The organism is Nonomuraea sp. NPDC003754 (genome assembly GCF_053605785.1).
In genome coordinates this window covers 1-55,222 of the sequence record NZ_JBSGJX010000006.1, presented here as the reverse complement: position 1 = coordinate 55,222, position 55,222 = coordinate 1, and the positions used below count along the sequence as shown (strand labels likewise).

51 protein-coding genes and 2 pseudogenes (1 of these 53 cut by a window edge) are annotated in these 55,222 nt (G+C 71.5%); 35 read left to right on the top strand and 18 right to left on the bottom strand.

Annotated features, from left to right (window positions below; genetic code table 11):
- The 8 genes from ACWEVS_RS09695 to ACWEVS_RS09660 form a co-directional block, all read left to right on the top strand.
- Positions 1-677, top strand: the 3' portion of a protein-coding gene (locus ACWEVS_RS09695; protein WP_449927512.1) for a DUF1838 family protein. 37 nt of this gene lie to the left of the window's left edge; the window shows 677 of its 714 coding nt (coding positions 38-714); the start codon falls outside the window, past its left edge; it ends in the stop codon at positions 675-677.
- A 15-nt stretch (positions 678-692) separates the two neighbouring features.
- Positions 693-1,205, top strand: a complete 513-nt coding sequence (locus ACWEVS_RS09690; RefSeq protein ID WP_449927515.1) for a MaoC family dehydratase — start codon at positions 693-695, stop codon at positions 1,203-1,205.
- Positions 1,205-2,353 (top strand): acyl-CoA dehydrogenase family protein, encoded by a 1,149-nt coding sequence (locus tag ACWEVS_RS09685; protein ID WP_452550829.1) that lies wholly within the window; start codon positions 1,205-1,207, stop codon positions 2,351-2,353. Before ACWEVS_RS09690 ends, ACWEVS_RS09685 begins: the two co-directional genes overlap by 1 nt.
- Positions 2,350-2,751: an HIT family protein gene (locus ACWEVS_RS09680; RefSeq protein ID WP_354907256.1), complete on the top strand. Its 402-nt coding sequence runs from the start codon at positions 2,350-2,352 to the stop codon at positions 2,749-2,751. Before ACWEVS_RS09685 ends, ACWEVS_RS09680 begins: the two co-directional genes overlap by 4 nt.
- A 107-nt stretch (positions 2,752-2,858) precedes the next feature.
- Positions 2,859-4,037, top strand: a complete 1,179-nt coding sequence (locus ACWEVS_RS09675) for a sensor histidine kinase (protein WP_354907254.1) — start codon at positions 2,859-2,861, stop codon at positions 4,035-4,037.
- Between the two features lie 140 nt (positions 4,038-4,177).
- Positions 4,178-4,933: a LytR/AlgR family response regulator transcription factor gene (locus ACWEVS_RS09670; RefSeq protein WP_449927522.1), complete on the top strand. Its 756-nt coding sequence runs from the start codon at positions 4,178-4,180 to the stop codon at positions 4,931-4,933.
- Positions 4,930-5,292 (top strand): hypothetical protein, encoded by a 363-nt coding sequence (locus ACWEVS_RS09665; RefSeq protein ID WP_354907253.1) that lies wholly within the window; start codon positions 4,930-4,932, stop codon positions 5,290-5,292. The genes ACWEVS_RS09670 and ACWEVS_RS09665 overlap by 4 nt, the downstream gene beginning before the upstream one ends.
- 31 nt (positions 5,293-5,323) lie before the next feature.
- On the top strand, positions 5,324-6,814 hold the full coding sequence (locus ACWEVS_RS09660) for a sodium/solute symporter (RefSeq protein ID WP_449927526.1): 1,491 nt from the start codon (positions 5,324-5,326) through the stop codon (positions 6,812-6,814).
- On the opposite strand, the gene ACWEVS_RS09655 is transcribed toward ACWEVS_RS09660, so the two are convergent.
- A complete protein-coding gene (locus ACWEVS_RS09655) occupies positions 6,774-7,796 on the bottom strand; it encodes a LacI family DNA-binding transcriptional regulator (RefSeq protein ID WP_449927529.1) in 1,023 nt (340 codons plus the stop codon). The genes ACWEVS_RS09660 and ACWEVS_RS09655 overlap by 41 nt on opposite strands.
- Before the next feature lie 10 nt (positions 7,797-7,806).
- On the opposite strand from ACWEVS_RS09655, the gene ACWEVS_RS09650 reads away from it, so the two are divergent.
- The 6 genes from ACWEVS_RS09650 to ACWEVS_RS09625 all read left to right on the top strand — a co-directional run bounded on the left by ACWEVS_RS09650 (position 7,807) and on the right by ACWEVS_RS09625 (position 14,062).
- On the top strand, positions 7,807-8,970 hold the full coding sequence (locus ACWEVS_RS09650) for a trans-sulfuration enzyme family protein (RefSeq protein ID WP_452550826.1): 1,164 nt from the start codon (positions 7,807-7,809) through the stop codon (positions 8,968-8,970).
- 30 nt (positions 8,971-9,000) lie between these two features.
- Entirely contained in the window at positions 9,001-10,254 is a 1,254-nt protein-coding gene (locus ACWEVS_RS09645; protein ID WP_452413862.1) for an ABC transporter substrate-binding protein, read from the top strand.
- Complete coding sequence (locus ACWEVS_RS09640) at positions 10,251-11,141, top strand: carbohydrate ABC transporter permease (protein ID WP_452550825.1); 891 nt, start codon at positions 10,251-10,253, stop codon at positions 11,139-11,141. The genes ACWEVS_RS09645 and ACWEVS_RS09640 overlap by 4 nt, the downstream gene beginning before the upstream one ends.
- Complete coding sequence (locus ACWEVS_RS09635) at positions 11,138-11,959, top strand: carbohydrate ABC transporter permease (protein ID WP_449927541.1); 822 nt, start codon at positions 11,138-11,140, stop codon at positions 11,957-11,959. Before ACWEVS_RS09640 ends, ACWEVS_RS09635 begins: the two co-directional genes overlap by 4 nt.
- Before the next feature lie 175 nt (positions 11,960-12,134).
- Complete coding sequence (locus ACWEVS_RS09630; RefSeq protein WP_449927544.1) at positions 12,135-12,464, top strand: DUF485 domain-containing protein; 330 nt, start codon at positions 12,135-12,137, stop codon at positions 12,462-12,464.
- The gene (locus ACWEVS_RS09625) at positions 12,461-14,062 is read left to right on the top strand and encodes a solute symporter family protein (protein WP_452413861.1); all 1,602 of its coding nucleotides are present in this window, start codon (positions 12,461-12,463) and stop codon (positions 14,060-14,062) included. The genes ACWEVS_RS09630 and ACWEVS_RS09625 overlap by 4 nt, the downstream gene beginning before the upstream one ends.
- 79 nt (positions 14,063-14,141) lie before the next feature.
- On the opposite strand, the gene ACWEVS_RS09620 is transcribed toward ACWEVS_RS09625, so the two are convergent.
- Complete coding sequence (locus ACWEVS_RS09620; RefSeq protein WP_354907244.1) at positions 14,142-15,068, bottom strand: aldo/keto reductase; 927 nt, start codon at positions 15,066-15,068, stop codon at positions 14,142-14,144.
- Positions 15,069-15,103: 35 nt separating this feature from the next.
- Between ACWEVS_RS09620 and ACWEVS_RS09615 the strand changes: the two genes are divergently transcribed.
- Entirely contained in the window at positions 15,104-16,093 is a 990-nt protein-coding gene (locus tag ACWEVS_RS09615) for an alpha/beta hydrolase (protein ID WP_452550823.1), read from the top strand.
- A gap of 94 nt (positions 16,094-16,187) precedes the next feature.
- On the opposite strand, the gene ACWEVS_RS09610 is transcribed toward ACWEVS_RS09615, so the two are convergent.
- Both ACWEVS_RS09610 and ACWEVS_RS09605 read right to left on the bottom strand, forming a co-directional pair.
- The gene (locus ACWEVS_RS09610; RefSeq protein WP_452413857.1) at positions 16,188-17,711 is read right to left on the bottom strand and encodes an MFS transporter; all 1,524 of its coding nucleotides are present in this window, start codon (positions 17,709-17,711) and stop codon (positions 16,188-16,190) included.
- 241 nt (positions 17,712-17,952) lie between these two features.
- Entirely contained in the window at positions 17,953-18,510 is a 558-nt protein-coding gene (locus tag ACWEVS_RS09605; protein WP_449927556.1) for a TetR/AcrR family transcriptional regulator, read from the bottom strand.
- 119 nt (positions 18,511-18,629) lie between these two features.
- Here ACWEVS_RS09605 and ACWEVS_RS09600 point away from each other — a divergent pair, with 119 nt between their 5' ends.
- The 5 genes from ACWEVS_RS09600 to ACWEVS_RS09580 all read left to right on the top strand — a co-directional run bounded on the left by ACWEVS_RS09600 (position 18,630) and on the right by ACWEVS_RS09580 (position 25,104).
- A complete protein-coding gene (locus ACWEVS_RS09600) occupies positions 18,630-19,223 on the top strand; it encodes a TetR/AcrR family transcriptional regulator (RefSeq protein ID WP_354907239.1) in 594 nt (197 codons plus the stop codon).
- Positions 19,224-19,362: 139 nt separating this feature from the next.
- Complete coding sequence (locus tag ACWEVS_RS09595; RefSeq protein ID WP_452550821.1) at positions 19,363-22,113, top strand: AAA family ATPase; 2,751 nt, start codon at positions 19,363-19,365, stop codon at positions 22,111-22,113.
- A gap of 37 nt (positions 22,114-22,150) precedes the next feature.
- A complete protein-coding gene (locus ACWEVS_RS09590; protein ID WP_452413854.1) occupies positions 22,151-23,125 on the top strand; it encodes an alpha/beta hydrolase in 975 nt (324 codons plus the stop codon).
- Positions 23,126-23,214: 89 nt separating this feature from the next.
- Positions 23,215-24,171: an alpha/beta hydrolase gene (locus tag ACWEVS_RS09585; RefSeq protein ID WP_452550819.1), complete on the top strand. Its 957-nt coding sequence runs from the start codon at positions 23,215-23,217 to the stop codon at positions 24,169-24,171.
- A gap of 210 nt (positions 24,172-24,381) precedes the next feature.
- The gene (locus ACWEVS_RS09580; protein ID WP_452550818.1) at positions 24,382-25,104 is read left to right on the top strand and encodes an alpha/beta fold hydrolase; all 723 of its coding nucleotides are present in this window, start codon (positions 24,382-24,384) and stop codon (positions 25,102-25,104) included.
- 189 nt (positions 25,105-25,293) lie between these two features.
- On the opposite strand, the gene ACWEVS_RS09575 is transcribed toward ACWEVS_RS09580, so the two are convergent.
- The 3 genes from ACWEVS_RS09575 to polX form a co-directional block, all read right to left on the bottom strand.
- Entirely contained in the window at positions 25,294-26,742 is a 1,449-nt protein-coding gene (locus tag ACWEVS_RS09575; RefSeq protein WP_452550816.1) for a WS/DGAT/MGAT family O-acyltransferase, read from the bottom strand.
- A gap of 151 nt (positions 26,743-26,893) precedes the next feature.
- The gene (locus ACWEVS_RS09570; RefSeq protein WP_452550814.1) at positions 26,894-27,949 is read right to left on the bottom strand and encodes a sulfite oxidase; all 1,056 of its coding nucleotides are present in this window, start codon (positions 27,947-27,949) and stop codon (positions 26,894-26,896) included.
- A gap of 110 nt (positions 27,950-28,059) precedes the next feature.
- Positions 28,060-29,742, bottom strand: a complete 1,683-nt coding sequence (gene polX, locus ACWEVS_RS09565; protein WP_452550813.1) for a DNA polymerase/3'-5' exonuclease PolX — start codon at positions 29,740-29,742, stop codon at positions 28,060-28,062.
- A gap of 125 nt (positions 29,743-29,867) precedes the next feature.
- On the opposite strand from polX, the gene ACWEVS_RS09560 reads away from it, so the two are divergent.
- A complete protein-coding gene (locus tag ACWEVS_RS09560; RefSeq protein WP_452550812.1) occupies positions 29,868-32,405 on the top strand; it encodes a M14 family zinc carboxypeptidase in 2,538 nt (845 codons plus the stop codon).
- 200 nt (positions 32,406-32,605) lie between these two features.
- Here ACWEVS_RS09560 and ACWEVS_RS09555 read toward each other — a convergent pair whose 3' ends face one another.
- Positions 32,606-32,764, bottom strand: coding sequence for a hypothetical protein (locus ACWEVS_RS09555; protein ID WP_452550810.1), 159 nt, complete (start codon positions 32,762-32,764; stop codon positions 32,606-32,608).
- A gap of 128 nt (positions 32,765-32,892) precedes the next feature.
- Here ACWEVS_RS09555 and ACWEVS_RS09550 point away from each other — a divergent pair, with 128 nt between their 5' ends.
- Positions 32,893-34,989, top strand: a complete 2,097-nt coding sequence (locus ACWEVS_RS09550) for a serine/threonine-protein kinase (RefSeq protein ID WP_452550809.1) — start codon at positions 32,893-32,895, stop codon at positions 34,987-34,989.
- Between the two features lie 171 nt (positions 34,990-35,160).
- Here the strand turns inward: ACWEVS_RS09550 and ACWEVS_RS09545 are convergent, their stop codons facing one another.
- From ACWEVS_RS09545 to ACWEVS_RS09535, 3 genes are all read right to left on the bottom strand, one after another.
- Positions 35,161-35,736 carry a hypothetical protein gene (locus ACWEVS_RS09545; protein WP_452413840.1) on the bottom strand — a complete coding sequence of 192 codons (576 nt, stop codon included), beginning with the start codon at positions 35,734-35,736 and terminating at the stop codon, positions 35,161-35,163.
- Positions 35,737-35,855: 119 nt separating this feature from the next.
- On the bottom strand, positions 35,856-37,481 hold the full coding sequence (locus ACWEVS_RS09540; protein WP_452550807.1) for a serine/threonine-protein kinase: 1,626 nt from the start codon (positions 37,479-37,481) through the stop codon (positions 35,856-35,858).
- A gap of 350 nt (positions 37,482-37,831) precedes the next feature.
- Positions 37,832-38,059, bottom strand: coding sequence for a hypothetical protein (locus ACWEVS_RS09535; protein WP_452550806.1), 228 nt, complete (start codon positions 38,057-38,059; stop codon positions 37,832-37,834).
- A gap of 108 nt (positions 38,060-38,167) precedes the next feature.
- Between ACWEVS_RS09535 and ACWEVS_RS09530 the strand changes: the two genes are divergently transcribed.
- Positions 38,168-39,244: a class I SAM-dependent methyltransferase gene (locus tag ACWEVS_RS09530; protein WP_449927743.1), complete on the top strand. Its 1,077-nt coding sequence runs from the start codon at positions 38,168-38,170 to the stop codon at positions 39,242-39,244.
- Here the strand turns inward: ACWEVS_RS09530 and ACWEVS_RS09525 are convergent.
- A complete protein-coding gene (locus tag ACWEVS_RS09525) occupies positions 39,234-40,259 on the bottom strand; it encodes a zinc-dependent alcohol dehydrogenase family protein (RefSeq protein ID WP_452550805.1) in 1,026 nt (341 codons plus the stop codon). The two genes, ACWEVS_RS09530 and ACWEVS_RS09525, sit on opposite strands and share 11 nt — an antisense overlap.
- Positions 40,260-40,418: 159 nt before the next feature.
- Between ACWEVS_RS09525 and ACWEVS_RS09520 the strand changes: the two genes are divergently transcribed.
- Together ACWEVS_RS09520 and ACWEVS_RS09515 are read left to right on the top strand one after the other, a co-directional pair.
- Entirely contained in the window at positions 40,419-41,804 is a 1,386-nt protein-coding gene (locus ACWEVS_RS09520) for a glutamate--cysteine ligase (RefSeq protein ID WP_452550804.1), read from the top strand.
- A 61-nt stretch (positions 41,805-41,865) separates the two neighbouring features.
- Positions 41,866-42,900 carry a hypothetical protein gene (locus ACWEVS_RS09515; RefSeq protein WP_449927605.1) on the top strand — a complete coding sequence of 345 codons (1,035 nt, stop codon included), beginning with the start codon at positions 41,866-41,868 and terminating at the stop codon, positions 42,898-42,900.
- A gap of 78 nt (positions 42,901-42,978) precedes the next feature.
- Here the strand turns inward: ACWEVS_RS09515 and ACWEVS_RS09510 are convergent, their stop codons facing one another.
- The gene (locus tag ACWEVS_RS09510) at positions 42,979-43,695 is read right to left on the bottom strand and encodes a PaaX family transcriptional regulator C-terminal domain-containing protein (protein WP_354907221.1); all 717 of its coding nucleotides are present in this window, start codon (positions 43,693-43,695) and stop codon (positions 42,979-42,981) included.
- Positions 43,696-43,725: 30 nt separating this feature from the next.
- Here ACWEVS_RS09510 and ACWEVS_RS09505 point away from each other — a divergent pair, with 30 nt between their 5' ends.
- From ACWEVS_RS09505 to ligD, 3 genes are all read left to right on the top strand, one after another.
- Positions 43,726-45,426 carry an acyl-CoA dehydrogenase family protein gene (locus ACWEVS_RS09505; protein ID WP_452550802.1) on the top strand — a complete coding sequence of 567 codons (1,701 nt, stop codon included), beginning with the start codon at positions 43,726-43,728 and terminating at the stop codon, positions 45,424-45,426.
- 88 nt (positions 45,427-45,514) lie between these two features.
- A complete protein-coding gene (locus ACWEVS_RS09500) occupies positions 45,515-46,264 on the top strand; it encodes a crotonase/enoyl-CoA hydratase family protein (RefSeq protein ID WP_452550801.1) in 750 nt (249 codons plus the stop codon).
- A 145-nt stretch (positions 46,265-46,409) separates the two neighbouring features.
- Positions 46,410-47,579 carry a non-homologous end-joining DNA ligase gene (gene ligD / locus ACWEVS_RS09495; protein WP_452413831.1) on the top strand — a complete coding sequence of 390 codons (1,170 nt, stop codon included), beginning with the start codon at positions 46,410-46,412 and terminating at the stop codon, positions 47,577-47,579.
- Positions 47,580-47,685: 106 nt separating this feature from the next.
- Here the strand turns inward: ligD and ACWEVS_RS09490 are convergent, their stop codons facing one another.
- Together ACWEVS_RS09490 and ACWEVS_RS09485 are read right to left on the bottom strand one after the other, a co-directional pair.
- Positions 47,686-48,765 carry a hypothetical protein gene (locus ACWEVS_RS09490; RefSeq protein ID WP_449927618.1) on the bottom strand — a complete coding sequence of 360 codons (1,080 nt, stop codon included), beginning with the start codon at positions 48,763-48,765 and terminating at the stop codon, positions 47,686-47,688.
- A 67-nt stretch (positions 48,766-48,832) separates the two neighbouring features.
- Positions 48,833-49,276, bottom strand: coding sequence for a nucleoside deaminase (locus tag ACWEVS_RS09485; protein ID WP_354907216.1), 444 nt, complete (start codon positions 49,274-49,276; stop codon positions 48,833-48,835).
- A 57-nt stretch (positions 49,277-49,333) separates the two neighbouring features.
- On the opposite strand from ACWEVS_RS09485, the gene ACWEVS_RS09480 reads away from it, so the two are divergent.
- Positions 49,334-50,119, top strand: a complete 786-nt coding sequence (locus ACWEVS_RS09480) for a hypothetical protein (protein ID WP_452550799.1) — start codon at positions 49,334-49,336, stop codon at positions 50,117-50,119.
- Here the strand turns inward: ACWEVS_RS09480 and ACWEVS_RS09475 are convergent.
- Positions 50,104-50,439 (bottom strand): winged helix-turn-helix transcriptional regulator, encoded by a 336-nt coding sequence (locus ACWEVS_RS09475; protein ID WP_354907214.1) that lies wholly within the window; start codon positions 50,437-50,439, stop codon positions 50,104-50,106. The two genes, ACWEVS_RS09480 and ACWEVS_RS09475, sit on opposite strands and share 16 nt — an antisense overlap.
- A gap of 39 nt (positions 50,440-50,478) precedes the next feature.
- Between ACWEVS_RS09475 and ACWEVS_RS09470 the strand changes: the two genes are divergently transcribed.
- The 5 genes and pseudogenes from ACWEVS_RS09470 to ACWEVS_RS09450 all read left to right on the top strand — a co-directional run bounded on the left by ACWEVS_RS09470 (position 50,479) and on the right by ACWEVS_RS09450 (position 54,185).
- The gene (locus tag ACWEVS_RS09470) at positions 50,479-51,936 is read left to right on the top strand and encodes an LLM class flavin-dependent oxidoreductase (RefSeq protein WP_449927628.1); all 1,458 of its coding nucleotides are present in this window, start codon (positions 50,479-50,481) and stop codon (positions 51,934-51,936) included.
- Between the two features lie 112 nt (positions 51,937-52,048).
- Positions 52,049-52,588, top strand: coding sequence for a Dyp-type peroxidase domain-containing protein (locus tag ACWEVS_RS09465; protein WP_452413822.1), 540 nt, complete (start codon positions 52,049-52,051; stop codon positions 52,586-52,588).
- A pseudogene (locus ACWEVS_RS09460) lies at positions 52,588-52,692 on the top strand (hypothetical protein); the annotation flags it as partial. The gene ACWEVS_RS09465 and the pseudogene ACWEVS_RS09460, both read left to right, overlap by 1 nt.
- Positions 52,658-53,122, top strand: coding sequence for an acyl carrier protein (locus ACWEVS_RS09455; protein ID WP_452414515.1), 465 nt, complete (start codon positions 52,658-52,660; stop codon positions 53,120-53,122). The pseudogene ACWEVS_RS09460 and the gene ACWEVS_RS09455, both read left to right, overlap by 35 nt.
- A gap of 151 nt (positions 53,123-53,273) precedes the next feature.
- Positions 53,274-54,185, top strand: coding sequence for a hypothetical protein (locus ACWEVS_RS09450; RefSeq protein WP_452550798.1), 912 nt, complete (start codon positions 53,274-53,276; stop codon positions 54,183-54,185).
- On the opposite strand, the gene ACWEVS_RS09445 is transcribed toward ACWEVS_RS09450, so the two are convergent.
- Positions 54,170-54,625, bottom strand: a complete 456-nt coding sequence (locus ACWEVS_RS09445) for a group II truncated hemoglobin (RefSeq protein ID WP_354907207.1) — start codon at positions 54,623-54,625, stop codon at positions 54,170-54,172. The two genes, ACWEVS_RS09450 and ACWEVS_RS09445, sit on opposite strands and share 16 nt — an antisense overlap.
- A gap of 140 nt (positions 54,626-54,765) precedes the next feature.
- On the opposite strand from ACWEVS_RS09445, the gene ACWEVS_RS09440 reads away from it, so the two are divergent.
- Positions 54,766-54,954: an alcohol dehydrogenase catalytic domain-containing protein gene (locus ACWEVS_RS09440; protein ID WP_452550796.1), complete on the top strand. Its 189-nt coding sequence runs from the start codon at positions 54,766-54,768 to the stop codon at positions 54,952-54,954.
- A 22-nt stretch (positions 54,955-54,976) separates the two neighbouring features.
- Here ACWEVS_RS09440 and ACWEVS_RS09435 read toward each other — a convergent pair.
- Positions 54,977-55,222, bottom strand: a pseudogene (locus ACWEVS_RS09435) (IS982 family transposase); the annotation flags it as partial.

The following is a 55,222-nucleotide window of genomic DNA, read 5'->3' as shown; positions in this document are numbered from 1 at the left end:
GCGCCGACGGGGCGGAGACGGTGACCTGGTGGACCGGCGACGTCTACGCCTATCTGCCCGACGACGGGCCCCGTCACCTGTTCGGCTTCGAGGGTGTCAACGTGGCGCGGGCGGTGGAGGGCGACGGCGGCTGGGAGCTGCTGACCAGGGAGGCGGCGGCCTACCTCGACCCCGTCTCGCGTGAGCCCCTCGACATCTGGGACAACCCCTTCACCGGCCGGTCCGTCGACGTCCAGCACGTCTACAACGATCCGGTCAACCAGCGGTTGCGCGGCTTCACCGTGCCCACCACCAGGCTCGGCGACACGGTCGTGTTCAACACCGACATCCTGCTGGCCTACCCGTCGCCGCTGAAGGTGGCCGACCATCCCGACAACTCCTTCAGCGACACCTACCGGGCCATGGAGCTGTTCCAGTTCTTCGCCCCCGCGGCCGATCTGGACGGCCAGGCCCCCTCGGTGCCGAGCACGCTGTCGTGGTGCCGGGTCTCGCCGTGGCTGCCGTGGATGGCGATGGCCCAGCGGCCGGGCGCGCTGGTCTACCACTGCAGGGGCGCCAAGGTCGACGAGGTGCCGGGCAACCTCGAGGCGTTCTTCGGCCCGATCAGCGCGCCCGTCGAGTGGAGCGCGCCCAACCAGACGAGCTGGACGACCTTCGTTGACCGAAGAAAGTTCTAGTCGTAGATTGCCCAGGTGACGGTGCACCAACCCGGCCTCGGCCGGTACTACGAGGACTTCGTCGTCGGCGACGTCTACCAGCATCCGCTGGGCCGCACGATCAGCGAGGCGGACAACACCTGGTTCACCCTGCTGACGATGAACACCAACCAGAACCACTTCAACGCGCACTTCGCCGCGGGCGCCCCGGCCGGGAAGATCATCGTGAACTCCGGCCTGTCCGTGGCGATCGTGCTCGGTCTGTCGGTGATCGACGTGAGCCAGAACGCCATGATGAACCTCGGCTGGGACGAGATCAGGCTCACCCATCCGGTGTTCGTCGGCGACACCCTGTACGCCGAGTCGAAGGTCCTCGACAAGCGCGAGTCGAGGTCGCGCCCCTACGCCGGCATCGTCACCTGCGCCACCCGCGGCCTCAACCAGGACGGCGACGAGGTCATGTCGTGGCGGCGGACCGTCATGGTCTACAAGCGGGACGCGCCGCACGACAAGGGCTACTTCCCGACCGCGAAGAACGGACCCATGTGATGGACTTCGAGCTCGACGAGGACCAGCAGCTGTTCCGCGCCACCCTGAGAGAGTTCGTCGACAAGGAGATCGTGCCCGTCGCCGGCGAATGGGAGCGGTCGGGCCACTACCCGGCGGAGATCGTCGAGCGCTTCAAGGAGCTCGGCCTGTTCGGCATGACGATCCCGGCCCGCTACGGCGGCCTCGCGCTCGACCGCGTCTCCTACGCCCTGGTCTTCGAGGAGATCGCCCGCGGCTGGATGGGCGTGGCGGGCGTGCTCGGCTCCCACTCGCTGTCGGCGTGGATGATCGACCAGTACGGCACGCCCGAGCAGAAGGAGCGCTACCTGCCCGGCCTGGCCGCCGGCACCCGCCGTACCGGGATCGCGCTGACCGAGCCGGGGGCGGGCACCGACCTGCAGGGGATCACCACCCGCGCGGTCCGCGACGGCGACCACTACGTGATCAACGGTGCGAAGACCTGGATCACCAACGCCCGTCACGCCGACCCGATGCCCGTCCTGGTGAAGACCTCGATCGAGACGCCCGCCCACAAGGGCATGTCGATGCTGCTCGTCGAGGCCGGCACGCCCGGCTACACCATCAGCCGCGACCTGCCCAAGCTCGGCTACAAGGGCACCGAGACCTGCGAGATCACCCTCGAGGACGTGCGGGTGCACCGCGACCGGTTGCTCGGCGGCGTCGAGGGGCGGGGGATGCAGCAGGCGTTGTCGGCCCTCGAGCTCGGCAGGGTGAACATCGCCGCCCGCGCGGTCGGCGTCGCGCAGTGCGCCTTCGACGCCGCGCTCGCCTACGCGGGACAGCGGGAGGCGTTCGGCAGGCCGATCGGCGACTTCCAGGCCATCCAGCTCAAGCTCGCCGACATGGCCACCGACATCCAGGCGGCCAGGCTGATGACCTACTGGGCGGCCTCCAGGTCGGCCAGGGCGGAGGCGGCCATGGCCAAGTACTTCGCCTCGGAGGTGGCCCTGCGCGTCACGATGGAGGCCATGCGCGTGCACGGCGGCTACGGCTACTCGCAGGAGTTCGTCCTCGAACGCCTCTACCGCGACGCGCCGCTGATGGCGATCGGCGAGGGCACCAACGACGTGCAGCGCCTGCTGATCGCCAGGGAACTGCTCAAGGGAACGGTGAGGGTCGGCTGGTGAGCTGTCCGTTCTGCGAGATCGTCGCGGGGGAGCGGGCCGCCTTCGTCGTCTCCTCCGACGAGGTGGCCGTCTCCTTCCTCGACGCCAGGCCCGTCTTCAAGGGGCACCTGCTGGTGGTGCCGCGGCAGCACGTCGAAACGCTGACCGACCTGCCCGAGGTGGGCCCCTTCTTCGAGCGGGTGCAGCAGCTGGCGGGCGCCGTGGAGAAGGGTCTGGAGGCGGCGGGCACGTTCGTGGCGATGAACAACCGCATCAGCCAGAGCGTCCCCCACCTGCACGTCCACATCGTGCCGCGCAACAGGAAGGACGGGCTGCGCGGCTTCTTCTGGCCGCGCGTGAAGTACGACTCCGACGAGGAGGCCGCGGCCTACGCCGCCGCCATCAGGGGGAGCGGCTGAGCGGGCGGCCCCCGCGCGCCCGCCGGGTCCGCCCTTCAGCACCGCGAGTCCGCCTTCAGGACCGCGGGCCGCGCCCCGCGGCGGCGGGACGGCGGTAGGCTCCGGCCGTGGAACCCGTGGTCGTCGCCCTCCTCCTGGCTCTCCTCGTGGGCGGTCCCGCCCTCGTGCTGTGGCGGGTGCTGCGCGGGCGCCGCGAGCTCGGCTCGGGCCCGGCCGAGCGGGCCACGTTCGAGACCCTGCACACCGCCTCGCTGGCCGCGCCGCCGCTGCGCGCCGGCCTGTCGGAGGAGGGGGCGCAGCGGGCCTCCAAGCACCTGCGCGAGCTGCTCGGCTCCCCGGCGATCGCCATCACCGACGGCGAGCGGCTGCTGGTCTACGACGGCGCGGGCGAGCACCACGCGGCCGAGGCGTTCGCCCACGCGGCGGGCACCCTGAAGGACGGCCGTACCCAGGTGCTCAACCTCGACTGCGAGCTGCTCGAGTGCCCGATCAGGCACGCCGTGGTGGTGCCGCTCACCACGGACGACAGGGTGGTCGGCTCGCTGGCCGCCTACGGCGAGCACAGCTCGGCCGGGCTGGTCCGCGCCGCCCAGGAGGTGGCCCGCTGGGTCGACTCGCAGCTCGAGCTGGCCGAACTCGACCGCAGCCGCACCCTGCTGATGGAGGCCGAGGTGCGGGCGCTGCGCGCCCAGATCTCCCCGCACTTCATCTACAACTCCCTCACCACCATCGCCAGCTTCGTCCGCACCGACCCCGAGCGGGCCAGGGAGCTGCTGCTGGAGTTCGCCGACTTCACCCGCTACAGCTTCCGCAGGCACGGCGACTTCACCACCCTGGCCGAGGAGCTGCGCTCCATCGACCGTTACCTCATCCTCGAACGCGCCCGCTTCGGCGACCACCTGCGCGTCACGCTGCGGATCGCGCCCGAGGTGCTGCCCGTCGCCGTGCCGTTCCTGTGCCTGCAGCCCCTGGTCGAGAACGCCGTCCGGCACGGCCTGGAGTCCAAGGACGGCGTCGGCCGCATCACGATCATCGCCGAGGACGCGGGCGCCGAATGCCGCATCAGCGTCGAGGACGACGGCCTCGGCATGGATCCCGAACGTCTGCGCCGGATCCTGGCCGGCGACGTCCCGGCGGCCGGCGGCGTCGGCCTGGCCAACGTCGACGAGCGGCTGCGCCAGGTCTACGGCGACGAGTACGGCATCGTCGTCGAGACGGCTCAGGGGGCCGGCACGAAGGTCAACGTCAGGGTCCCCAAGTACCACCCCGGGGTGTCAGCCCGCTGATCTACTTTGTAAAGGCGCGGCCCTGGTAGCAGTGGCCGTACGGTCCTCCTCGCACACATGGCGGAGCCCGCGACGATTTCGCGAGCCTGTGATCGGGTCGTGACAGGCTTGACGCCTGATGTCTGTTTCATCACTCTCAAATGACCGGAGGGAGAGCCGTGAACGGGCTGCGGGTGCTGGCGGTGGACGATGAGCTCCCCGCGCTCGAGGACCTGGCGTACCTGCTGCGCGCCGATCCCCGGATCGGCGAGGTCGCCACGGCGCGCGACGGGGCGGCGGCGCTGCGGCTGCTCGACCGGGCCATGGCCGAGGGCAGGCCGATCGAGGCGGTCTTCCTCGACATCAGGATGCGCGGGCTGGACGGGGTGGTCCTGGGCAGGCTGCTGTCGCGCTTCGCCGACCCGCCCCGGGTGGTGTTCGTGACCGCCTACGAGGAGCACGCGGTCGACGCCTTCGAGATCAAGGCCGAGGACTACCTGCTCAAGCCGGTCCGCCCGGAACGGCTCGCCGAGGCGATCAGGCGGGTGTGCGTCTCGTCCGACGTTCCCGCCGAGAACGCCGAGTACGACACGATCCCCGTCGAGCTGGGCGGGGTGACCAGGTTCGTCTCCACCGCCGACGTGGTCTACGTGGAGGCGCACGGCGACTACGCCCGCCTGCACACCTCCGGCGGCAGCCATCTGGTGCGCATCCCGCTGGCCACGCTGGAGGAACGGTGGGCCTCCTCGGGCTTCGTCCGCGTGCACCGCAGCCACCTGGTCGCCGTCAAGCACATCGAGGAACTGCACATCGACTCGGGCCGGTGCACCGTCAGGGTGGGCGAGACCGAGATCCCCGTCAGCCGCCGCCACACGCGCGAGCTGCGCGACCTGCTGCTGCGGAAGGCGAAGCGATGAAGGGCCGCGTCACCGTCACCAGCCCGCGCACCGCCGCCGCCCGCCGTCCCCGCTACCCGGCCAGCAGGGAGATCGACGAGCAGACCCGCCTCGGCGAGGTCTACATGCGCTCGCTGCTGCGCACGCAGTTCAGGCTCGCCCTGTTCGTCTGCACGGTGCTGGCCTGCGTGGTGCTCGGCCTGCCGCTGCTGTTCCTGCTGGTGCCCGAGCTGCGCGCGGCCGAGCTGGCCGGCGTGCCGCTGCCGTGGGCGGTGCTGGCGGGGCTGATCTATCCGCTGTTCGTCGCGGGGGCCTGGCTCTACGTACGGCAGGCCGAACGCAACGAGCGCCACTTCGAAGACCTGGTCGAGCGGCAGTGAACGGCGCGTCCGCGGGGCGGGTGACGGTCGGGTGAGCCTCGCGGCCGTCGGCCTGGTGATGGCCGCGGCGATCCTCATCGGGGCGTTCGGGTTGCGGCTCTCGCGCACGACCTCCGACTTCTACGTCGCCTCCCGCACCGTGACCCCGCTGTGGAACGCCTCGGCCATCGGCGGGGAGTACCTGTCGGCCGCCTCCTTCCTCGGCATCGCGGGCCTCATCCTCACCCACGGCGCCGACATGCTGTGGCTGCCGGTCGGCTGGACCGGCGGATACCTGGTGCTGCTGGTCCTGGTCTCCGCGCCGCTGCGCCGCTCGGGCGCCTACACGCTGCCCGACTTCGCCGAGTCGAGGCTGGAGTCGATGGCCGTGCGCAGGACCGCCAGCGTGCTGGTCGTGCTGATCGGCTGGCTCTACCTGATGCCGCAGTTCCAGAGCGCGGGCATCGTGCTGCGGGCCATCACCGGGGCGCCGGGCTGGGTGGGCGGGCTGCTGGTCGCGGTGGTCGTGGCGGTGAACGTGCTGTCGGGCGGGATGCGGTCGATCACCTTCGTCCAGGCCTTCCAGTACTGGCTGAAGCTGACCGCGCTCGCGCTCCCGCTGGTGTTCCTGCTGCTGGCCTGGCGCTCGGGCGGCGCGCCCGGACTGCCGGCGCACGACGCGGCCCACTGGCAGCTGCCGCTGGCCGGCGCCAAGGAGTACGGGCTGTACTCCACCTACTCGCTGATCCTGGCGACGTTCCTCGGCACGATGGGGCTGCCGCACGTGCTGGTGCGCTTCTACACCAACCCCGACGGGCGGGCGGCGCGCCGTACGACGCTGGTGGTGCTGTCGCTGCTGGGCGCCTTCTACCTGCTGCCGGCGCTCTACGGGTGGCTGGGCCGGATCTACGCGCCCGACCTGGCCGGCACGGACGCGGTGGTGCTGACGCTGCCGTCGCGGATGATCGGCGGCACGCTCGGCGACCTGCTGACGGCGCTGGTCACCGCGGGCGCGTTCGCGGCGTTCCTGTCGACGTCGTCGGGGCTGACGGTGTCGGTGGCGGGCGTGATCGCGCAGGACCTGCTCGGCGGCGGCGCGGTGCGCGCCTTCCGCCTGGCGACGCTGCTGGCGGTGACGGTGCCGCTGGGCCTGGCGGTGTGGGCCAGGGCCCTGCCGGTGGCCGACGTGGTGGGGCTGGCCTTCGCCGTGGCGGCCTCCTCGTTCTGCCCCCTGCTGGTGCTGGGCATCTGGTGGCGCCGCCTGTCGTCGACGGGCGCGCTGGCGGGGCTGCTGGTGGGCGGCGGCCTGGCGTGCGCGGCGGTGATGGCGCAGATCACCGGCGGCCCCTTCGACGGTCTCGTGGGCGCGCTGCTGGCCCAGCCCGCGGCCTGGACGGTGCCGATCGCCTTCGTGGTGATGATCGCCGTGTCGTTCCTCACCCCGCACCACGTGCCCCCGGGCGTGGCCCGCACCATGGTGCGGCTGCACACGCCCGAGACCCTCAACCTGGACCGCGGTGACTGGCGTCCGCGCTCGTCCTGACGGGCAGCTCGCCCGAGCCGCGCACCACCAGCTCGACCGGCACCCGCACCTGCTGCGGTGGCCCGCCGCCCAGCAGCAGGTCCACGGCGGTACGGCCGAGCAGACCGGTGTCGTACCGCACCACGGTCACTCCGGGGTCGAAGACGTCGGCCAGGGCGAAGTCGTCGAACCCCACGAAGGCCGGCCTGTCGGGCCGCCGCCGCAGCGCCTGCAGGATGCCGATCGCCGCCCTGTTGTTGGTGGCGAAGAAGGCCGTGGGCGGGTCGGGCAGCGCCAGCAGCCGGTCCACCTCGCGCGCGGCCCGCCAGGGGTCGAACACGCCGCGCGTCACCAGCCGCTCGTCGAGCGTGCCGAGCGCCTCGCGGTAGCCGCGCGCCCGGTCGTGCACCGAGCTGACCGTCTCGTCGTCGGAGATGAGGGCGATCCTGCGGTGCCCGCGCGCCATCAAGTGCTCGGTGGCCAGGCGCCCGCCCGTGAAGTCGTCGAGCAGTACCGCGCCGGAGTGGGGGACGCCCGGCGGCAGCCGGTCGACGAACACCGCGCGCAGCCCGCCGGCGACCAGCTCGCCGAGCCAGTCGTGCCGGCCGGCCGACGGCACGAGGATGAGCGAGTCGACGCCGCGCGCGAACATCGACTCCACCAGCATCCGCTCGCGCTCGGGCCGTTCCTCGTAGGAGCCGAAGACCACCAGCGCCTCGTGCTCGGCCGCCGCGCTCTCCACCGCCGCGGCCAGGTGGGAGTAGAACTGGTTGGAGATGTTCTCCATCACCAGGCCGATCGTGAGCATCGCCGCGCCCCTGGCCAGGCGGCTGGCCGCCTCGTTACGGCGGAAGCCGAGCGCGTTGATGGCCTCCTGCACCCTGCGCTGGAGCGTGGCGCTGACGTGCGGCTCCTGGTTGACCACCCGGGAGACGGTCTTCAGGCTCACCCCCGCGTGCCGGGCCACGTCGGCCATGGTGGGCGGCTTGCGCCCCTCTGTCATAGTGTCCCCCATGAACGATGACTGGATCTGCGGCAGGCTGGGCGAGGACGCGCCGTGGACGCTCGGCGCCGTCAATCCCCCGATCTACGAGAACTCCCTGTTCACCTTCGAGACGGTCGGCGACCTGGCCGAGGCGATCAAGGACGAGGACGAGCGCTACGTCTACTGGCGGGGCACCAACCCGACCGTCGATCTCGCGCAGCGCAAGCTGGCCGCGCTGGAACGAGCCGAGCGGGCCAAGTGCTTCGGCTCGGGGATGGGCGCGATCTCGGCGACCATCTCGTCGCTGGTGTCGGCAGGCGACCACGTGCTGGTGCTCGGCGCGATCTACGGGCCGACCACGCAGTTCCTGCGCTACCTGGAGAAGTTCGGCGTCACGCACACACACGTCGGCGACCCCGCTGGTCTTGACAGCGCTATCAGAGAGAACACGCGAGTACTCTACTTCGAGTCGCCGTCCTACATGAGCTACCGGCTGGTGGACATCGCGGAGGTGACCCGGTGGGCCGCGGGCCACGGGCTGGTCTCCGTCATGGACAACACCTGGTCGACGCCGCTGTTCCAGAAGCCGCTGACCATGGGCGTCGACCTGGTGATCCACTCGTTGTCGAAGTACGTGGGCGGCCACAGCGACCTGGTCGGCGGGGTGGTGGCCGGCTCCGCCGAGCTGATCAGGCCGATCGCGCTGACGGAGTACCAGCTGTACGGCGCGGCCATGTCGCCGCACGACGCGGCCAAGGTGATCAAGGGGTTGCGCACGCTCCCGGTGCGGATGGCCGCCCACCAGGAGCGCGGCCTGGCCGTGGCGGCCTTCCTGGACAAGCACGCGGCGGTGCGGGCCGTCCACCATCCGGGCCTGCCCTCCCATCCCGACCACGAGCTGGCGGCGCGGCAGATGTCGGGCTTCTCCAGCGTCTTCGGCTTCGAGGTCGACAGCGACGACCGGCGGGCGGTGGCGGCCTTCCTGGACGGGCTCAGGGCCTTCAGGATCGGCGTGTCGTGGGGCGGGTTCGAGAGCCTGGTCATCGCGCCCGCGCTGACCATCGAGGAGTCGGTGCGCGCCACCATGGGCATCCCCGTCGGGCTGGTGCGCCTGTCGGTGGGTCTGGAGCCGGCCGACACACTCATCGAGGATCTGGCTCTAGCGCTGGAGGGGGTTGTGCCCCTAGCTTGAGTGACAGCGCTGTCACCCAGGAGGCACCCCATGAAATCCCCCCTCCTCGCGGCCCTGGCCGCCGCCACTCTGACGATCGCCGCGTGCGGTTCGGACTCCTCGTCCGATGGCGGCGGCACGGTCAGGCTCCGCATGATCGAGAGCCTGACCAGCCCCGACAGGACCAAGCTGATCAAGGGTCTGCTCGCCGAGTTCGAGAAGGCCAACCCCGGTGTGGAGGTGGAGCTTGTCTCGCCGCCCTTGGACAGTGCGGACCAGAAGATCACCCAGATCCTGCAGACCAAGAAGGACCTGGACGTGCTGGAAGTGCGCGACCACACGGTCAAGTCCTTCTCCAACAACGGCTGGCTGGCCGAACTGCCCACCACCCAGTGGGTGGGCTGGACCGACCTGACCGAGCTGGCCAGGAAGAAGGCCGTGGAGGTGGGCGGCAAGCCGTACCTCATCCCCTACGGCTTCTACCAGCGGGCGCTGTTCTACCGCACCGACTGGGGCATGACCAAGCCGCCGGCCACCTGGGAGGAGCTCTACCAGGAGGGCAGGAAGATGACCACCGGCGAGCGGTACGGCTACTCCTTCCGGGGCGGCAAGGGCGGCGCCGACTACGCCGTCCAGATGATCAGCGCCTACAACGGCGAGGCGCTGGACCCGCAGAAGTCCTTCTACCTGAAGGACAAGAAGACGATCTTCTCCACGCCCGAGGCCGCCCAGGCCATGGAACTGTTCGTGAAGATCTTCAAGGAGGCCTCGCCGCCCGACTCGGTCGCCTGGGGCTACCCGGAGATGGTGCAGGGCTTCACCTCGGGCGTGACCGGCATGCTGATCCAGGACCCCGAGGTGATCAAGACGGTGGAGGAGAGCGGGCAGACGGCCTGGTCGACCGCGCCGATCCCCAAGGGCCCCACCGGCTACGCCTTCCAGCCCGTCGGCTACGCCGGATGGGGCGTCACCTCCTTCAGCGCCCATCGGGCCGAGGCGGTCAAGCTGGTGCAGTTCCTGTCGGAGGCCAAGCAGAGCATCGCCTTCGCCAAGGGCAACTCGCTGATCCCGATCTCGGTCTCCGCGCAGCAGGACCCGCAGTTCTCCCAGGGCGCCTGGAAGGCCTACCTGGAGGCGCAGCAGGACCCCAAGCAGGTGATCACGATCAGGCCGGTCGACTCGCCCGGATGGAGCCAGTTCCTCGTCGACTCCGACCGTGACGTGCAGGCGCTGCTGACCGGTAAGAAGAGCGTGGCCGACGTGCTGAAGGGCTGGGACGCGTTCTGGGCGGGTCAGGCTTCGTGAGCCGTCCCGCCTTCACCACCCGCAAGGCAGGGCTGATCGCGCTCTGCCTGCTGCCCGGAGTCGTCTTCGTCGCGCTCTTCACCTACTACCCGATGGTGCGCGGCAGCGTCATCGCCTTCCAGCGCTACAACCTGTTCGACCTGACCTCGACCCCGTTGGTCGGGCTGGACAACTTCAGGGCCGTGCTGGCCGAGGACAGGTTCTGGACGGCGCTGCGCAACACCGGCACGTGGGTCGCCGTCTCGCTGTTCTTCCAGTTCTTCCTCGGCTTCGCGCTGGCCCTCCTGCTGCGCCGCCAGTTCCGCGGCAGGGGGCTCTACCAGGCGTGGGTGTTCTTCCCCTGGGCGATGTCGGGGTTCCTGATCGGGCTGCTGTGGCGGTGGATGTTCAACGGCCAGTTCGGGGTGATCAACGACCTGCTGCTGCGGACCGGGATCATCGACACCCGCATCGGCTTCCTGTCCACGCCCGGCTGGGCCATGACGTCGGTGATCGTCGCCAACGTCTGGTACGGCGTGACGTTCTTCGCGATCATGATCATGGCGGCGCTCCAGTCGGTGCCGCGCGAGCTGTACGAGGCGGCCGCCGTGGACGGGGCCTCCAGGCTGCGGCAGTTCTGGCACGTGACGCTGACGCACATCCGCCCGACGCTGGCGCTGATCGTGCTGCTGCGGGTGATCTGGATCCTGAACTTCCCCGACCTCATCTACTCGATGACCGGCGGCGGCCCCGCGGGCTCGACGGACATCGTGACGACCTTCCTGATCCAGCAGGTCATGGGCGGCGACTACGGCAGGGCCGGCGCGGTCGGCTTCCTGGTCCTCGGCCTCCTGCTGGCCTTCAGCGTCTTCTACCTCAACGCCACCCGCTTCGAGAGGTCACGATGATCGCGCGGCGCGCCGCCAAGGCGATCGTGCTGGGAGCCTGGCTCCTGATCACGGTCTTCCCGCTCTACTGGGTCGTCGTCACCTCGCTCAAGCCCAAGAGCGAGATCTTCTCGATGCCACTGCGGTACTGGCCGGGGGAGCCCACCCTGGAGCACTACGCCGAGCTGTTCTCCTTCGCCGACTTCGGCCGCTACCTGGCCAACAGCCTGGTGGTCGCGCTGGTGTCGGCGGCGGTGGTGACCGTCATCGGCGTGTTCGGCGGCTACGTGCTGGCCCGCTTCGACTTCCCCGGCAGGGGCGCGCTCATGCTGGCCTTCCTGGTCACGCAGATGATCCCGCTGTTCATCGCGCTGGGCCCGCTCTACCTCCTGATGTCGGACCTGGGGCTGCTCAACCGGCTGCCGGGGCTGATGGTCGTCTACGTCGCCATGCTGGTGCCGTTCTGCACGATCATCATGCGCGGCTTCCACGAGCGGGTGCCCGCGGCGCTGGAGGAGGCGGCGCAGGTGGACGGCGCGTCCAGGCTGCAGGCGATGGCGCGGGTGATCATCCCGGTGATACTGCCCGGCGTGGCGGCCACCTTCATCTTCGCCTTCGTCCAGGTGTGGAACGAGCTGTTCCTGGCGATCACGTTCATCGACAGCGAGGACGCCAAGACCGTCCCCGTCGCCATGAACTCCTTCATCACCCAGTACGACATCGACTGGGGTGCGATGGCGGCGGCCACCGTGGTGTCGGTGATCCCGACGCTGGTGCTGTTCGCCGCGATCCGCCGCTACATCGTCGAAGGGCTCACCGCGGGCGCGGTGAAGGGCTGACGGAGCGGGCACGCGACCGCTCAACCCACAAATCAGACCTTTCACCGCAAGTGGCCGCCAGTTGGCCGCCGCGGCGGCGCGCCTCGCCGAACGGCCGGACTCGCCCCCTCCACGAACGGTAGCTTCCCCTCTTACCTTGTGCGTGATCCGCATCACACCCGGAGGGCGTCGAGCCGTGACTACCAGAGAACATGACACATCGGTCTACGAACAGATGCAGGCCAGCGGTGAGTTCCAGGAGCTGAGGCGGCGCTTCAGGGCGTGGACCTTCCCCATGACGGTGGCGTTCCTGGCGTGGTACCTGCTGTACGTGGTGCTGTCGGCCTGGGCGCGCGACTTCATGGGCATGAAGCTCTTCGGCAACGTCAACGTCGCGTTGATCTTCGGTCTGCTCCAGTTCGTCTCCACGTTCTGGATCGCGTGGGCCTACGCCAAGCATGCGGAGAGGAAGCTCGACCCCATCGCCGACAAGCTCCGCCACGAGGTCGAGGAGAAGATCCAATGAACCTCTCCGCCATCCTGTTCCTCACCTTCGTCGTCGTCACGCTGGGCATCACCTTCTGGGCCAGCCGCCAGACCAAGACCGCCGCCGACTACTACGCCGGCGGCCGGTCCTTCAGCGGCTTCCAGAACGGCCTGGCCATCGGCGGCGACTACATGTCGGCCGCCTCCTTCCTCGGCATCGCGGGCATCATCGCCCTGTCGGGCTACGACGGCTTCCTCTACTCGATCGGCTTCCTGGTGGCGTGGCTGGTCGCGCTGCTGCTGGTGGCCGAGCTCATGCGCAACTCGGGCAAGTTCACCATGGCCGACGTGCTGGCCTTCAGGATGAGCCCCCGCCCGGTGCGCACCGCGGCGGGCGTGTCCACCATCGTGGTCAGCATCTTCTACCTGCTGGCCCAGATGGTGGGCGCGGGCGCGCTGGTCGGCCTGCTGCTCGACATCCACTCGCCTCAGGGCAAGGTCTGGACGATCATCGGCGTCGGCGTCCTGATGATCATCTACGTGGTGGTCGGCGGCATGAAGGGCACCACCTGGGTCCAGATCGTCAAGGCCGTCCTGCTCATGGGTGGCGCGGCCCTGGTCACGCTGCTGGTGCTCGGCAAGTTCGGCTTCAACCTGTCGGCGCTGCTCGGCGACGCGGCCGCGCAGAGCGGCAAGGGTGACGCCTTCCTGAACGGAGGTGGCAAGTACGCCACCGACGCCCAGGGCCTGGCCGGCAAGATCGACCTGATCAGCCTCGGCCTCGCACTCGTCCTGGGCACCGCGGGCCTGCCGCACATCCTCATCCGCTTCTACACCGTCCCGACCGCCAAGGACGCCCGCAAGTCCGTCCTGTGGGGCATCGGCATCATCGGCACCTTCTACCTGCTCACCCTCGTTCTCGGCTTCGGCGCCGCCGCCATCGTCGGCAGCAAGGCCATCGCGGCGGGCGACAAGGCGGGCAACACCGCCGCCCCGATGCTCGCCGAGCGGATCGGGCAGGCCATCTTCGGCCCCGTCGGCGGCACCATCCTGCTCGCCCTCATCGGCGCCGTGGCCTTCGCCACCATCCTCGCGGTGGTCGCGGGCCTGACGCTCGCCTCCTCCTCCAGCTTCGCCCACGACCTGTACGCCCACGTGTTCAAGCACGGCAAGGCGACCGAGCGCGAGGAGGTCGTGGTGGCCCGGCTGTCGGCGTTCGTCATCGGCGCCATCGCCATCGGCCTCGGCATCCTGGCCCAGGGACAGAACGTCGCCTTCCTGGTCGCCCTCGCCTTCGCGGTGGCCGCCTCGGGCAACCTGCCGGCGATCCTCTACAGCCTGTTCTGGAAGAGGTTCAACACGGCCGGCGCGGTCTCGGCCATCTACGGCGGCCTGATCTCCGCCCTCATCCTGGTGATCTTCTCGCCGGTGGTGTCGGGTTCGGCGACCGCGCTGTTCAAGGACGCGAACTTCGCCTGGTTCCCGCTGTCGAACCCGGGCATCATCTCGATCCCGCTCGGCTTCTTCTTCGGCTGGCTCGGCACCGTACTGAGCAAGGAGTACAACGCCGCCAAGTACGCCGAGATCGAGGTCCGCTCCCTGACCGGCGTCGGTGCCGAGAAGGCCGTCCAGCACTGACCCTCCCGCCGCCAGGGCCCGGCTCCTCAGGGAGCCGGGCCCTCCGTCATGCGGGCGGCCGCGGTACGGCCGGCGCGCTTCAGCGGGAGGCCGCGTCCAGCAGGGCCAGTTCCTCGCCGCTCAGCCGCAGTTCGACGGCGTCCAGCAGCGGCTTGAGCTGGGCCGCCTCCCGCACGCCTGCCAGCGGAGCGGCGACGGTCGGCTGCGCGAGCAGCCAGGCCAGCGCCACCGACGCCTGCTCGACGCCCCGGCCGGCGGCCACGGTGGCCAGCGCCTCCAGCACGCGCGGTCCCCGCTCGGTGTTCAGGTACTCCCCGGCCCTCTCGGCGCGCGGGCTGTCGACGACCGCCCCGGGCGTGTACTTGCCGGTCAGGAAGCCCCGGGCCAGGCCCGCCCACGGCGTGCTCGACAGGCCCTCGCGCGCCACGACGTCGCGCAGCTCGCCCTCGTAGCCGCGCTCCACGAGGTTGTAGTGCTGCTGCAGCGCCACGTACCGGGCCAGCCCCTCCTCGTCGGAGACGCGCAGCGCCTCGGCCAGGCGGGGCGCCTCGTAGTTGGACGCGCCGAGGTAGCGCACCTTGCCCTCGCGCACCAGCGCGTCGAAGGCGGCCAGCGTGTCGGCCAGCGGGGTGTCACGGTCGTCGACGTGCGCCCAGTACAGGTCGATGCGGTCGGTGCGCAGGCGGCGCAGCGAGTTCTCGACGGCGGTGCGGACGGTGGCGGGCGACAGGCCCTGGAAACCGGCCAGCATGCCCACCTTCGTGGCCAGCACGATCGAGTCGCGGTTGCCGCGCTCGGCCATCCACTCGCCGATGATGATCTCCGACGTGGGCTCGCCCGTCGCCCAGCTCGGATACACGTCCGCGGTGTCGATGAAGTTGCCGCCCGCCGCCACGTAGGCGTCGAGGATCGCGAAGGACGCCTCCCGGTCGGCGGTCCAGCCGAAGGTGTTGGTGCCCAGGCAAAGAGGGAACACGGACAGGGCCGTGGTGCTGATCGTTCTCACCGGGCTATTATGCGCGGGTCTCATAAGGAGGCCGGATGGCGGGCCGGGTCATGGTGGCGGGCGGCCTGATCGTCCTTGCCGTCCTGACCGTCGTGGTCGCGGCGGGCGTGCTCCTCGGCGGTGCCCGGCGACCACCCGAACGGCCGCCGCCGAGAACGCCCGCCGTACCGGAGGCCTCCGCCGGGATCGGCAGGGTCACCGAGCAGCGGCTCGACGAGCGGCGCATGGAGCTGACGATCGAGTCCACGGCGCTGGAGGCCACCACCAGGGTCCGGCTGCTGCTGCCCGAGGGCTGGTCGCGCGCCGCCGACCGCACCTGGCCGGTGCTGTGGCTGCTGCACGGCGGCCTCGACAGCTACACCTCGTGGACCGCCAGGACCGACGTCGACCGGCTGACCAGGGACACCGGCGTCATCGTGGTCATGCCCGACGGCGGCAGGTGCGGCAGCTACTCCGACTGGTGGAACGGCGGCGCGGGCGGCGCCCCCCGCTGGGCCACCTACCACCTGAAGGAACTGCTGCCGTTGCTGGAGTCCCGCTACCGCGCGGGCAAGCAACGCGCCATCGCCGGGTACTCGATGGGCGGGCAGGGCGCGATGCTGTACGCCGCCGCGGGCCACTTCCAGGCGGCGGCCTCCTTCAGCGGCGCCGTCCACATCCTGGAGCAGGGAGTGCCGCAGGCGGTGATGGCGGGCACCACGGTCGGCTGCTTCGGCACCGACTGGAAGCGGATCTGGGGCGACCCCGACGCCCAGCGCGACATCTGGCGCGCGCACAACCCCTACGACCAGGCCGGCAGGCTCAGGGGCGTGACGCTGTACGTCGCCTCGGGTACGGCGGAGTTCTGGCAGGATCCCGCCGAGCACCTGGCGGGCAAGGCGGCCAAGGCGTTCGCCGCCCGGCTCGACGAGCTCGACGTCCCCACGCGGACGCACTTCTATCCGGGCAGGCACGATCACGCGCACTGGCAGCGGGAACTGCACCGTGCCTTCCCGCTGCTGATGCGCGCTATCGGCGCTCGCTGAGCCCCTGTCGCTCGCCGTGTCCCCGCCGGTCGCCGTGTCTGTGTCGCCTGCCGTGTCCCTGCCGCTCGGCGGGCCCCGGCTGCTCGCCGTCTCCTCACCGCTCGGCGGGCTCCTGCCGCCGGCCGGACTCCTGGGGACCCGGCTCGGCGTGGTCGGTGAGGGCGAGCGCGCGGGGCGTGAGCCACCACACCACGACCCCGGCCACCAGCATCAGCGCGGCTCCCGCGGCGCCCGTGACCGCGAGCGAGTCGGTGAAGGCGGCCTGCGCCTGGCGCGCCAGCGCCGCCCCCGCGGCGCCCGCCTCGCGCGCCACCTCCAGCGCGCCGCCCAGTGACTCCTGTACGGCATGCGCGGGCAGGCCGTCGGGCACCACCAGATGGGCCCGGTAGACGGCCGCCGCGACGCTTCCGAGCACGGCCACACCCAGCGCGGCGCCCAGCTCGTAGCTGGTCTCCTCGATCGCGGCGGCGCTGCCCGCCTTCTCCGGCGGCGCCCCCGCCATGATCACCGCCGAGGCGATGGCGAGCGACCCCATGCCCGCGCCCACCAGCAGCAGCGACAGCGCGACGGGGCCGTAGCCGAGCGGGCTCGGCGCCACGAAGAGAACCAGGAAGCCCACCCCGGCCACCAGCAGGCCGCCCGCCAGCACCGTCCGCGCGCCGATCCTGGCCGCCAGCGCGGGCGCCAGCGGCGACATCACGAACGCGCCGACGGCCGTCGGCAGCATGCGTACGCCGGTCTCCAACGGCGAGTAGCCCATGACGAGCTGCATCCACTGCGCGAGCAGCAGCATCATCGCGGCCATCGCGATCGAGGTGGTCAGCGCGGCCACCGTGCCCGCGCCGAACGACGGGCTGCCGAACAACCGGATCTCCAGCAGCGGGTCCCTCCTGGTCAGGCAGCGTCGCACGAACCAGGCCAGCGTCACCGCGGACGCCGTGAGCGCGATCCATCCCACGGGCTGCCCGGCGTGCTTGATGCCGTAGACGAGCGCGACCATGCCGACGATCGACAGCAGCGTACCCAGGGCGTCCCAGCGTCCGGGGCGCGGGTTGCGCGACTCGGGCAGCAGGATCAGCCCCGCCAGGATCGCCAGGGCCATCACCGGGACGTTCACCAGGAACGCCGCGTGCCAGCTGAACGCCTCCAGCAGCAGCCCGCCGAGGATGGGGCCGAGCGCGCCGCCCAGCGCCGCCATCGCCGACCAGACGCCGAGCGCGGTGGCCCGTTCCTTCGGGTCGGTGAAGACGGTGCGGATCATCGACAGCGTCGACGGCATGATCATCGCGCCGCCCACGCCGAGCAGGGCCCGGACCGCGATCAGCCCGGCGCCGCTGTCCACCAGCACCACCGCGACCGACGCCGTCCCGAACAGCGCGAACCCGCTGATCAGCATCCGCTTGCGGCCCCACCGGTCGCCGAGGGCGCTGACCGTGACCAGCAGCCCGGACACGGCCAGGGAGTAGGCGTCGACCATCCACAGCAGCTCGATCGCGCCGGGGCGCAGCTCCTCGGAGATGGCCGGCAGCGCCACGTTGAGGATCGTCAGGTCCATGACGACGAGCAACAGGCTCGCCGACAGGACGGCCAGCGCCGCCCAGCGGCGTTTGGTGGTCATCGGGCTGTTCCTTTCAGCCGGTCCGGTGGTCGCAGGGTCTCGCGTCGGCCGGGGGACAGGCCGTTGCCCGCCGGGATAGTTGCCCGCCGGGGCGGTGGCCCGCCCGGGACCCGTTGCCCGCAGGTCCCGGGCGGAGCTGGTCCGCTGGCCGGCCGGTCCCGGGGAAGCTGGTCCGCCCGACCCGGGGGAGCCGGTCAGCCGGTTCCGGGGGAAGAAGGCCGGCCGGTCCGAGGGGAGCCGGTCAGCCGGCCCCGCGGAAGAAGGTCTCGACCAGCAGCGCCGGCATGTCCCTGCGGGCCACGTCGCCCCTGCGCAGGCTCTCCCGCGCGCCGACGAGCAGGCCGTACCAGGCGTTGCTGATCCAGCGCACCGGCAGCCCGGCGCGCAGGACGCCGGCCCGCTGGGCGGCGGCGAAGAGCGCGATCTCGCGATCCTCCAGCTCGTCGGCGCGGCGCAGCAGGCCGGGGTTGACGCTCATGGCGTGGTCGGTCAGCGCGAACCCGTGCTCGTCGGCCACGTCGACCAGCGCGGTGAGCAGGTCGCTCAGGGTGCCGCGCAGGCGGTCGGGGTCGCTCTCGGCCGCCGCGGCGGTGATGCCGACGGAGTCCTGCGCCGCCTCCCAGCACGCCAGTGCCCGGCTGCCCAGGGCGACCAGGAGGTCGTCACGGCTGGAGAAGTGCCGGTGCAGGGTCGCCCTGCTGACGCCCGCGGCCTCGGCCAGGTCGGCCATGGAGGCGGTGGGCCTGGTGTTGAGGTGATGGATCGCCGCCGTGACGATCTGCTCCTCGGTCACCGCCATCGTACGCCTCCGTCTCGTTTGCGACACCAATGTCTCAAACGCTACACCATCTCGTCAAAAACGGTGATCTCTCCTTGGCGGCAGGGCTCGCGCGGCGGGGCCTTGGTTATGTTCGGGCTGTGCACGAGACCTCCTCGCCGCCTGACGCGGCACCCATCCACCAGGCCATCGACGCAAGCGACTCGAGGACGCGGATCCTGGACGCGGCGGAGGAACTGTTCGCGGGCGGCGGCTACGCGGCCACGCCGACCTCGTTGATCGCCAAGCTGGCGCAGGTGCCGAAGGGCCTGCTGTTCCACTACTTCCCGCGCAAGATCGACGTCCTGGTGGCGCTGGTGGACGAGCGGACGCTGGTGGAGGAGGTGAAGGAGGTCGACGCCGTCCCCGGCGATCCGGCCCGCACGCTGTCGAAGCTCGCCCGGCGGCTTCCGCTGCGCGCCTCACCGGCGATGCGCCGCATCCTGTTCAGGGAGGCAGACACGCACGGGTCGGTGCGCGAGCGGCTCGGGAGGCTGAACGGCGAGTTGATCGGCCGGGCCAGGTTCGCCCTGGAGCTGGCGCTTCCCGGCAGCCGAGGCGACAGGGCGCGGCTGGAGGTCGCGGCGGCGACGTTCGCGGCGGTGCTGCTCTACCAGGAGAACCTCTGCCAGCTGACCGGCCACCAGATCGATCCGGACGCCGTCGCCGAACTCATCGCCCACTCCCTGGTCTGAACCCCCGCCACCCCGTCCCTGCCCCGCCGTGCGGACACCGCCAGTGTGACTTTGTGGCGTTTTGTCCGAGATGATGGCGGCTCGGGCACGCGGACGCGCCCGGTCACACGAAACGGGGGCAGCACAGGTGGGACAGCGGATGACGCTGGTGGGCCGGCGGGCCGAGATCGCTCGGCTCGTCAACACGATCGACGCCGGGCGCAGCGCGGCCGCTGCCATGCTGCTGCTCGGCGAGGCAGGCACGGGCAAGACGGCGCTGCTGGAGGTAGCGGCCGAGCACGCGCGAGACGCCGGCACCCTCGTGCTCGCCGCCCGGGGATGCGAGGCGGAGGCGGAGCAGTCGTTCGCCTCGCTGCACCAGCTGCTCGTGCCGCTGCTGCCCAGGGCAGGGGATCTGCCCGCGCACCAGCGGGAGGCGCTGGAGACCGCCTTCGGGATCGTCCCCGCCACCCGGCCGCACGACCCGATGGTGCTCAGGGTCGGCGTGCTGGGTCTCCTGGCCGGGGTGGCCCGAGAACGGTCGGTCCTGCTGGTCGTCGACGACGTCCAGCACTTCGACCGCGACTCCCTCGACGTCCTCGCCTTCGTGATGCGGCGGCTCGGTACCGAGCCCGTGACGGTGCTGCTCGGCGCGCGCGGGCACACCCGGCCGGACGGCCTGGCCGCCGACCTGCCCACTCTCGCGCTGGCGCCGCTGAGCCGCCAGGCGTCGGCGCGGCTGCTGGACGCCCAGCCGGAGCCGCCCACCGGACGGGGCCGCATCGACCTGCTCGACCAGGCCGCCGGCAACCCGCTGGCCATCATCGAGCTGTGCCACGCCGTACGGGCCGGGCACGCGTGGCCGGGCGGCGGGCTCCCGCAGTCGCGGCGCATCCAGGAGATGTTCGCCGCGCGGCTGCGCGCGCTGCCGGCGGCAACCCAGCGGCTCGTCCTCTACGCCGCCGCCTCCGAGCACGGCGACCTGGACACGATCATGGCGGCGGCCGGGTCGGGCCAGGACCTCGGACCGTGGGCGCCGGCCGAGGAGGCGGGGCTCATCGTCATCGCCGACGGCCGGGTGGCGTTCCGGCACCCGCTCGTGCGCGCGGGGTCCTACTACAGCGCCACCGCGCATCAGCGGCAGCGGGTGCACACGGACCTCGCGGCCGTCCTGGGCGCCGATCCCGGGCGCCGCGCCTGGCACCTGGCCTTCGCGTGCCAGGGACGGGACGAGTCCGTCGCGGCGGCGCTGGAGGACAGCGCGGAGCTCGCCGAGCGGCGCGGCGGCCTCTTCGCGGCCGCGCGGGCGCTGGAGCGCGCGGCCGAGTGCAGCCCGGCGACAGAGGACCGCGCGCGACGGTACGCCAAGGCGATCAGGGTCATGAACAACGCGGGCGACTCCTCGTGGGTCCGCGAGCTCCATGAGAAGGTCACGGCCCTGACGCGGGACCCCGACCTGCTCGGCATGGCCGCCGGTTGCGCCGGCATGGCGCTGTCGCTGCTGGGCCGCCAGCGGGAGGCGTTCCGGCTGCTGATGCAGCCGTTCGAGCGCGACCGGCCCACGGACGGCAGGACGGCGCTCGCCGTGGCGTCGGCGCTGGTGGCGGTCGCGTTCCAGTCCGGGCTGCCGGAGGTGCGGCGGGTGCTGGCGCACCTGCTCGACGGGGTCGAGGCCGGGCCGGACGAGTCGCCCTACGCGGAGCTGGCGGAGGCCGCGAGCTTCGACGCGGTGCGCGCCGTGGTCCAGGCCGCGGTCGACCCGGTCGCCATCGCCCCCGTCATGGCGCAGCGGCTCGGCCGGCGCAATCCGCCGCCGGCGTCGACGGGCGTGGTGGAGGCGACCCGGCTGCACGGGCTCGGGGGGATCAGCTACTGGGCCGACGAATCGGACATGTGCGTCGCGTCCTTCCGCCAGGCGTTCGCCATGTACCGCGCGTTCGGCGCCATGGGCGTGACCGCGCAGTCCCTCACGCCGATGGCCTCGGTACTGATCGACACCGGCCGCTGGGCGGAGGCCGACGAACTGCTCGCGGAGGCGGCGACGCTCGCGACCGTCCACAAGTGGCGGCACGTCGAGATCGACGTCGAGGCGCTGCGCGTCACGCTGCGCGCCCTGCGCGGCCGGCCCACCGGCGGCATGCCGGAGGACCCCGAGTGGACGGCCGTCGCCCTGGAGGAGAACCGCGCCACCCACGCCCGGCTGCTGCACGCCGCCGGGACGGCGGCCGCCGCGGCGGGCGACTTCGACGGCGCGTGCCGCCACTTCCGGCAGCTGTTCGGGACGGACGGCGCGCCGCTGCACTACTTCCTGTCGCCCCGCTCGATCACCGACCTCGCCGCCGCCGCCCAGCGGATCGGCCGCCAGGAGGAGGTGGCGCCGATCATCGACGTGGTGCGCGAGGCCGCCGGCCCCCAGCCGACCACCCGCATGACGCTGCTGCTGCACCACGCCGCGGCCCTCGCCGGTGACCCGGAGCAGGCCGAACGCGACTTCCGGCTGGCCGTCGTCAACCCCGCCGGTGACGAATGGCCGCTGGCCCGAGCCAGGGCCCGGCTGCACTACGCCCAGTGGCTGCGGCGCAAGCGGCGCCCCCTGGAGGCCCGCGGGCTGCTCACCGTGGCGCTGGAGGCGTTCACCCGGCTCGGCGCGTCCGGCCTCGCCGACGAGACGCGCGGAGAGCTGCGGGCCGCGGGCGCCGCCGCCACGCCCGCCGACCCCGATCCGCTGTCCGAGCTGACCGCCCAGCAGCAGCAGATCGTCCGGCTGGCCGCGCGCGGGCTGCGCAACCGGGAGATCGCCGAGCAGCTCATGCTGTCCCCGCGCACGATCAGCTCGCACCTGTACCAGGTGTATCCGAAACTGGGTGTGAGCAGCCGCCACCAGCTGCGCGACTTCTTCGACGACCTGTGATCGACCTTCGCAGCCGTGACGAACGAGAGGTGAGCCCGTGGGATCCGCTTCCGAGGATCGTCGCGTCGTCCTCGATCCGCTGGTGCAGCGGCTCGTGGACGCGTCGTCCGCGCCGCCGTACCTGCACCAGCTGGGGCCGGTGGACGGCCGGCAGGCGCTGCTGGAGAGCCAGGGACACCCGCGCGACGACTTCGGGGTGGAGGTCGAGTTCCGCGTCGCGCCGGTCGGGCCGTCCGGGCTCGTCGGCTTCTGGGTGTTCCGGCCGGTACGGCCGGCCGGGCACCTGCCGGCGGTCCTCTACGTCCACGGCGGCCGGTGGATGCTCGGTGACGCCCAGACGCACGCGCGGCTGATCTGCGAGCTGGCCGAGCGCAGCGAAGCGGCGTTCGTCGTGCCCGAGTACAGCCGCACCCCGGAGGCGCGATATCCGGTGGCCGTCGAGGAGTCCTACGCCCTGCTGACCTGGGTGGCCGAGCACGCCGGCGGCCTGGGGCTGGACGGGCGGAGGCTGGCGGTCGCCGGTGACTGCGCGGGCGCCACCATGGCGACGGCGCTGACGATGCTGGCCAAGCGACGCGGCGGGCCCCGGCTGCGGGCGCAGGTGCTGTACTACCCGCTCGTCGACCCGCGCGCGGACACCTCCTCGCGGCGGGTGTTCGCCTCCGGTTACCTGCTGACGCGGGAGGCGCTGGAGTGGTACTGGGAACAGTACCTGGACGATCCCCGGGACGCCGCCGAGCCCACCGCCTCGCCACTGCGGGCGAGCATCGAGGCGCTCGCGGGCCTGCCGCCGGCGTTGATCGTCACCGCCGAGGCCGACGTGGTGCGGGACGAGGGCGAGCTGTACGCGCGGCGGCTCCTGGCGGCCGGCGTACGGGTGACGGCGGTGCGCTACCAGGGAACGGTGCACGACTTCGTGTCGCTGAACGCCGTGCGGGACAGCCCGTCGGCGCGTACAGCGGTCCGGCAGGGCGGCACCTTCCTGCGGGAGGCCCTGGGGACGGGGCGCTGAGCCCTGGTGGAGCCGATCGGCGGCCTCATCCGAAAAGGACAGTCAACATACTGATGCGTCCCGCATGAAGGATCGCCAGGCTGAGCTTCATGCACGACATCAAGCCCGTCCTCGAGGACGCCGCGCAGGCGTTCGTCGAGGCGACCAAGAACCCGCCGTTCCTCTACGACCTCGGCCCGGTCGAGGGACGTAAGGCCGTGGACTCCGTCCAGGACGGCGACGTCCCCGTGCCGGACGCCGACATCGAGGACCTGACCATCCCCGGCGGGCCCTCGGGCGAGGTCTCGATCCGCGTCTTCCGCCCGGCCGGCGCCCAAGGCGTCCTCCCCGTGGTCCTCTACATCCACGGCGCGGGCTGGGTGTTCGGCAACGCCCACACCCACAACCGGCTCGTGCGGGAGCTCACCACCCGCGCGGGGGCCGCGACGGTGTTCGTCAACTACAGCCTCTCGCCCGAGGCGAAGTACCCCACCGCGATCGAGGAGATCTACGCCACGCTGGTGTGGATCGCCGAGCACGGCGCCGAGCACGACCTCGACCCCACCCGGATCGCGGTCGCGGGCGACTCGGTCGGTGGCAACATGACCGCGGCCACCACTCTCATGGCCAAGCGGCGCAACGGCCCCAGGTTGGCCGCGCAGCTGCTGTTCTACCCGGTCACCGACGCGAACTTCGACACCGGCTCCTACGAGCAGTTCCAGTCGGGATACTTCCTCAGCCGCGACGGCATGAAGTGGTTCTGGGACCAGTACACGACCTCGCCCGAGGAGCGCGCCGAGATCACCGCCTCGCCGCTGCGGGCCTCCCTGGAGGACCTGGCAGGGCTGCCGCCCGCGCTGGTGATCGTGGCCGAGGCCGACGTGCTGCGCGACGAGGGCGAGGCGTACGCCGCCAAGCTCCGCGCGGCGGGCGTGCCGGTGACGGCGGTGCGCTACCAGGGGATCATCCACGACTTCGTGATGGTCAACGGGATGCGCGACACGCACGCGGCGACGTCGGCGACCCGCCAGGCGGGCGAGTTCCTCCGCGACGCCCTGCGCCCCTGACCTCTCCGCTTCGTACGGCTCGCGTCCGCGCGGGCCGTGCGCCCTTGACCTGTCCGCTTCGTACGGCTCGCGTCCGCGCGGGCCGTGCACCCCTGAACGGCGTGCGACCCCGCACGCCGGCGCGTTCCTGACGGCCTGCGCCCCCCGTGCCGCACCGGCCTCGGCCGGCGCGCGGCTCCGCCTGCCGTACAGCACAGAAAGGAAACCTTCATGGCAAGCACCACCCCCACCGTCGTCCTCGTGCACGGCGCGTTCGCCGACTCCTCCAGCTGGTCGGGCGTGATCGCCGAGCTGCAGGCGCAGGGCATCCCCGTCGTCGCCGCGCCCAACCCGCTGCGCGGGCTGGCCGCCGACGCCGCGTACATCGCCTCCGTGGCCGCCCAGATCGAGGGGCCGGTCATCCTGGTCGGCCACTCGTACGGCGGCGCGCTCATCACCGTCGCCGGCGTGACCGAGAACGTCGTCGGCCTCGTCTACATCGCCGCGTACGTCCTCGAAGAAGGCGAGAGCCTCGGCGAGCTGCAGGGCCGCTTCCCGGCCTCGCCGCTGGTCGCCAACCTGCGGCAGGCCACCTATCCGGTCGCGGGTGGCGACCCGGCGGTCGAGGTCACCATCACCCCGGAGGCCTTCCCCGAGATCTTCGCCGCCGACGTCCCGGCCGAGGCGACGAAGGTGCTCGCGGTGACCCAGCGCCCGCTGGCCGCCGGCGCCTTCGCCGAGACCGCCTCGGCGGCGGCGTGGAAGACCAAGCCCTCCTGGGCGCTGGTCGCCTCCGCCGACCAGGCGATCAACCCCGAGGTCGAGCGGTACGGCGCCAAGCGCGCGGGTGCGACGATCGTCGAGGTCGAGGGCGCGTCGCACGCCGTCGCGGTCTCCCGGCCGCGAGAGGTGGCCGCCATCATCCTCGACGCCGTCCGCGGCACCTCGGCCTGACACGACTCAGGCCGGCCCCGCCTGCCCGACGGGAGCCTGGCCGGCCCGGCCCTGTCTGACGCGAATCCCGCCGGCCCCGGCCGGCCTGACGCGAACCCGGCCTCGCGCGGCGCCCCGCCGCGCGCTGGTTCGACCGTGACCTTCACGCGCCGCCGTACGGGGAGGCGGGTCGTGCCGCCGAGGTGACGGTCACACCGGGGCGAGGTCGCGGGTGAGCGCGGTGAGCTCGTCCATCGCCGTCCGCAGGTGGTGCATCAGCCGCCACGCGTCGTCCACCCGGTTCGGGCAGGCGACGACGCCGAAGTCGAGCGCCCCGTCGTAGGAGAAGCAGGTGATGTTGACCCCGCCGCTGACATCGGTCAGCACCGACACCGGGTAGTACGACAGCACCCGCCCCCCGCACAGGTACAGCGGGAACTGCGGCCCCGGCACGTTGCTGATGATCAGGTTGATCGCCGGGCGCGCCACCGAGGCGAGCTTGAACACCGTCGGCGTCAGGGCCGAGATCGGCGCGGGCAGCATCGCGCACAGCTCGCTCAGCCAGCTCGCCGGCGACATCGCGAACCTGCGCTTGGCCGTGCGCATGGTCTCGCCCGTCTCGAGCAGCCGCTCGCGCGGGTCGGCGACGTGGGTCGGCAGCGGCGTGATCATGGCGGAGATCTGGTTGCGCGCGCAGTCGCGCCCCGCCGTCCGCACGGCCACCGGCACCGCGGCGATCAACGGCTGGCCGGGCAGCGCGCCATGCTCGTCCAGCCACGCCCGCAGCGCCGAGGCGCAGATCGCCATCACCACGTCGTTGACGCTCAGGCCGAAGCTCTTGGCGACCTGCTTGACCTCCTTCAACGGCACCGAGCCGAAGGCGAAGCGGCGCTCGCCGCTGATGGGGCCGTTCAGCGGGGTGCGCGGCGCCGACAGCGACGGCAGTTCGGGGCGCGGCCGGTCGTCGCCCGTGACGAACCTGGCGGCCCTGGCGATCAGCCGGGAACCCGGCAACGTCGCGACGACGGGGATCGCGTCGAGGTCGCCCGCGGCTCTGGTCAGCGAGCGCACCGCCTTGACCGGATGGGCGGCGGTCCGTACGGCGGCGCCCGCCAGCATGTCGAGCAGCCGTGGCGCCGGAGGCGGCGGGCACGAGGGCGGCTCGACCGTGCGCGGCTCGGGGGAGAGGTCGAGCAGCGCGGCCAGCGTCTCGGCGCCGGACACGCCGTCGATGGCGGCGTGGTGGACCTTGGTGTAGACGGCGACCCTGCCATCGGCCAGCCCGGTGATCAGGTGCATCTCCCACAGCGGATGCTCGCGGTCGAGATGGCGCATGTGGAGCGCGGCGACGGTCTCGGCCAGCTCCGCGTCGCCGCCCGGCGCGGGCAGCTCCACCTCGAACAGGTGGTTGTCGATGGAGAAACCGGGGTCGGGCGCCCAGTAGGGCAGGTCCAGCCCGAACGGCACGCCGGTCACCCGCAGGCTCAGCGCCGGCGACAGGTGCAGCCGCTCCAGCAGCAGCTCCGCCAGGCCCGCACGAGTGATCGCACCCGACGGAGCGCAGCTGGGGTCGAGGATCGCCACCCCCGCCACGTGCGCGGCGGTCGTCGCGGACTCGGCACTCAGGAACTGCGCGTCGAGCGCGGTCAGCTGCGTCATCGGGCCTCCCTCTGCACGATGCGTCCATCGTGCCTCTTCAGGATTTCAGGAACGTTTCCGCAAAAGTCTTCCAGATGAATTCCATGACGCAGACCAGCGATTGTCCGGAGCTTTATGACCTCCCAGCTCAGGTAATGGAAGTGACATTTACCTATCCTCTGGTCACCAGAATAGGGTGCCGGACGACCGCGTCGAAGTGGTAGCCGAAGGGGTGCCAGGACCGCTGGAGGGGCTGGCAGGCGCCGCTGTCGTCGCGGGCTCTGGCGAGCAGGGCGTTCGGGCCCTCCTCTCGCGGCGTCCAGGCGATCCGCCAGGGCAGCCAGGCGTCGTCCTGCAGGCCGCGCCGCTCGGCGGCATGCCAGGTCAGACCGTTGTCGGCGCTCACCTCGACATGCGTGACCCGGCCGGTGCCCGACCACGACCTGCCGTACAGGACGTGGCGCACGCCGGCCTTGAGTATGGCCGGCCACGGCAGCTCGAACGCGCTTTTCACGGTCATGGTCGTGACCCCTGGGTAAAAAAGAGTGTTCCACGGCGTGAACAACTCCTTGGTCGACACCTCCAGGTCGCCGAGCCATTTGACGGAGGCGATTCCGGCCCAGCCGGGAACGATGAGACGGGCGGGGAAACCGTGGTCGGGAGGGAGGGGCGCGCCGTTCATCTCGTAGGCCACGAGGACGTCGTCGAGCGCCTTTTCCACGGGCAGCGGGCGGCGCACGTGGCCGAGGTTCACGCCCTCGTGCACGAACGGCTGGTCGAGACCCGTCGCCAGCACGTCGACCGCGCCGGCGCGCAGGCCCGCCAGCTCCAGCAGGTGCCCGAGCGGCACGCCCTTCCACCGGGCGACGCCGACCGCGCCCAGGCCCCACTGCATGCCGGGGGCGGCCCGGCGCTGCTGGGTGCCGTAGAAGCGGCGGCCGTTGCCCGCGCACTCCAGCGCGATGTCCCTGGTGCGGGACGGCATGGCGCGCAGCTGGTCGTAGCCGATCAGCAGGTGGCGGCGCAGGCCGCCGCCGTGCAGGCGCAGCCGCCAGGAGGCGGCGTCCACGCGCGGCGTGGAGGTGTGGTTGCGGACGAAGAAGCGGTCGGTGGGGGTGTGGTAACCCTGGCCCGCCATCGCTTCCCAGCGCGTCTCGGCACTGCCATCGTGGAGGGTGAACAGGTGAGCCGGCAGGGGTTTGACGATGGTGTCGGTGGCTAGCCTCATGGTTCCACTAATTCCCTACCTATTAACCATCCAATCCTCCGTGCGCGCACCTCGTCAGGGTCAGCGGATCGCCACCAGGATGACGTCGCCCCCCATCCGCCACGCGCGGCTCAGCGGCCGAGGAACGCCAGCAGCCTGTCGATCGGCCACGTATTGATCACGTCGTCGGGCGTCAGCCACGCCCGCTGCGCGATGCCCACGCCGAAGCGCTGGTTGCCCAGGTGCGGGATGGCGTGGGAGTCGCTGTCGATGGAGAACTTCACCCCGTGGTGCTTGGCCAGCCGTACCAGGTCGGCGGGCAGGTCGGAGCGGTCGGGGAAGGAGTCGATCTCCATGGCCGTGCCGGTGCGGGCCGCCGCGCGGAAGACCGCCTCCCAGTCGGCGTCGACGGGCTGCCGCTTGCCGATCTTGCGGGTGGTGGGGTGGCCGATGATGTCGACGTGGGGGTTCTCGCAGGCGGCGATGAAGCGCCTGGTCATCTCCTCGCGGCTCTGGGTGAAGTGGGAGTGGACCGAGGCCACGCACACGTCGAACTGGCTCAGCACCTCGCCCGGCCAGTCGACCGAGCCGTCGGGCGCGATGTTGAGCTCGGTGCCGTGCAGCAGCCGCATGCCGGGGTAGGCGTCCTGCAGCTTCCGCAGGGCGCCGCGCTGCTCGATCGCCTTGTCGAGCGTCATGCGCTGCATCGCCAGGTCGGGGGCGTGGTCGGTGACCGCGTAGTAGGCGTAGCCGAGCGCGTGGGCCGCCGCCACCATCTCCTCCAGCGAGGCGATGCCGTCGGTGAGGTCGGTGTGGGTGTGAAGGTCGCCCCGCAGATCCTCCAGGGTGACCAGCGCGGGCAGTTCGCCGCGCAGCGCCGCCCGCACCTCGCCGCCGTCCTCGCGCATCGTCGGCGGCACCCACTGCATGCCGAGCGCGGCATAGATCTCCTCCTCGGTCTGCGCCGCGATCACCCGCTCGCCCTCGAACAGGCCGTACTCCGACAGCTTCCAGCCCTTCTTCACCGCCATCTCGCGGATGGCGACGTTGTGCTCCTTGGAGCCGGTGAAGTAGATCTGCGCGGCCCCCCACGACTCGGCCGGCACCCTGCGCAGGTCGATCTGGATGCCGCTGGTCGTGCGCACCGAGGTCTTCTTGTCGCCGGCGGCGATCACCTCGGCCACGTACGGCTGCGCCCGGAAATCCTCCATGATCGACTCGGGCGCCACGGCCAGGATGTCGATGTCGCCGATCGTGTCCTTCATCCGCCGCAGCGACCCCGCGTAGGCGATCCGCTCGGCGCTCAGGCTCGCGATGATGCTCTCGGCCAGCGACATCGCCACCCCGATGTGGACCCGCCGCCCCGCCTGCTCCAGCTGCTCGATGCCCTTGACCAGGTTGGCGAGCGTCTTGGGCCCCAGCCCCTTGACTCCGTCGAGCCGCCCCGCGCCGATCGCCTCGGCCAGCGCCGCCGGGGAGTCGATGCCGAACTCCTCGAACAGCATGATCGCGGTCTTGGGGCCGAGCGTCGGCACCCTGGTCAGGCTCCGCACCCCCGCGGGCACCCGCTCGCGCAGCGCGTCGAGCTGGCGGAAGCTGCCGCGCTGCAGGAACTCCTCCATCTTCAGCGCGATCGCCTCGCCCACGCCCGGCACCTTGCGCACGTCGACCTGCGCGATGTCGTCGGGGAACCCGGCGATCGCCTTGGCCGCCTTCTGGTAGCTGCGCACGCGGAAAGCGTCGCCACCGGTGAGCGCGAAGAGCTCCGAATACTCCTGAAGGGCGGCTGCCGCCTCGTCGTTAGCCCGTGCCATGCGCCCCAGCGTAGGGGAGCGCTCTGACACTTCCAGATCACGGATCGGCCTGAATTGAATGTCGCCCCTTGTGTCAGGTCAGGTGCGTTCAGTACGAACGGATCTGAACCATCTGGAGGAACTTCGTGCGCTTACGTGTTCTGATCCCTCTGCTGTCCGTTCTGCTGCTTCCCTCCGGTACGGCTGCCGCCGACCCCACGCCACCCGTCAGGGACTTCGGCAACGGGGCCGACCGCAACGAAGAAGCCGCCGGAGTGGGGCGGTCCGCAGCCGAGTCCGCCAAGACCCTGCGTGACGGCGCGCCCGAGCTGACCTGGCGCGCCGACCGCAGCCGCGGCTACCCCCGCACGAACACGCTGCCGATCCCGCCGGAGAACCCCGCCGACGCCTCCATCAAGCTCGGGCTCGTCCCGCACCACGCCATCGCCGCGAGGCTCAACCGGCTCCAGGCCGTCGGCGACAGGGTCAGCGCCGAGGTCGTGGGCCGTTCGGCGGGCGGGCGCGAGATGTACCTGGTCACGGTCACCGCCCCCGAGAGCGCCGCCGAGACGCGCAGGCAGGAGCGGCTGCGCCGGCAGATCGCCGAGGGCAGGCAGGTCGACGCCAGGCGGTACAAGGCGCCGGTCTTCGTCAACGGCAACATCCACGGCAACGAGTGGGAGGGGACCGACGCCAACCTGCGCGTCATCGAGGAGCTGGCCACCAGCACCGAGCCCCGGATCAAGGACCTGCTCGAGCGCACCCGCCTGTACTTCAACATCACCGCCAACCCCGACGGCCGCGTGCTCGGCCAGCGGCCCAACGCCGACGGCTTCGACCTCAACCGCGACTTCGTCACCGCCTCCCAGCCGGAGACGCGGGCGATGCGCCAGATCATGATCGACAACCAGCCGGTCGTCATGATCGACCTGCACGGCTACGTCAACGGCACCCTGGTCGAGCCGACCACCCCGCCGCACGGCGCCAACTACGAGTACGACCTGTTCATCAAGAACGCCTACGCCAACGCGCTGGGCATCGAGCAGGCCATCCTCGCGCTCGGCTACACCCCCGAGAAGGACGGCACGTTCCCGCCGCAGATCCCCTTCCGCGACTCCGCCGAGGGCTGGGACGACTGGCCGCCGATCTTCACACCGCAGTACGCCCCCTTCCACGGCGCGGTCGCCTCGCACACCATCGAGTTCCCCATGCGGGTCAACGGCAGCGAGTACACCAACCAGCCCGTGGCCGAGCTGCAGCGCCGCAGCCGCATCAACGTCGACATCGCCGCCGCCGCGATCAGGGCCACCTACACCTTCGTCCAGAACAACAGGGAGAAGCTGGTCGCCGACCAGATCGAGGTGTTCAGGCGGGGCGCGGCGGGCGAGCCGTCCAGGCAGGTGCCGCTCGGCATCGTGCCGGGCTTCGGCCCCGAGGACGTCTACAACACCACCTACCCGCGCGCCTACGCCATCCCCGCCTCGGGCCCGTCGGCCGCGCGCCTGGTCGACCACCTCATCGCCAACGACGTGCGGGTCGACAGGGCGCTGCTGTCCTTCCGCGCGGGCGGCAGGACCTACCCGGCCGGCACGTACGTCGTGGACCTGCGCCAGCCCAAGCGCGGCCTGGCCAACGTCATGCTGGAGGCGGGCGCCGACATCAGCGGGCGGGTCGACGCGATGTACGACATCTCCGGCTGGAGCCACGGCCTGCTGTGGGGCGCGACCGCCGACCCGGTCGCCGACCGGCGCTTCCACGTGGCGTCCGTGCCGGTCAAGGTCGCCTCTCCCACCGGCGACGTGCCGCGCGGCGGCGGGCCGCTCGCGCTGAAACTGGACGACGCCAAGGCGGTGCGCGCGCTCAACGACCTGCTCGGCCAGGGCGTGGCCGTCACCCTCGCGGCCGACGGCAGCGCGATCGTGCCGGCCTCGGCGCGCCAGGCCGCCACCACCGCCGCCGACCGGTACGGCGTGCCGTTCACCAGGGCCGCGCAGACCACGGGCACCCCGCTGTCCAGCGTGCGGATCACCGCGGCCGCCTCCGCCGACGAGCTGTTCACGCTGCGCGAGATGGGCTTCGCCGTCACCCCCGTCTCGACCACCGTGCTGAACGCGGGCTTCGACTGGAGCGGCACCGACGTGCTGTACGTCTCCAGCGGCCTGTCGTTCCCGGCGCTCAACCCCCAGGCCAGGGCGGCGCTCGAGGCATTCCTCGCCAAGGGCGGCGTCGTCACCCGGGGCGGCACGGGCGCGAACTTCAACGCCGCGGCCGGGCTGCTGACCGTGACCGCCGTGGCGGGCCGCGGCGACGCCAACGGCGTGGTCAGGATGAACGCCGCGGGCTCCACCGGTCCTGGCGCCGTCGGCGCGGGCTCGCCCGCGCACTCCTTCGTCTACTCGCCACGCTGGTTCACCGCGCTCGGCCCCGAGGTGAAGGTCGAGCAGTCCTACGCCGCCGAAGGGCCGCTGGTGTCGGGCCACTGGCGGGCCAACCCCGACGGCAGCGGCGGCCCCGAGGCCGCGCGCGGCCAGGCGGCGGTGGTCAGCGGCAGGGACGAGCGGGGCGCGGCCGTGGTGCTCTTCGGTACCGAGCCGATGTTCCGCAACCACCCCAAGGGCCTGTTCCCGCAGGTGGCCAGGGCGCTGTTCTGGACCTCCGCGTCGGCGAAGGTCCTGACCCCGTAGACGGGCTGCGTGGGCGTCCCCCCTCGCCCACGCCGCACACCGCGAGAGCCGGGCCGTACCCCCCTGACGGCCCGGCTCCCGCCTGTCCGGGGGCACCCGGCATGACGGCGTCCCGGAGCTGACGTGAGTGAGGCGGCAGGGTCAGGGCAAGCCGATCCACGCGGTGAGGCCCGCTGGAGGATCCCCGCCGCGTGGGCCGGTCAGAAGCGCACCTCGCGCGGCCGGTAGGGCTCGGCCAGGAAGGCCGGCTCCTTGTCCGTCAGCTCCACCGCCACCGCGTCGTCGACGTGCCTGTCCTTGGTGGCGCCGATGTCGACAGCCGTGCGCCACCCTGCGCATCGCCTGCTGTCTTCGATCACACGAGCCCTGGTTTTGGTGCTTCACATCGCCTTTGACTTGTTATCGCCTTCCACTGTGGTGATCCGGGCGTAGGAATAATGTGCTGCTCGAGTACACCTGGAATGCGGACGAGGCCGAGGAGTGATGCATGGGGGTGTCCGAGGGGCTGCAGGCGGAAGATCCGCGGCAGGTGGGCCCGTACCGGATCGTGGCCCGGCTGGGCGCGGGCGGAATGGGCCGAGTCTACCTGGGGCGCTCAAAAAGCGGCCGGGCGGTGGCGGTGAAGGTGGTCCGGCCCGATCTGGCCGAGGATCGCGAATTCCGGCGCCGGTTCGCCCGTGAAGTGGCTGTGGCCCGTACGGTGAACGGCTTCTTCACCGCGGGCGTGGTCGCTGCCGACCCTCATGATTCACCGCCCTGGCTGGCCACGGCATTCGTGCCGGGGATGTCACTGGATGAGGCGGTAGCCGACCATGGGCCATGGCCGGAGGCGTCGGTGTTGGCGTTGGGAGCGGGGCTGGCCGAAGCGCTGGAGTCGATCCACGCCGCCGGCGTCGTTCACCGGGACTTGAAGCCGTCGAACGTGTTGCTGGCCGCCGACGGGCCCCGGGTCATTGACTTCGGGATCTCGGTAGCGGCCGAGGACAGCAGGCTGACTCAGACGGGCGTGGCCGTGGGAACTCTCGGGTTCATGTCTCCGGAGCAGTTGACCGGCGCCCCGGTGGGACCGGCCAGCGATGTGTTCTGCCTTGGGGCGGTGCTGGCGTTCACCGCCATGGGAAAGGGACCCTTCGGGACCGGCTCGTGGCAGATGCTGCTCTACCGTACCGTGTACCGGGAACCCGACCTTGCGGCGCTTACGCCCACGCTGCGGTCGGTGGTGGCGAGGTGCCTCGCCAAGCAGCCTGAACAGCGGCCAAGCGCGCCAGCCCTTCTGGATGAGCTGGCCGAGAACATCACCGGCGCATCCACCATCGTCGAGTTCTTCACCGAGTCCGCCTGGCTGCCCGACAATGTGGCACGGGTCGTACAGACCCACGTCGCCACACCGCCGCCCGCTACGCCCCCGCCACTTACGCCCTTCGGCCCGCACCGAACACTGCCGCTCACGGACACGCCTGGGGCTTCTGAAGCACAGGCCAAGCCGATCGTACAGCGGGCGGCGCAGCTCCCTGACAGTAACGCGCAGGCACATCAAGCCGCCAATCGCCCAACCGAGGGACTCGGCAGCCGTGGTCTGTCACGCCCCTCCAAAGAAGGCAGCCCCCGCCGAGAAGCAGCCGCAGACGGCCCGGCGGATGGCCGCACAGGGATATCACGCCGGACGGCCCTGCTCGGGCTTGCGGGCATTGGCGCCGCAGCGGCCGGCGTCATCGGCTCGCGACTCCATGATCAGCGCCCCTCCCTCGGGGCGCAGCAGTGGGCCTTCAGTACAGGCGGCAGGGTGCGCTCGTCTCCCACGATCGCCGACGGGGTGGTCTACATCGGCGACGAAGCCAACAAGCTGTACGCCGTCGACGCCACCACCGGACGCGAGCGCTGGTCCTTCGCCACCGGCGGCTCGGTGCACTCGTCTCCCGCGGTCGCCGGCGGGATGGTCTACGTCGGCAGCTACGATCACAAGCTGTACGCCGTCGACGCCACCACCGGACGCGAGCGCTGGTCCTTCACCACCAGCGACATGGTGTCCTCGTCTCCCGCGGTCGCCGACGGGGTGGTCTACGTCGGCAACGAAGCCAACAAGCTGTACGCCGTCGACGCCACCACCGGAGGCAAACGCTGGTTCTTCACCACTGGCGACTCGGTGCGCTCGTCTCCCGTGGTCGCCGATGGGGTGGTCTACGTCGGTAGCTGGGACGACAAGCTGTACGCCGTCGACGCCACCACCGGAGGCAAACGCTGGTCCTTCGCCACCGGCTATTTGGTGCTCTCGTCTCCTGTGGTCGCCGGCGGGGTGGTCTACGTCGGCAGCCAGGATCACAAGCTGTACGCCGTCGACGCCACCACCGGACGCGAGCGCTGGTCCTTCACCACTGGCGACTCGGTGCACTCGTCTCCCGTGGTCGCCGATGGGGTGGTCTACGTCGGCAGCTACGATCACAAGCTGTACGCCGTCGACGCCACCACCGGACGCGAGCGCTGGTCCTTCGCCACCGGCGGCTCGGTGCACTCGTCTCCCGCGGTCGCCGACGGAGTGGTCTACGTCGGCAGCAACGACAACAAGCTGTACGCCATCACCGCGTGATTCCGTGCCGGCCGAAGAATTTCGCGTCCGCGTCTTATCTGGCGACGGAGCGGCCGAAAGGACGCGTTCCCGTTCATCGGCCGATCGGAGCGACGCGCGTTTCCCGCTGGGACCCGGACGATTTCGGCCGGATCCCGGCGCACTTCATCGGAGTGTGGACATTATGATTTCTTACCCTTGTCCAGCTGCGGGCGTCGCGAATTTCGCCTCGTCGGCCACGAAGTTCAAGCAGGCGAGCGCCGAACTGCTCGTCTCGCTGAGGCCGCGCTTCGTATTCACCTCAACCCAGTTGCCCCGCTGGTTGTAGAGGTCTATTTCTTTCTGGAGTTCCTTGGCCTGGTTCTGCAGGGCAACCTTGATCGGATCGGGGATGTTCGGCTGCTTCAGGTCCTCCTCGGTCAGGTCCTTCATCTTCGTGAGCAGCGGCACCACTGCGGTGCTGCCGCTGTAGCCGGAAGACCTGAAGGGGTTCTCCGAGGCCAGTTGGGTATCGATGTGCTGGAACTCTGTGACGTGCTGGCAGCCGGCGACGTTCCTGATGTTGCACATGCCGGAAGCTGGGTTCCAACCCCCCTCGGCGCCGTCCGTGCAGTAGGCCGGTATGTTCGCCGCCGACTTCCCGACGCCACTGCTGTTCACTGTCGACGTCCCGTCGCCACTGCCGAGAGCCGCCCACGCTCCTACCCCGATCGCCGCCGCGACCGCCACGCCGTAAGCGATCAGGACGAACTTGTTCTGCCGTGCCATGTCCACCCCTATATATTCGTATGGTTGAGAAAAGCGGGACAATGAATGAAACGGCTGCTGAAGCCAGGTTCCGTTTCATCGGATTGATGGTCTGATCGGATTCCCAGGCCGGGTGCTCCTCACCCCCAGCAGAGTGAACCCAGATCCTTCGCGTCCTCGCTCAGCTGTCTCATGGCGAGCCTGGTGGCGTTGGTGTCGGGGGTACGTCCGGCCTCGATGTCGGAGAGTTGAGCGTCGAACGCGTCGGCCTGAGCGGTCAGGTCTCCGGCCATGTTGTGGATCTTCGCCTTGACCGCCGGTATCGTGGCGCGGCCGGCGAGATACGAGATCTGCCTGACACCATCACGCAGAGCCGCACTGGTAGCGTTCGCCTTGTCAGCCCGACCGCGATTGGAGTCGCCCAGTGCGATGGCAGACAGTCGCAGGGCGTTGCCAGCCGTCTGGACCGCAGCGGTGCACAAGCTCGCGTCCGGTCCGGGGCTGCGGCTGATGGTCGGTTCGGCAGCGGACGACGAACTGTCACCGCCGCTTCTGCTCGTCGTGATGTCCGCCGATTCCGCCCCTGTGTAGGGTGTCTCGGCGGCCTTCCCGCGGAACTGGGAAGCGACAGCGAAAGACAGCAGCCCGGCCATCCCGACGCCGAGCAGTGACAGTATGGGCCGCACCCAGGTACGCCTTGGACCGGTCTCTGTCAGCGGCGGCAGTGTTGCCGTCCGCGTGGGCGGCGGTGTGCCGTCCAGCATCCGTAGTACCGAGTCGACGCCGGGCCGGGTTTTCGGATCCTTGTCCAGCAGCGCGATGATCACCGGTGCCAGGTGCCCGGCACGGACCGGATCGTCCGGTTGCTCGTGGGCGATGGCGTGCATCGTGGGCAACATTGCGCCCCGCTCGAACGGGGAGACGCCGGTGGCCGCGTGGTACAAGGTCACCCCAAGCGACCATAGATCTCCGGGCGGACCTTCTACGCCATCCAATCGCTCGGGGGCGATGTAAGCGACCGTGCCGATGACGGCTCCGGTCTTGGTGATCTGGGTGTCGGCGTAGTGCTTGGCGATCCCGAAATCCGTGACCAGAACGTCGCCGCCGTCGGTGACCATGATGTTCGGCGGTTTGATGTCCCGGTGGATGATGCCGATGCCGTGTGCTGCCCCGAGCGCGGCAAGGACGCCCTGAGCGATCCGGTTGATCAGCGCGATGGGAAGACCGTCGGGCTCGGCCTCCAGTAACTCGGCAACCGACCGTCCACGGACGAGGCGCATCACCGTCCACGGCAGCCCGGCATGCTCGACGACATCGTGAACTGCCACGATGTTCGGATGCTCGCGTAGCGAGGCGGCGTGCTGTGCCTCTTTGCGGGCGTATGCGAGGACGGCCGGGCGGGTGGTGCTCGGGGTGTCCAGTCGGACGGACTTGACCGCCACGTCGACGTTCAGGCTCAGGTCCCGGGCCTCCCATACCTCACCCATGCCCCCACTGCCCAAGCGCTTGATCAGTTCGTACCGGCCAGCGATGAGCGTGCCCGGTGAAGTCTCGCTCACCAAATCCGCGGCCCCGCCATGAGACTCGATATTGACTCCTGTCCGAGAGCGTAGCGTAAGGGCGAAGTCAGGTGTTTGAAAACGGTTCTGCTGACAATCCTTGCTCGACGTCGATTTGTCGGCGGGTTTCGGTCGCCGATCGACACAGATCACCTTTGCCCTCTTAAAGGGCGTTTTGTTGCGAAAAGTGGTGAAAGGTGCCTTCATTCAACGGCTTCACCTTGGGCGACCGGTCCGGCATATCACTGATGGGTGACCGACGGAGAGATGGCCACCGTCTGTCGCAGCCTTCTCCGACGCGCCACCAAGGAGGGCCGAGGGTGCAGAGGGACGGAGCCTCATGCGTTCCCTTCTCTCCGCTCTGCCCCGGCGAGCTGGATCACGTCGTCCTGGTGGCGGTGGTTTCCGATCGTCTGGTGGTCTGTCTCGGTGATTGGGAGCGCGCGGGCGGCGCCGGCCGGGACCAGCCGAAGAGCCGCAGCCCGGCCGGGCGGCCGACGCGCGCCCCTGATCGTGCAATGAAAGTCCACGCCGGATCGGCGCTTGCGTGATGATCGTCAGATCTTCGGCCGGTGGGTGAGGTGGTGTGCCCTGGAGCGGATCGGCAGCTCAACGGGGCTTCCTCGACCAGGGGTGACGCCGGCCTCCGCCGCCCGCCGGACGATCGGTTCGGCCTGCTCCTCGGCGAGCACCCACTCCCACGCCGCGGGATCGCCGTAGCTCATCACGCCGAGGCGGATCCTGGAGACCTTGAGACCACTGGTGCCAAGACGTGCGTATTCCATGTTTGCCACCTTATGGGGAATGGTGCGCGGAAAAAGGATCAGAACTAGTCAGGAGAAATGCACATCTAACCCGGCAACGACTCGGGGGCATACACAGGTGAGGTGTCGATGGTCTCGGTCAAGCGCAAAGCAGCCAGGCTCCTTTTCGGATCCCGCTACGAGAAGGTGCCATGGGGACAGCGGGTCTACGTCCGTCCTGGTGAGAGGCTGATCCGCGAAGCGCAGTGGCGTATCAAGATCGCACGGGCGCGGACCGTGTCACTGGACGAATACCGGCGTGAGGTGCCGCTCGGCGAGATCGAGGAGTTCCTCTCCTGCATGATGTGCGGCGAGTCGCGCCAGCAGCCGATGTACGAGCCGACCGGCGGGAACGGCTGGCGCTACCGCGTCGTGCGCTGCCCGTCGTGCGGCTTCCTCTACCGCAACCCCAATGTCAGGCCCGAACGGCTCGGCGACCTGTACGCCAACGCCTACAGCAGCTTCCTGACCGGCAAGTACGCCGAGAACAGGCAGCGCCGCTACACCCTCACCATGGACGCCTTCTCCCCGGTGTTCGACGACGGGAAGGGCAGGCGGCTGCTCGACTTCGGCTGCGGCGCGGGGCTGTTCCTCGAACTGGCCGAGCGGCGCGGCTTCGACGCCGTCGGGGTCGACCTGTCGCCCGACTCGGTCGAGCAGGCCAACGCGAGGCTGTCACGCGCCAAGGCCTACTTCGGCTCGCCCCAGGACGTGCCCGAGATCGCCAGGGGCGGGTTCGACGTCATCACGCTGTGGTCGGTGCTGGCGCACCTGCCCAGGCCGCTGGAGGACTTCGAGCGGTTCAGGGGCCTGCTGGCGCCGGGCGGGGTGCTGCTCATCCTCACGGTCAACGCCGGATCGCTGCTGCTGAAGGCCTACGAGTCGGCGTGGAGCGGGTTCACCAAGAACCACCTGATGTTCTACTCCTCGCGGACGCTGCCGACGCTGCTGCGCCGTACCGGCTTCGCCGGGGTGTCCTACGCGCCGCACTACGGCGACACGATCGAGGCGGGCACCACGCAGCTGCCGGAGGCGATGCGCGCCCGGCTCAGGCACGCCGTGGACACCAGCGACGGCGGCAACATGATGCGCGCCCTCGCCTTCGCCGACGACAAGGCGGTCGAGACGTGGGGCGGCAGGCTGCCGATCCGCCGGATCAGGGCGTGATCATCGTCACGCCCGGCACCGACCCGATCGAGGCCAGCGCCTTGCCCGCGTCGGCGAGCCCGATCGTGCGGGTGACGAGCTGGTCGGGGTGGAGCGTCCCCGCCCTGATCAGCTCCAGCATCGGCCCGTAGGCGTGGGCCGCCATGCCGTGGCTGCCGAGCAGGCGCAGTTCGTGGGCGATCACCCGGCCCATCGGCAACGGCGTGCGCTCGCCGGGCAGCAGGCCCACCTGCACGTGGCGGCCCCTGCGGCGCAGGCTCTCGATGGAGGCGGCGGCCGCCGACGCGCTGCCGAGCGCGTCGATGGACAGGTGGGCGCCGCCCCTGGTCAGCTCCATGACCTGGGCGGCGGCGTCGCCCGACGAGGCGTTGACGAAGTGGGTGGCGCCCGCGAGCTCGGCCAGGTGAAGCGCCTCGGTGCTGATGTCGACGGCCACGACCCTGGCCCCCGCCGCCGTGGCGATCATGACGGCGGACAGGCCCACGCCGCCGCAGCCGTGCACGGCCACCCACTCGCCCGGCTTGGCCGCGCCGACGTGCGCGACGGCCCGGAAGGCGGTGGCGAAGCGGCAGCCCAGGGCGGCCGCGGTGGTGAAGGCCATCTCCTCCGGCAGCGCGATGAGGTTGACGTCGGCGTGGTCGATGGCGACGTAGTCGGCGAAGGAGCCCCAGTGGGTGAAGCCCGGCTGCGTCTGGCGCTCGCACACCTGCTGCTCGCCCGCCGCGCAGGACCCGCACGAGCCGCAGGCGCAGATGAACGGGACCGTGACCCTGTCGCCCTCGCGCCACTCGCGTACCTCCGCCCCGACCGCGGCGACCACGCCGGCCAGCTCGTGACCCGGTACGTGGGGGAGCGTGGTGATGTCGGGGTCGTGGCCCTGCCAGCCGTGCCAGTCGCTTCTGCACAGCCCCGTCGCGGCCACCTGGATCACCACGCCATGAGGGCCGGGGGAGGGGTCGGGCGCCTCCCGCAGGTCGAGATCGCCGCCGAACAGGTCGAACATCACCGCGCGCATCTCATGAGCTTAGAGTGAGCTCCCGCGATGCGCGCAAGGGCAGCTCCGGCGCCGGGCCGCCCGGAGCCGGGATCCGCCGCTCACCCGGGGCCGCCGCGGCGCGACGGGCCGCCCTCCGCGGTGAGGTGTGGAGCCTGGTCGCTCGGACAGTAGGGGGGCATGGGACAAGAGGTTGACAAGGAGCGGTTCTCCGAGGCCGAATACACGCGCTTCGCGGAACGCCTCAACGACCAGCTGGCCGAGCTGCGCCGGCTGCTCGATAGACCTGGTTTCGGTGCGGGCCCCACCACCATCGGTGCCGAGCTCGAACTCTTCCTGGTCGACGGGCGCGGACGGCCGCTGCCGCGCAACGCCGAGGTGCTGGAGCGGCTCGGCGACCACCGGCTGACCGTGGAGCTGGGCCGCTACAACGTGGAAGCCAACCTGACGCCGCTGCCGCTGGCGGGCCGCCCCTTCGAGCGGCTGGCCGACGAGATGCAGGAGCTGATCAGAGCCGTCGACGGCGCGGTCGGCGAACTGGCCGGCGGCGGGGCGGTGCCGATCGGCATCCTGCCCACGCTCGGCACCGGCGACTTCACGCAGTTGGCCATCAGCGACGAGGCCCGGTACCGGGCGCTGGCCCGAGGGATGCGGCGGCTGCGGCTCGAGCCGTTCATCGTCAGGATCGACGATCTCGAGCTGGAGGTGCAGGACGTCATCCTGGAGGCGGCCAACACCTCGTGGCAGGTCCACCTGCGCACGCCGGCCGCCGACTTCGCCAGGACCTACAACGGCGCCCAGCTCGCCATCGGGCCGGTGCTGGCCGCGTGCGGCAACTCGCCGTTCTTCCTGGGCCGGACCTTGTGGGAGGAGACCAGGATCGCGCTGTTCGAGGAGGCGGCCGACGACAGGGACATCGGCCGCCGCTTCCGCAGGGACGGCCGCGCCACCTTCGGCTCCGACTGGGTGCGCGAAGGGGCCTACGAGCTGTTCGAGCGGTACGCGCGCGACTACGAGCCGGTGATCCCCGCCCTCGACCAGGGCGGCGAGCTGGCCGAGCTCAGGCTGCACAGCGGGACGGTGTGGCAGTGGAACAGGCCCGTCTACGACCCCGTCGACGGCGGTCATCTGCGCATCGAGTTCCGGGCCCTGCCGGCCGGGCCGACCTGCGCCGACATGGCCGCCAACACCGCCTTCCTGCTGGGGCTGACGCTCGCGCTGGCCGAGCGGGACCTGACCGGGCAGCCGTTCGGCACCGCCTACCAGAACTTCTACCGCGCGGCCATGAACGGGCTGCAGGCCAAGCTGACCTGGGAGGGCCGCGAGGTGCTCGCCGCCGACCTGGTGCTGTCGCTGCTGCCGGAGGCCAGGGCGGCGCTGCTCAGGGCCGGCGTCCAGCCGTCCGAGGCCGACCTGGAGATCATCGCCCAGCGGGTACGGCTCGGCCGTACCGGAGCGGTGTGGCAGCGCGAGGCCATGGCCGAGCTGGGCGGCGACAGCGAGGCGATGGTGCGGCGCTACTACGAGAACGCGCTAAGCGGCCAGCCGGTGCACATGTGGCGGTAACCGAACCAGAAGCCACTCTCGTCCGTCAAACTATCCCAAGGGAGAGTAAAGCGAGGGGACGATGGCTTCCAAGGGGATGGTTCCGGCCGAGAAGGCGCCTTTCGCGCTCCGGAGGGTGACGGGGACCCTGCGGGACGGCGCCGCCAAGCTGGCCGCCGACATCGGGGCGAGCGCGGTGGAGGCCGTGCTCGCGCAGGCCAACAGGAAGGCGGTGCGCAAGGGCGCGGCCGCGGCGCTCGGCACGATGCAGCCCAGGCCGGCTGACTGGTACGCCTTCGACGAGAAGGACAACGACACGCCCGACTGGTATCCGCAGGGCCTGACCTGCGGTGAGGACTCCGGTGCCGCGGGCGTGCCGGTGTTCGTGGCCGGCTGGTACTTCAAGCCGGTGCCGCCGGTGGCCGAGCGCGGCGTCAGGGTCACCTTCCTGAGCCCGTCGACGCTGCGCTACCAGCACGCGCTGCTCGTGGAGGCCAAGCCCGACGGGTCGTACGGGCCGATCAACATCCACGCCGGCGGCATCGCGTGGTACGGCGACCAGCTCTACGTCGCCGACACCACGCGGGGGCTGCGGGTGTTCGACATGAACAACCTCCTCGACCTGCGGACGGCGCAGAACGACCTCGGCGACCCCACCCGCATCGGGCGATCCGGCGAGAGGTTCCACGCCTTCGGCTACCGGTACGTGATCCCGCAGACCGACTTCTGGCGCGTGGCGACGCCCGGGGCGCTCTTCTCCTTCGTCGCGGTCGACCGCAGCACGACGCCGCACACGCTGGTGGCGGGAGAGTACGTCCAGGACGCGCCCACCGGCAGGGTGGCCAGGTGGGAGCTGCCCCTCGGCGACGGGGTGCCGCGGGAAGCCTTCACGATGCCGCACGCGAAGATCCAGGGGGCGGTGTCGTCCGGCGGGGCCTGGTACCTCAGCCAGGCGGCCGACGCGCGCACCAACGGGAGGCTCGTCGTGGACCGGGGCGGGGAGGTGACGGTCCGGCCGTTCCCCGTCGGGCCCGAGGACCTGACGGTGTCGGGCGGGAAGCTGTGGAGCGTCACCGAGTTCAGGAACCGCCGGGTGATCTTCGGCGTCCCGCTCTGAGGTCGCCGGGGACGCGCCGAACCGCCCGGCCGGCGAACCTCGCGCTCCCGATGAGGCCCGACGCCGGCCGGGCGGCGGTCACGCCTCGAGGTGCCGGTGCAGCGCCTTCCGGTAGCCGCGGTCGAAGTCGTCGTAGCGCGCCCGCAGCTCCGCACCCGGCCACCCCTCGGGCAGCAGCTCCGGGGGCAGCAGCGGGTCGGCCAGCAGGTGGCGCAGCACCGCCGCCGACACCAGGAACCCTTCCGCCAGCCCCTCGGCCCGGTCGAGCGCCGTCAGCAGCCGCCGCGCCTCGGCCGCCCACCCCGCCAGGTCCCACAGCAGCGCCGTCGGGTCCTCCCGCGGCGTGCCGTCGATGAGCGTGCACTGCGCCGTGACGATCTCCGGCCACCGCCTGATGAGGTTCGCCGGGCGCAGCCAGGTGCCCTCGCGCAGCTCGGCCAGGCGCAGCGTGGTCATCGTGTGCCGCAGCGCCGCCCGGTCGGCGGGCGCGCGCCGTTCCGCGGTGACGACGGCGATCTCCCACGTGCCGTCCCACGCCCTGGTGTGCGGGGACCGGCTCTCGTCCTGCCTGGCCTGCCGTTCGCGCAGCCGCTCGGACAGCGCGTAGCGCCCGTCGTCCTGCACCAGGTCGCCGGCCGCGACCATCCGCGACAGGGCCACCCGCACGGTGCCCTCCGCGATGCCGAACACCTCGCCGATGCGCACCAGCGCCCGGCTCGGCAGCCGGGGCGGGTGGCTGCCGAGCAGCGCGCTCAGCACGGCCGAGCGGGCGGTCAGAGTATTACGGTCTTCCATCGCGTGTCGATTATATGTAACACTCCGAGCATGGCGAGCTATCTGATCGAACCCGTCGACGGCCCCAGCGGCCGCTACGACACCGCGCGCTACCAGGGCGCCGCCGGACGCGACTGGTGGTCCTGCGACCCCTCGCTCCAGCTGCTGATGCGCCGCCACCTGGGCGAGGGGTACGACTGGGCCGCACCCCACCTGTCCCGCCTGGGCGCGCTCATGGGCGGGCCGATCGCCGCGCACGCGGAGGAGACCGACCGCAACCCGCCCCGCCTGGAGAAGTACGACAAGTGGGGGCGTGACATCAGCCAGGTCGTCATGCCGCCGTCGTTCGTCGCGGCGCGCGAGGCGCTGATGGCCGACAACTTCACCTCGCCGGCGTTCGCCGAGACCGCCAGACAGCACGGAGCCGACCCCGCCGCGCTGGCCGCGGCCTGGACGTACCTGCTCGACCAGGCCGACATCGGCATGGGCTGCGCCCTGGGCACCGGCGGCGACATGGTGGTGTCCCTGGCCGAGAAGCACGCGCCCGCCGACGTCCGCGACCGGGTCCACTCGATCTTCGCCAACGGGTTCTACTCCGGCGAGGCCGCGCAGATGTTCACCGAGCGGACGGGCGGCTCCGACCTCGCGGCCCTGGAGGCGAGCGCGGAGCCCGACGGAGAGGCCTGGCGCCTGACCGGCCTGAAGTGGTTCGCCTCCAACGCCAACGGCTCCGCGTTCGTGGTGCTGGGCAGGCTGCCCACCGGTGACGTGGCGCCCTTCCTGGTGCTGTGGGAGCGGCGCGACGGGTCCCGCAACGCCGTACGGATCAGGAGGCTCAAGGACAAGCTCGGCACCCGCTCGGTCGCCTCCGCCGAGGTGGAGTTCACCGGCGCCGAGGCGTTCCTGCTGGCGGGCTCAGGATCAGGCTCGGGGCTCGGCACGATGATGAAGCTCACCAACGCCTCACGGCTCGGCGTCGCCATGATGGGCGCCGGCGTCGCCCGCCGCGCCCTCGTCGAGTCGATCTGCTACGCCTCCGCCCGTGAGGCCTTCGGCCGCCGCCTCATCGACCAGCCGCTCATGCGGCGCAAGCTCGCCGAGCTCATCGTCGAGGTCGAAGCGGCGCAGGCGCTGGTCTTCGACGGCCACCTCGGCCCGCGGCTGCGCCTGGCGCCCGCCCTCGTCAAGCTGCGCGCCGCCCGGCTCGGCGTCACCGCGGCCGGCGACGCCATCGAGATCCACGGCGGCAACGGCTACATCGAGCAGTGGCCGGTCGCCCGCCTCCTGCGCGACGCCCAGGTCAACCCGATCTGGGAGGGCGGCGACAACATCCTGTGCCTCGACGTACGGCGGGCGATGCTCCGCGAGAACGCCCACGAGCCCTTCCTCGACCGCCTGACCGCCGCCGCCGACCAGGCCCCGTCCGGCGACTCCCCGACCGTCGACCTGGTCCGCGGGCGCATCGACGACCTCCGCAAGGCGATCACCGTGTGGTCCTCGCTCGACCCGGTCGTGGCCGAGGCCCGGCTGTTCCCGCTGGCCCAGCTCATGGCGGACGTCTACGCGGCCGCCCTGCTGCTGGAGCAGGCGGGCTGGGAGCAGCGCGCGGGCTTCGGCGACCGCAAGGCCCTGGTGGCCCGGCTCCACGCCGAGGCGCACCTCGCGGACCAGGGGCCACTGCGCGGCATCGACCGCCCGGCGGAGGATCTGGAGCGCTTCGACGAGCTCGTCGCCGGGGCGCTCACCCTCTGATCCCGTCAGGCGGTCACCAGGCACCCATCACGCCACGGCCGCCGACGACCAGGGAGGAGCCCGATCCCGACGTCCACCGGAGGACCGGATGACCGTGCGAACCGAGCGGGAAGGCCCCGTCACCACCGTGGTGCTCTCCAGGCCCGAAGCCCGCAACGCCGTCGACCGCGAGACCGCCGACGCGCTGGTCGCGGCCTTCACCGCGTTCGAGGCGTCGGACGCGGCCGTCGCCGTGCTGTGGGGCGAGGGCGGCACCTTCTGCGCGGGGGCCGACCTCAAACGCCTCGACAACCATGTCGGGGAGGAGGGCGACGGCCCCATGGGTCCCACCAGGATGCGGCTGAGCAAGCCCGTCATCGCCGCCGTCGCCGGCCACGCGGTCGCCGGCGGCCTCGAGCTCGCCCTCTGGTGCGACCTGCGCGTGGCCGAGCAGGACGCGGTGTTCGGGGTCTTCTGCCGGCGCTGGGGCGTCCCGCTCATCGACGGTGGCACGGTACGGCTGCCGCGCCTGATCGGTCTCTCCCACGCCATGGACCTGATCCTCACCGGCCGTCCCGTAGCGGCCGAGGAGGCGCTGCGCATGGGGCTGGCCAACAGGGTCGTCCCCGCCGGGCAGTCACGCCAGGCCGCCGAGCGCCTGGCCCACGACCTGGCCCGCTTCCCCCAGACCTGCCTGCGCGGCGACCGCATGTCGGCGCTGGAGCAGGCGGCGCTGCCCGAGCAGGAGGCGATGCGCAACGAACTCCGCCACGGCATCGCCGCCCTGGGCGAGGCGGCCGACGGCGCCGCCAGGTTCGCCGCGGGAGCGGGCCGCCACGGCGACTTCTCCACCCCCTGACCACCCGGCCCCGCCCCTTCGGGAGGACCGCCCGCCGGGGTCCCGGTGACCATGATCCCGGGCCTGGGCTTGACCGGCCGGGCCTCCCGCCGGCGCGGCGTGTGCGCGCCGGGATCTTGTCGGTGCGCTCACGTATGGTGAGACCATGCCGGACATCGACGGTGTGACGATCACCAGCCCGGACAAGGTGGTCTTCCCGCAGGGCGGGCGGACCAAGCTCGACCTGGTCCGCTTCTACCAGGCGGTCGCCGAGGGCGCCCTGCGCGGCGTCTCGGGGCGGCCGATGATCCTCAAACGGTTCGTGCACGGCATCGAGCAGGAGGCGTTCTTCCAGAAGCGCGCCCCGGCCAAGCGCCCACCCTGGATCGAGGTTGCCGAGCTGCGCTACCGGTCGGGGCGGAGCGCCGAGGAGGTCGTCGTCACCGACGCCCGCCAGCTGCTGTGGGTGGTCAACCTGGGCTGCGTCGACCTCAACCCGCACCCCGTGCGGGCCGCCGACCTCGCCCATCCCGACGAGCTGCGCATCGACCTCGACCCGGTGCCGGGCGTGCCGTGGGGCCAGGTGCTGGAGACCGCGCAGGTGGCGCGCGAGGTGCTCGCCGACCACGGGCTGGTGGCGTGGCCGAAGACCTCCGGTTCACGCGGCTTCCATGTCTATGCCCGCATCACCCCCGACTGGAGCTTCTCGCAGGTACGGCAGGCGGCCGAGGCCGTCGCCCGCGAGGTGGAGCGAAGGGCGCCCGATCTGGCGACCAGCCGGTGGTGGAAGGAGGAGCGGCAGGGCGTCTTCGTCGACTACAACCAGAACGCCTACGACCGCACCGTGGCCTCCGCCTACTCCGTCAGGCCGGTGCAGGACGCCCGCGTGTCCACGCCGCTGGCGTGGGACGAGGTGCCGGGGTGCCGCCCGGAGGAGTTCACGATCGACACGGTGCCCAAGCGGTTCGCCGCGCTCGGCGACCCGTGGGAGGACATGGACCTGCACGCCGGCTCGCTCACCCCGCTGCTGGAGCTGGCCGAGGCGCAGGGCCCGCCGCCCGAGCGCACCGAGCTGCCGCTGATCGAGATCGCCAGGGCCCAGCACAAGGACGAGGCACTGGCGGGCCTCGAGGCGTGGAAGGCCCGCCATCCCGACGTGGTGGGGTTCCTCGAGCCGGCCGATGTGCTGGTGGACGGGATGCGCGGGCGCAGCAGCGTGTGGTACCGGATCAGGGTCAACCTGCAGCACGTGCCGGAGGGCCTGCGCCCGGAGCAGGAGCCGCTGGAGGTCGACTACAACCCCTGGCCCGCCGACTGGCGCCCACCCGAGCCCTGACTCCAGGCCCGCCGGCGCCCCGACCGCTATCGGCGACCGCCCGTGCCCCCACCCTGCGATCCCGGGTGCCCGCGGCCGATCCGCCCCGCAGGACGGGCCGCCGGGGTCAGCGGCCGTCCTCCAGGACGCGTTCGAGCTCGGCGATCACCGAGGTGACGGGCGTGCACGCCGGCAGGCGGGGCGTGGCGAAGTAGCCGGGTTTGTGCGCTCGCAGCAGCGCCTCGCCGTCCAGCTGCCAGGTGAAGCCGTGCCGTCCGAGCAGCCTGGCGAACACCTCCCCGGCCGGCCGGGGGTCGCGCGCCGCCAGGCGCCTGATCGGCACGGGGGAGACCGCGTCGCCCCGCAGGTACCGGCTGACGGCGTCGCGGTAGCGGCTCCTGGTGACCAGCGACGGGTCGGCGAAGGCCGCCTCGACCGCGGCGAAGTCGGTGTAGTAGCCCAGCCCGTCGCGTTCGTCGAAGATGAGGGCGACGCTCTCCTCCTCGGCGAGATGGCCGGGGAACTCCAGCGAGGCGAACTCGCCCATGCGCTCGGCCACCTCGGCGCCGCGCATGACGACCAGGTCGGAGCCGAAGTGCTCGACGAACTGCCGCCGCTGTGCCGCCTGGATCTGCCACGCCTCGGCCAGCAGGGCCGGGTTGCGGAACACCCGTGCCGGATGGCGCAGCGCGGCCTCGGCCGCCGCGCGCACCAGCAGCGGCCGTGCCTCGCTCGTGTGGACGGCGGGGGTGGCGCTGATCAGCCAGGCGTCGAGGGTGACGGGGATGAGCCGTCCCACCAGGAACATCCCGGGGTCGAGCACGTCGAAGGCGCCCTCACCCAGATCGGAGTGGGCGGTGTAGGTCAGCTCGTCGATCAGGTTGAACAGGATGATCGCCGGGCCCGCGACGGTGCGGACCTCGAAGACGCCCTCCACCACGTCCTTCCAGCCGAGCACCATGGCGCGCTCGGCCTCGGGGAGCTCGGGACGTTCGGCCACGAACCTGTCGATCAGCAGGTCGCCTCCCGGAAGGCGGTACTCCAGCGCGAAGTGGTCGAGCGCGAGCGCCGAGGTCGCCTCGTCGGTGACCACCCCGTCGGGGAAGAAACGGCCGTACACCAGGCCGAGCTCCCGGGTGAACCGCCCTGACACCGCGAACTCCAGCAGCTCCGGCTTGAGCTCCGCGGCACGCGCGAGTAGATCCATGGGGCGACCTTAGCCGCGGGCGTTCCCGGCTTGCGGTGATTTTCGGTAACCGGGCAGGGACATTCTGTCACTCAGGTGGCTGTCCGATGTCCTCGTTCCACACCTCGGGCCAGCGCTCGACGAAGGCCGCCATCAGCGCCCGGCACTCGGCCGAGTCGACCACCACGACCTCGACCCCGTGGGCGATCAGGAGGTCCTCCCTGCCCATGAAGGTGCGGTTCTCGCCGATCACCACGCGCGGGATCTCGTAGAGCAGGATCGCCCCGGTGCACATCGCGCACGGCGACAGCGTCGTGTACATGGTCGAGCGCCGGTAGACGTGGGCGCTCCGTCGTCCGGCCCGCTCCAGCGCGTCCGTCTCGCCGTGGCGGATCACGCTGCCCTCCTGCACCCTGCGGTTACGGCCGGCGCCGAGCACCTCGCCGTCGGCCACCAGCACCGCCCCGACGGGCACCCCGCCCTCGGCCAGCCCCGTGCGGGCCTGCTCGACGGCGATCTCCAGGAAGTCCATGGGCCCACCCTAGGCCGCTGCAACCGGGGTGCAAGGACCGCACCCTACCGTCGGGGCATGTCAAGTCGATGGCTGCTCGGAGTGGCCGCCGCCGCGGCGGCCACCCTCACGCTCCCCACCGCCGCCACGGCGGCCACCACCCGCACCCTCCCCTCGGCCACCCTCTCTTCGGCCTCCCTCTCCTCCGCCGCGGTAGCACAGGCCGCCGCCCGTCCTGCCACCCCGCGTGCCACCCCCGCGCCCGCCGCGCCGGCGAGCACGCCCGCCCCCGCCGCGGCCGCGAACGCCCCCACCCTCGAGACGCCGGCCCTCGCCGCCGCTCCCAAGCCCGCGACCACGGCCAACCGGCTGTTCCACGCCTGGTTGCGCGACGACAGGACCGCCGCCGCCAAGGTCGCCACGCCCGCCGCCGTCACGACGCTGTTCGCCTACCCCTTCCGCGCGCCCGACGGGTTGGCCGGCTGTGCGAGCGGCGCCTGCGCGTTCAGGCACACCAGCGTGCGGGTGCCGGGCGAGCTCAACGGCATCCTGATGATCGTCTCCGGCGGCAAGGTGACGCGCGTCTATGAGTCGCGCCACTACTCCAAGGAGAAAGCGGCCACGCACCTGATGGACGCCTGGCGCAAGGGCGACCGCAGGCAGGGCGCCGAGGTCGCCGCCACACCGGCGCTGAAGACGCTGTTCAAGGTCACCTGGGACCCCCACGGCGTGCCGTACACCTTCCAGGGGTGCGAGAAGAAGACCTGCGCCTGGTCGTACGAGGGCGGCGCGCTGCTGATGCACGTCGCCGGCTCCAAGGCCCGCGGGTACGAGGTCTCGTCGATCAGTTACATCGCCGACTGACCGACCCACCTGTCGGCCCAAGCCATCAGCGGCCGCATGGCCTCGACCAGCGCCGCGCCGCTCTCGGTGAGCGAGTAGCGGATCTGTACCGGCGTGGTCGGCCGCACCTCGCGCGCCACCACGCCCGACGACTCCAGCTCGCGCAGCCGCTGCGCGAGCAGGCGTTCCGACAGGCCGGGGACCGCGTCGCGCAGCTCGCCGTACCGCGTCGCGCCCCTGGCCAGCGCGAGCAGGATGACGCCGTTCCACCTGCGGCCCACCAGCTCGATCGCGGTCTGGAAGTGCGGGCAGTGCCGCATGAGCGCCTCGGGAGAGGACATCACTTACCTTCCGTAAGCCGGTTATGTAATGTAAGACCTATGACGGATTTTAGGCATGACCTGTGGTTCGGTGCCTTCCTTACCCCCGCCGCCAAGGACGCGCACCCGCTGACGCGCCAGGCCATGCTCGCCGAGGACGCCGGACTGGACATCATCGGCGTGCAGGATCATCCCTACCAGCCTTCCTTCCTCGACACGTGGACGTTGCTGTCGGTGCTGGCGGCGCGCACCCAGCACATCAGGTTCTTCCCCGACGTGGCCAACCTGCCGCTGCGTCCGCCGGCCGTCCTGGCCAGGGCCGCGGCCAGCCTCGACATCCTGAGCGGCGGCAGGGTGGAGCTCGGTGTCGGCTCCGGCGCCTTCCGGGACGGCGTCGCCGCGATGGGCGGGCCCCGCCGCACCCCGGCCGAGGCCGTCGCCGCCCTCGAGGAGGCCATCGAGGTGATGCGCGCGCTGTGGACGCCCGGCGGCCCCGCCAGCTTCGACGGCGCGCACTACCGGCTGGACGGCGCCGCGCCGGGGCCGTTCCCGCCGCACCGCATCGGCGTGTGGGTCGGCGCCTACCGGCGGCGCATGCTGGAGCTGACCGGGCGCACCGCCGACGGCTGGGTGCCGTCCTCCGCCTACGCCCCGCCGGCCGAGCTGGCCGCGATGAGCGCGATCGTCGACCGCGCGGCGGCGGACGCGGGCCGCGATCCCGCCCTGATCCGCCGCGTCTACAACATCAACGGCCGCTTCTCGCGGCTGCCCGGCACCGGCTTCCTCGACGGGCCGCCCGCGCTGTGGGCCGAGCAGCTCACCGAGCTCGTCCACCGGTACGGCATGAGCGTCTTCGTCCTGGCCCCCGCCGACGAGCGCGACCTCAAGATCTTCGCCGAGGAGGTCGCGCCCGCCGTGAGGCAGGCCGTCGGCCGCGAGCAGCAGCGAACCGCCGAGCCGAAGCCGTCCCCCGGCCCGCTCGACGACTCGACCAGGCCCAGGCTGCCCAAGCGCGACCTGGCCGAGCTCTCGCCCGCCCAGCGCCAGCGCGGCCTGCACCTGGTCAAGGTGCACGACGACCTGCGCGACGAGCTGGCCGGGATTCGCGAGGCGCTGGAGCAGGTCGCCGAGGGCAGGGGCGAGGTCGCCGCGCTCCGGTCGATGATCAACCAGCTCACGATGCGGCAGAACTACTGGACGCTCGGCAGCTTCTGCGCCTCCTACTGCCGGATCGTCACCACCCATCACACCATCGAGGACGAGCACCTGTTCCCCACGCTGCGGTCCGCGCAGGCCTCGCTGGCACCGGTCATCGACCGGCTCCAGGAGGAGCACGAGGTCATCGCCGGCCTGCTGACCCGCCTCGACGACGCGCTGGTCGCCATGGTGCAGGACGGCGACGCCATCGACGGCGTCCGCGACCGGCTCGACGAACTGGCCGCGGCCCTGCTGTCGCACCTGGAGTACGAGGAGCAGGAACTCGTGGAGCCCATCGCCCGGCTCGACCTGGACCTGTGATCCCTACCCCCGCCGGCTTCATCGCCCTGTGGGACCTGCTCCCGATCCCGCCCGGCGGGACCTGTGACCATGAGATCCCGATCCCGGCCCGTGTCGCCGCCCGGCGGGACCTGTGACCGTGACTTCCGCCGGCTTCAAAGCCCGGCTCGGCCTGGACCTGGACCCCGACCGGCGAACGCTCGCCGGCACGCTGCGGGCGCTGTCGGCCGAGCTCGAGAACCTCATGGCGGGCCGCGTCCCCGCGCCGGCCGCCGCCGACCGGCCGCCGCCCGACAGCGCGCTCCTGCTCGGCCAGGGCCGCCGGCCCGTGCTGGCCACGCTGAGCGTCGGCGCGTCGCTGTTCGACCGCAGGTACGGCCTGGCCGCCGCCAAACCGGTGGAGCTGGTCCCGATGGGCGTGCTGGCCAACGACGTCCTCGATCCCGCCCGCACTCACGGCGACCTGCTGCTGGTGCAGGGCGACCACCCCGACGTGTGCGTGCACGCCCTGCGCCGGGCCGTCAGGGCGACCAGGGGCGGCCTCGCGCCGGCCTGGTCGCAGGACGGCTTCGCCCGGCCGGACGCCGTCGCGCGTCCGGGCACGACCGGCATGCGCAACCTGCTCGGTTCAAGGACGGCACGGGCAATCCCGACGCGGGAAACGCCGCCGTGATGGACACGGCCGTGTGGGTGGGGCCCGGCGACGGCGAGCCCGCGTGGGCCGTGGGCGGCAGCTACGTCGCTGTCCGCCTGGTCCGGCTGTTCGTCGACAGGTGGGACGACACCCCGCTGGCCGAGCAGGAGCGGGTCATGGGCAGGCGCAAGGAGTCGGGCGCGCTATCCCGAGGGCGGGTTCGTCCCGCTGCCCGCCTACCGCTGGCAGCGGCGGCGCTTCTGGCCCGACTCGGCGAAAAGCGCGCAGCCGCCCGAGCCCGCCGCCTCGGGCCCTTCCCGGCCCGACCTCGCGGCGCTCACCGAGGCGGAACTGGCCGCCTCCGTCGCCCGCCTGGCCGCGCAGGTCCTGGCGGTGCCCGGCCACGAGGTGGCCGTCGACACTCCGCTCACCCACCTCGGCCTCGACTCGGTGCTGGCCATGAGGTTCAGGGACAGGATGCGCCGTGACCTGGGCGTGGACGTGCCGCTGCGCAACCTGCTCGGGCCCGCCACGCTGCGCGAGCTGGCCACCGAGCTGCGCGCGTCGCTCTGACCGCCCCGCCGCCCCCGGGACGCCCTGCCCCGGGTGGCGGTGGCCGTTGGTCGCGGTTGGTGACCCCGGTGGCGGTGGCCTGGGTGGCAGTGGCACTGCCAGTATCAAGCGGCTCTGGGACATGCGCGCCGCAGGCCGGAGGATGGGTGCCATGGTGATCGCCGTGATGACCGCGCTGGCCGGCGGCGCGCTGGTGGCAGCGGTCTGTGCGAACGTCCTGCTCACGGTCTTCACGCCCAGGGGCAGGCCGTCCAGGCTGGTCCGCGGCACCCTGCGCACGCACGCCTCCGTCCTCGTCGCGGTCGGCGGGCGGCTGCCGCGCCGGGTCCGCGAACCGCTGCTCGACCTGTGCGCGCCGCTGGCCGTCCTCACGGTGGCCGCGATCTGGCTCGGCGTGTCGTCGGCGGGCTTCGCGCTGCTGGACGCCACGCCGCTGCGGGAGGCCGAGTGGGCCTCCCACGGCCTGCTGCTCGCCGCCGTGACCGCCTACCTGCTCCGTTTCCTGCACGCCTACGGCAGGCGCGAGCGCCTCGTGGCCAGGCTGGCGGCCAGCGTGTGCAACCCGCGGGACGCCGACGCGCTGCTGGCCGCCTACCTCAGGACCGGTTCCCGTGACCACCTCGACGGCCTGTTCGCCGAGTGGACGGGCTGGATGACCGAGGTGGAGAGCACCCACATCGCCCCTCCCACCCTGGCCTTCCACCGGCCCGCCGGCGACCTGGACTGGCTGAAGGCCGCGGTCATCGTGCTCGACGTGGCCGCGCTCACCGAGGCGCTGGCTCCCAGCTGGGCCCCCGCCCACACCCGCGCCCTGCTCGACACCGGAACCCGCTGCATGCAGCGCCTGGCCGCCGAGCTGTGCATCAGGCTGCCGGCCGTGCCCGTCAGCCTGCAGGGCCGCGAGGAGAGCAACTTCTCCGACACCCTGCGCGTCGCCCACAACGCCGGCCTGCCCGCCGAGCGCGACGCGCAGGCCGCGTGGGTCGTCTTCCAGCACCGGCGCACGGGGTACGCGCCGCACGCCTACGCCATCGAGGCGCGCCTGCACTACGAGCTGGACTGATCGGGCTCCTTCCACGTCCACAGCGGGACGTCGCGCAGGGGGTGGAGCTCGTCGTCGGTGGCGGCGCGGGAGTTCTGCTGCGCGACGCGCGAGCCGAACTCCAGGTGCTCGCGCACCGCCTCGCGGAACGGCTCGTCGGCCGGCAGGCCCGCCTCGTCGAAGGACTCCATGTACAGCGCCACGAAACGCTCGCGCTGCTCGTCGGTGATGTCGAGGTGGCGGTGCACCTGGATGAGATGGTCGAAGCCGAGCTCGCGGGTGAAGCGGTCGGGCCCGCCGAAGGACTCGGCCGTGAACCAGGTCAGGTGATCGACGTGGGTGGCGCGACGCTCTCGGAACAGCTGCTTGAGCAGGGGATCCTCGAGGACCTTCGCGTAGAAGATCTCCTCGAGCCTGTGCAGCGCCTCGTCGCCGCCTGCGTGCGAGTACAGACTGGTCATGCACCCACCTTCATGGTCACCCAGGAGGATGTCCAGCGCTTTCGCCTGTCGAGGAAACGCGTCGAGCTGCGTCAAGTCAGCCTGTCCGCCGCGCGCCGTCCTTACGTTGGTCCTCCGGATCGCAGGCGGAGGAGGAGACCGTGCGCGCAGCCGTGGTCACACAACTGAACTCACCATGGGAATTCCAGGAGCTGCCCGACCCCGTGGCGGGGCCGGGCCAGGTCGTCGTCCGCATCCACGCATGCGGCATGTGCTTCAGCGACGTCCTCGTCCACTGCGGGCACTGGCCCGTCCAGCTGCCCATCGTGCGCGTCCGCCTAGATGACTGATTCCAAGCCGTACGGCTGAGCGTCAATGGTCGTAGGCGGTGAGGGATCGGGCGGTGGGCCGGCCGGTCTTGTCGTTGTGCCAGATCGCGGTCGTCAGAGCCAGGATCCGGATGATCACTCGGATGGTGACGCCGGCTGGGGTGCGTGCGCCGTGGCGTTCCAGGTTGAGTTGGCCCTTGAAGGTCTGGTTGATCGATTCGATGGTCTGGCGTAATGGCTTGAACAGGTGCGCTCCGGCTCGCGGGGCCTCGCCCTTGCGGGCCTTGCG

Coding starts and splice junctions, on each gene's coding strand:
- ACWEVS_RS09520 (WP_452550804.1), top strand. CDS start 40,419: ATGGGACAAGAGGTTGACAAGGAGCGGTTCTCCGAGGCCGAATACACG.
- ACWEVS_RS09535 (WP_452550806.1), bottom strand. CDS start 38,059: ATGGAATACGCACGTCTTGGCACCAGTGGTCTCAAGGTCTCCAGGATC.
- ligD (WP_452413831.1), top strand. CDS start 46,410: ATGCCGGACATCGACGGTGTGACGATCACCAGCCCGGACAAGGTGGTC.
- polX (WP_452550813.1), bottom strand. CDS start 29,742: ATGGCACGGGCTAACGACGAGGCGGCAGCCGCCCTTCAGGAGTATTCG.
- ACWEVS_RS09550 (WP_452550809.1), top strand. CDS start 32,893: ATGGGGGTGTCCGAGGGGCTGCAGGCGGAAGATCCGCGGCAGGTGGGC.
- ACWEVS_RS09650 (WP_452550826.1), top strand. CDS start 7,807: ATGAACGATGACTGGATCTGCGGCAGGCTGGGCGAGGACGCGCCGTGG.
- ACWEVS_RS09605 (WP_449927556.1), bottom strand. CDS start 18,510: ATGGCGGTGACCGAGGAGCAGATCGTCACGGCGGCGATCCATCACCTC.
- ACWEVS_RS09665 (WP_354907253.1), top strand. CDS start 4,930: ATGAAGGGCCGCGTCACCGTCACCAGCCCGCGCACCGCCGCCGCCCGC.
- ACWEVS_RS09570 (WP_452550814.1), bottom strand. CDS start 27,949: ATGAGGCTAGCCACCGACACCATCGTCAAACCCCTGCCGGCTCACCTG.
- ACWEVS_RS09670 (WP_449927522.1), top strand. CDS start 4,178: ATGACCGGAGGGAGAGCCGTGAACGGGCTGCGGGTGCTGGCGGTGGAC.
- ACWEVS_RS09575 (WP_452550816.1), bottom strand. CDS start 26,742: ATGACGCAGCTGACCGCGCTCGACGCGCAGTTCCTGAGTGCCGAGTCC.
- ACWEVS_RS09540 (WP_452550807.1), bottom strand. CDS start 37,481: ATGAAGGCACCTTTCACCACTTTTCGCAACAAAACGCCCTTTAAGAGG.
- ACWEVS_RS09510 (WP_354907221.1), bottom strand. CDS start 43,695: ATGGAAGACCGTAATACTCTGACCGCCCGCTCGGCCGTGCTGAGCGCG.
- ACWEVS_RS09545 (WP_452413840.1), bottom strand. CDS start 35,736: ATGGCACGGCAGAACAAGTTCGTCCTGATCGCTTACGGCGTGGCGGTC.
- ACWEVS_RS09490 (WP_449927618.1), bottom strand. CDS start 48,765: ATGGATCTACTCGCGCGTGCCGCGGAGCTCAAGCCGGAGCTGCTGGAG.
- ACWEVS_RS09505 (WP_452550802.1), top strand. CDS start 43,726: ATGGCGAGCTATCTGATCGAACCCGTCGACGGCCCCAGCGGCCGCTAC.
- ACWEVS_RS09635 (WP_449927541.1), top strand. CDS start 11,138: ATGATCGCGCGGCGCGCCGCCAAGGCGATCGTGCTGGGAGCCTGGCTC.
- ACWEVS_RS09445 (WP_354907207.1), bottom strand. CDS start 54,625: ATGACCAGTCTGTACTCGCACGCAGGCGGCGACGAGGCGCTGCACAGG.
- ACWEVS_RS09625 (WP_452413861.1), top strand. CDS start 12,461: ATGAACCTCTCCGCCATCCTGTTCCTCACCTTCGTCGTCGTCACGCTG.
- ACWEVS_RS09475 (WP_354907214.1), bottom strand. CDS start 50,439: ATGTCCTCTCCCGAGGCGCTCATGCGGCACTGCCCGCACTTCCAGACC.
- ACWEVS_RS09645 (WP_452413862.1), top strand. CDS start 9,001: ATGAAATCCCCCCTCCTCGCGGCCCTGGCCGCCGCCACTCTGACGATC.
- ACWEVS_RS09515 (WP_449927605.1), top strand. CDS start 41,866: ATGGCTTCCAAGGGGATGGTTCCGGCCGAGAAGGCGCCTTTCGCGCTC.
- ACWEVS_RS09485 (WP_354907216.1), bottom strand. CDS start 49,276: ATGGACTTCCTGGAGATCGCCGTCGAGCAGGCCCGCACGGGGCTGGCC.
- ACWEVS_RS09500 (WP_452550801.1), top strand. CDS start 45,515: ATGACCGTGCGAACCGAGCGGGAAGGCCCCGTCACCACCGTGGTGCTC.
- ACWEVS_RS09585 (WP_452550819.1), top strand. CDS start 23,215: ATGCACGACATCAAGCCCGTCCTCGAGGACGCCGCGCAGGCGTTCGTC.
- ACWEVS_RS09525 (WP_452550805.1), bottom strand. CDS start 40,259: ATGCGCGCGGTGATGTTCGACCTGTTCGGCGGCGATCTCGACCTGCGG.
- ACWEVS_RS09610 (WP_452413857.1), bottom strand. CDS start 17,711: ATGACCACCAAACGCCGCTGGGCGGCGCTGGCCGTCCTGTCGGCGAGC.
- ACWEVS_RS09615 (WP_452550823.1), top strand. CDS start 15,104: ATGGCGGGCCGGGTCATGGTGGCGGGCGGCCTGATCGTCCTTGCCGTC.
- ACWEVS_RS09655 (WP_449927529.1), bottom strand. CDS start 7,796: ATGACAGAGGGGCGCAAGCCGCCCACCATGGCCGACGTGGCCCGGCAC.
- ACWEVS_RS09480 (WP_452550799.1), top strand. CDS start 49,334: ATGTCAAGTCGATGGCTGCTCGGAGTGGCCGCCGCCGCGGCGGCCACC.
- ACWEVS_RS09470 (WP_449927628.1), top strand. CDS start 50,479: ATGACGGATTTTAGGCATGACCTGTGGTTCGGTGCCTTCCTTACCCCC.
- ACWEVS_RS09450 (WP_452550798.1), top strand. CDS start 53,274: ATGGTGATCGCCGTGATGACCGCGCTGGCCGGCGGCGCGCTGGTGGCA.
- ACWEVS_RS09580 (WP_452550818.1), top strand. CDS start 24,382: ATGGCAAGCACCACCCCCACCGTCGTCCTCGTGCACGGCGCGTTCGCC.
- ACWEVS_RS09530 (WP_449927743.1), top strand. CDS start 38,168: ATGGTCTCGGTCAAGCGCAAAGCAGCCAGGCTCCTTTTCGGATCCCGC.
- ACWEVS_RS09595 (WP_452550821.1), top strand. CDS start 19,363: ATGACGCTGGTGGGCCGGCGGGCCGAGATCGCTCGGCTCGTCAACACG.
- ACWEVS_RS09685 (WP_452550829.1), top strand. CDS start 1,205: ATGGACTTCGAGCTCGACGAGGACCAGCAGCTGTTCCGCGCCACCCTG.